Here is a 57,671-nt window from a genome sequence, read left to right as displayed (position 1 = left end):
TGGTGTAACTGTTATTGAACCAAGTAATGATTTATGTCAAAAGGTATATAAACTGGTGCAAGCACACAAGATTCCAGCAAGCTCGGTTTACTACATTGATCCAACCAATCCTGATACCAAGAATATAAATATTCTGCGTGGACCGGTTGATAAAGTAGCAGAAGTTTTCGCGATGGTTATTCAAGGTTTGTCTGAATCTAACAATGCATTCTTTGAACAAGCGCAGCGTAACCACCTTAAGCAACATATCTACTTATTAAAACTGCATAATCCACAAAAAGATGTCACCTTTGATGATTTAATAAGCATGTATGACGATGTAGAGCGTGTCCACCGTATGCACAAACTATTAAAAATACAGGTAGAAAAGTTATATGATTTTGTTCAAACCGGAGCTGCTTCACGTGACCAAAAAAACGAATATCAAATTATAAAAGGTATTGATGAATGGTTTAATAATACCATCTGTGAAAAAACAGATTTCCAAGGAGAACCAGCAGTTTATAAATCTGGAAAATACCGCGGGCAACCGATGCATTATGACAGAGAAGAAGAATATGTAAAAGGTTTACGCAACATCTTAAAAGATTTAGCTTCAAACGTTTTAATACGACGTGTTTTATTTGGAAAATCTGATTTTGATTTTGATGTACATTTGGAGCAAGGTGGTATTTTACTTGTAAATACTGCGAAAGGGGAATTAGCAGACCTTTCAAATGTACTAGGAAAATTTGTATTGCTGAGTATGCAGAATGCAGTATTCCGTAGGGAACCAAATGTCTCGCCTTATCATCACATTATTGTGGATGAGTTCCCGGATTATGTCGTTCGGCCGTTTAAAGAATTCCCTGCACAATCTCGTAAATATAAAGTAATTCTAACAATCGCTAGCCAAACACTATCTCAATTAGCTCTCGACTTTACAGAGCAATATATGTTTACCTTACTAGGTTCATTCCGTAACAAAATGATATTTGGAGATGTAACGCCATATGATGCAAAAATTTTCTCTGACATGTTTGGTGAGAAAGAGGAATTTAAAGAGGCAGAATCCGAACAGGGTATTTCTCCTATGCAAGATAATCCTGTTAGTCGACTAGGATCAACCTACCAAAAAGCGAAAGAAGTTGTTATGTCACCAGGGGATATCATGGCACAAGGTGCATTCATCTGTGCTGCTCGTATAGTACAAGATAATCATGTGCAACCTGTACAACAAATTACAAGTAACTTTGTACCAAAAGAAGAATTCGCCCAAGCAATCATTCAAGTAGATATAGAAACAGGGCAATATTGGGAAAATGAACGTCTTCGTCTTATTAATGAATCTATTGCAAAAGCAAATCCTATGAAGCATGTAGACGCAGAGAACATGAAAAAAATACAACCTTTGCCGCCTTTACAAGAGGATGAGATGAAACAAAGTAGCTCTGTAGAAACAACCGAAGAGCAACAGCACATTGTATCATTGGAAGATTATAAGGTACACAAGTCTCATAATGAAACCTTATCTAATGAACCTGCAACTATGGATCAGCAGGGGGATGTTGATGATGAAGCTGAAAATAAGTTGTATGAAGATATTAAGGAATTCATTGTTGAATCCCAACAAGTCTCGCCATCTATTCTGCAAAGAAAATTCAAGATCGGCTATATGAAAGCTATGCAATGTATTGAGAAGTTAGAACAAAATCTAGTTGTAAGTTCTTACACAGGGGATAGTCCTCGTAAAGTATTAATTTCAAATAGTAGTAGTATTCCAGAAGAACCAAGTGTTAATAATACTCATACTTCTGACAATACTATTTCACAGAAAGTAGCGATTCCAAGCGAAGACAAAGGAACCGTACAAGAGGAAACACATATAGAAAGTATAAGCACTGCAATAACAGAACCAATCATAAACGAAGAAATAGAGGAAGCCATAGATATAGAATCACCTCTAATGGATGAATACCATGAAATAAACATGGAGGTATCAGAACTAAACAAAGAATTATCTATTACTATGCTAGAGCAAGATTGGAATACGGATTCCATCATTCATCCCAAGATTCCTGATGAGACTGAACCACTGTTAGAAGAATGCCCATCATTTGGACTTCCTGTTCCAATAATAGAAACTGCAGAAATAAATATAGAATCTGCTTCAATTCCAGTTATAAAAACAGAGTCAGACGAAACATATGTAGAAATCAACACGATGCCAAGTGCAGAAACGCTTAATCATACGGAAGAAAATAAACTTGATGAAGATGTAGCAAAAGTATATGAATCTATTAGTATTACAGTTCATGAAAACTTAGAAAAAAATAGGGAAGATCATTCGAGAAAAGATGAGAAGCAACCAGAATATAAACGTATGAGCTACAAAGAACGCCAAGAGCACTTAAAATCTCAGCAAAAAAATAAGAATAACACTTCGCAGTCGCTGGTTAATAAAATTGAGAAACCTAAGCAAAAAACATCGAACGTAATGAGTAAGGAATTGAATAATCTCTTTGATTAATAGTTTTTAAACTTCAAATTAAATCTAGTATTGGTATAGTCAGCATTTCAGAAAAAACCACGCTAAGCCAAAAATAAAGGAAAAATCGCATGATAAAACATTTTTACATCTTAAAATCACGTTATTATAAAGATATTTGGTAGTCTTTAATTAGCCTTTAACTTAACCTCAAATTTAAGGGAGATGTATAAATGAACATCGGTAAACAGATACAATACTTTCGTAAACGGGATAACATGTCCCAAGAGAAGTTAGCAGAAAAAATTCATGTTTCCAGACAATCTATTTCTAACTGGGAAAATGATAGGAACTATCCAGATATTCATAATTTACTAATGATGAGTATTCTTTTTAACGTCTCCCTGGATGATTTAGTTAAAGGAGATGTAAAGATCATGAAAGAAGAACTTCAAAAATCAACTTTCTTTAAGTGGAGTTACATCATGTTAGCATCAATGATTATACTTCCTATTTCTATTGCACCTGTATTTCACTTTTTTGGTTATTATGGCCTTATAATACCTTTTGTACTTACGATTTTGCTTATGTTTTCATTATTGAAGCTTGAAAACTTGAAAAAAGAGCATAATTTAAAGACTTATCGCCAAATAGTTGATTTTATAGAGGGAAAACCTATAAGTGAAGTAAAGCCTAATATAAAAGATAAATTATTAAAAATAGGTTTGATGCTTGCAAGTGCTTTAATTAGTTATAGTTTGATTTATTTAGGATTGAGTGTATTTGGAAGATAACTTAGAAAACTATTAAAAGTCCTCCGGATTGTTTAACTGGAGGACTTTTGTGTTTACATAATTATAGTTCTCGAAAGTGGATCTTGTAGCGTTCTTTCTCGTAATTCACTATGTTTTCTAAAGAAAATAGGGAAAGGCAAGACAATGAATAAATTTATAAAATGACAAAACTGTAAGAATACACGAATGTTTGTAAGAAAGTTCGATGTTTTCCTTTTTCTTTTTTTATTATAGTGAAAAAGAAGAACGAAATATTTTTTTATGTAGGAAAGGAAGATAATAATGATTGATCTATTAAATAAATGGATGTTAGAAAGTACAGCCAATTTTAATATCGTTGTAGGATTTACAGCACTTCTATTTTTGGGTTCAGTAATTGCACTTATTATTATTTACAAAAAAATTGGTAAACAAGATGAAAGAACAAATGCTATTTATTTAAAAATTACTTCTCGTATGTTTACTATTCAAATTCTAATGAATGCTATATTTATTTCTCTAGTTGGTAAGGATATTGAGAATTTCCGTCAAATCTTTATATTATTTGAAGCCTTTGTCTTCTTCATTGGGGCTATTTATTCATTTAAATTATATAGACAGGAATATAAATAATTCACTTATAAGTACATCTATAAATATACTTGCAAGTGTACTTATAGGGGTACCGCCACATGCCCATCAAGCTAAAATTTTGAAGTGCCCCCAAGACGAAAATTTTATTGTTTTACCGTTATTTATGAGAATTCAACTCATTTTCTTCGTTTTGGGGAGCTACCAATTTCTTAAGTTAATGGATGTGGGGCGGTATCCCTACTATTTTAATATTTACCTATCCGATTAGAACGAGGTAATTATCGAGCGAACTTATTTTTTTGAAGGGAAATGGAAATTTTATGTTAAAATAAATATACAGATTGTGGAATGTTGTACTTGAACTGATGAAGAAGTTTAGTAGAACAAGATTTTTAATAAATTCAATAGACGGAAAATTTTAAACATATCAAATTCTAGGAGGGACAAATGGAAACAAAATTAGGTGTAAAAAGTGAAAACAAAATTAGTGATATAAAACCAATTACATTGTATCTTTTCGTATTTTACCTCGCTTGGACTTTTAAAGAATTATGGTTAGCAAAATATATTCATTTATTTGGCGATACTACTGCAGCTTTTTTGACTGCGTTAATTAAGATTTCCATTTGGATTGTTCCAACTTGGTTATACATAAAATATTATTTAAAGACTAATCCAATTGGCTACTTAAAAATAAATATCAATGTGAAAAAAGGATTATTTTTTGGGGTAGTTCTTTCATTGCTACTTGGTTTATATTTTGCCTTTGAAACCTATATGCTTAATAATCAAACATTTGACTTCACATTATCTTTCAACAACTATCTTAATGCTATTCTTTTAGTAGGAATTACAGAAGAGATTGTATTTAGAGGATTAATTCTGCAAGAGATTAGTAAAAGATTACCTTTTTGGAACGCCAATCTTATCACAGCTTTCTTATTTTTAGCAATACACTATCCAATCTGGATTTATAACGGGGATTTTTTAAATTTATGGAGTCAAATATATGTTTTTCTTCTTGGATTAATTTTTGGGTTTGTGTTTAAAAAGACAGGTTCGTTATGGTCGGTTGTTATATTGCATTCATTTCATAATTTTTTTGTTAGTATCACTTAAAACAAAAAATACATAATTTACTTTCCACAACTTAAGTGTGCATCTTGTTTAAAAATAAAATTAAACACACCGAAAACGCTTGGAGATTTCTCCAAGCGTTTTGATAGCATAGTTAAACCATTTATGTGGTTCAGCTCATCAAGAAAAAACGAATTTGTATCCATAAAACGAAAAAAACGCTATTCTTTTTGTAGAAATATACAGAAAGGATGGCGTTTTTTGTATGAATCTATCGATTCAAGATGAGTTTCATTTGTTTGCTGAAGAACTAGAGCGATATCTATCTCCACATATTCTTCAACAACTCGCACAAGAGGTAGGTTTTGTAAAACGTAAAAGTAAGTATGGTGCACGAGATTTGGCTGCCTTATGTATCTGGATTAGTCAACAGGTAGCAAGCGATTCTCTTACTCGATTATGTAGTCAGCTTTATGCAAATACAGCTACACTTATAAGTCCAGAAGGACTTAATCAACGTTTTAACCGATGTGCTGTTTTATTTCTACAACGTGTATTTTCCCTTTTAATCAAAAGCAAATTAAACGATTCGTCTCAAATCTCAAATCAATACACCTCTTATTTTCAACGTATACGTATTTTAGATGCTACTATTTTTCAAGTACCCAATCATTTAGCTTCTATTTATCCTGGTTCAGGAGGATGTGCACAGACAGCTGGTATTAAGATTCAACTAGAGTATGATTTACATAGTGGGAAATTCCTCAATTTTCAAATGGAACCAGGTAAAAATAATGATAAAACCTTTGGTACAGAATGTTTGGATACCTTACGACCAGGAGATTTATGTATCCGAGATTTAGGATACTTTTCTCTAAAAGATTTAGATCAGATGGATCAACGAGGGGTATTCTATGTTTCACGGTTGAAATTAAATAATAGAGTATATGTGAAAAATGAATCTCCAGAATTCTTTCGGGATGGGACAGTAAAAAAGCAATCTTTATATGCTTTACTTGACCTTGAACATGTCATGCATCAGATAAAACCAGGAGATACTTATGAAATTCAGAATGCCTATGTTGGACAACAAAAATTACCCTCACGGGTTGTAATATATAGACTCACATCAACTCAAGTTCATAAACGTAGGAAACAGCAAACTTATGTTGAAAAGAAAAAAGGGGTTACATACTCTGAAAAAAGTAAACGTTTAACAGAAATCAATGTTTATATTACCAACATCCCATGGGAAATTGTTCCGATGGAACATGTTCACGAGATTTACTCTCTACGTTGGCAAATAGAGATTGTATTTAAAACATGGAAATCTCTTTTTGGTATCAATCATTGTCACAATATTAAGCGAGAGCGTCTAGAATGTCATCTTTATGGACAGTTAATCGCTATTTTTCTTTGTTCTTCCACTATGTTCAAAATGCGACAGCTGTTACTACAGAAAAAACAAAAAGAATTAAGTGAATATAAAGCAATTTATATGATTCAAGATCATCTGTACTTAGTATATGAAGCTATACAACAAGACACTCAAGAAGTATCAAAAATTTTTCTTCGTCTGTTTGACCTCTTACAGAAAAACGGACGGAAATCCCATCGATATGAGAAAAAGACAGTTTTTGATATTTTAGGCGTTGTTTATCAGTGCACTATATCCAATATAAATAAAAAAATTGCATAACTTTTAAAAATAAACCTTATTAAGGTTTATTTGGAATGCGTATTTTTAAAAACAAATAAACAAAATATCAAGCATGTAGGCAACAAGAACGGAAGTTCATGGAATACCCAACCTTAGCTTGATGGGCATGGGGTACCGCCAGCATTTCGAAAAAAAAACACGCTAAGCAAAAAATACAATGAGCTGTCCATATGGACAGCTCATTTACATAATTCTCGAAGTCGGAAGTTGTTCAATAACTTATAATCACAAATAAATTATGAAATGAATGCAAGATAATGACGGACCATAAAGAGTTAGTCTTTTTATACACGTAACCAAAAATCAATCCAAGTAATAATACATAGCAATGAGACCATAAATCCCAAAATTCCCCGCGATAAAGCCAAACTGGATAATGAACGACTAGAAAAAGAACAGCTGTAATCCCATTAGCTCTCCAAAACAAAAAACGCTTTTGTAACTCATTTAGAATAAAACCACGGAATACAATTTCCTCTGTTAATCCTGCCAGTAAGAAGACATTTAAATAACTATTCAGAGGTAAAATGAAATGAAAGGATTGATGATCGATTAAATAAATCTCTATAGTAAAACGTATACCAACTAACAAAGAAAGAAGAATTCCCCACACAACACCCCGACGAAGATTTACATCTAGCTTCATGTAACTTATAGGGTTCTGATAATGATAGTATTTAATATAAAACCAAACAGGGCAATCCAAACTGATATTTTTACAAAAGCAGTCAAAAAGGCAGCAATGTTATCGTTAAATAATTGAATATACTGTACTAACCAAAGTTCTTTTAATGACCAAGCAATATAAAATAAGACAAGATAAAGCAGGAGAGTATGTACACCTAATGGTTTTTCTTTTTTACGTAAAGATGTTTCAGTAATCATTTGTTCCTATCCCTTCTTCAAAATACTCTAAGTCTTTAACCATATTATACCATTTATAAGGAGCTATGTATTGTGCCTTTTTGGTTGTATACACTATACATGGTTGGTTAACATAACGCATCATTATCGGTAGCAAGGAAAAAGGGGAATCCTTAATCTCAGAAGGAATCCCCTTTTTTATTTTCAATAAAGCTATTCATCTTTTTATACATTCCTATTAGGGCACGGTTTTAGGTTTCTCGTTTGTTACTGGATTACTCGAAAAATTGTATAAAATTTTGCATACTCTTAGCGTGGTTTTTTCCGAAATACTAGCGGTCCCCCTAGTAAGGCTGCATTCTAGATTTTGATTTAACCTATAGCAAACCTATGATTTTAAAATTACTCTTGCATTTGATTAAAAATACCATTATATTTGTATTAACAACTATATAAATAAAACATAATTTACGTGAAGGACACACCTTACGTACCATCCCAACGGTACAGGTGTGTCCTTTTTTACGTTCTAGGAGGAAAATGTAATGGCAGAAGAAAAAACAAACACTCAAACTGTAGAAGAACTTGGAATGGTTTTTGAATCAGAGAACCCACAAGGTGAAACACTGTTAGAAACAAACTTTAATCAATTTGAGCGAGTACGTGAACATGAACTAGAGGAATTAGCCCGTATGAAACGTGAGCGTACTGTAGGAAAAGGCTTAATTACAGTCGTATCCGAAAAGCTATTCCCGACTAAAAACGGAAAGTCTGAGCGTATACAAGTCCTTACAATGCAAATTGGTTCTCATACAACAGCATATTGCCCAATTACAGAGGCAGGTATAAACATTCCTAAAAATCCTCAATGGTTAGTAGGTAGAACAAAGCCTGTTATTATTGAACACTTCCAAAAAACTGAAGAAGGAAACTTTGCAGTTGTATCTATCACAGCAGGAGAAATAGCACTTCAAAAAAGGCTATATGAAGAAGTAGAAACACAAGAAGGAAATAAAGTATACACAGGAACCGTTTCGGGACATATCCCATCTGCACAAACTGTTCTAGTTGAAGTTCATGGTGTAACAGTAGGAGTAAGATATTCACAATGGTCTCATTCATTCGTTCGCTCTGAGGATATTGTAATTGGTGATATTGTAGAACTTGTCATCGATAAAGTAGTAGAAAAGAATGGCCGCTATGAGTTTAGAGGGAATAAAAAGATATTAGAAACAGATCCAATGGAGAAGCTATTAGAACTAAACAAACGCCGTGACCGCTTTATAGGTAAAATTGTTGGTGTAGATGCTATTGCTGGGATTTTCGTTGAGGTTGCACCAGGTATTCAGTTTAAAGGACTAAAGAGCCGTAATCTGGCTAATCCAACTCCAGAAGATGCAATTAATCAAACAATCGTTACATGTGAGCTGCTTAATATTGATGCTAAAAATAGAAGGGGAACTGTACGTATCCTAAATTATCCGCAAGGCCAAAGTAAAAAATCTAATTCGTCAATTTACCAATTTTAATGGATGATTATGCATACAATAGAGGAACAATTGTCTACTTATATTCCTTCAATTCCTCATTTATCAAATGAGGATGTACAGGGACTTCAAATATATCGAATACATAAACTAGATAAAACCTATGTATTCCATTCTTATGACGAATTAGTTAAGTTTAAGCAGCGTTTAACAGAAGAACAATATGCATTACTCACTTTCATTGGTGTGCATACGTCCGTTCGATTTAATCATTTATTATATTTATTCAAAAGTAAGTATTCACGTAAGAAAATAAATGATGCACTTCAAGGATTACTTTACTATCGTCTAATTGAGAAATGGCAAGTAGAGATTTTTGATATGGAGGTCTTTGAAGAAACATATACGTTATCCGATAATGGTTATAAACTCTTAAAGTACTGGCAAGGAAATATGTTTTTCTTTGCTCCAGAGCGAATTGATAATCATGGTAAATATATTCACCTGCGTTATTGGCATGATATAGACTTACTTTGTCATTTACGTTACGCTCCATCATTTTTAGGACATATTATGCACCCGTCTATTAGTAAAGGAATTTTTACCCCTCCTTTAAGTTTTGCAGTGCAAGGCGGAGTAGATCAAGTGTTTAATTTCGTTGTATACTCCACTCTATTAACAGATAATAAGGGGCGCTTAAAACGTATCATTGCCAGCTGGAAGGATTTCGTAGAGTCAGGAAAAGATGTTGTTATAAAAGATTTAGGGAATAACCCTACAATCCTAGTTATTTATGTTTCTACTAAAAAACAAGCAAAACAAATTAATAATGAACTACTACTCGATTTAATTCCTGGTAAAGTATTGCTATGTATAGGAGAAACATTACATTTAGAAGGATTACAGCATGCATTTTACCAGCCCCTTGCAGAAGGGGAGATCAAACAATTAAATACAAAGCTATTCGCAACAAACTAAGCCACCCTTACAAGCTATTAATTTCTTTTAAAGGGTGGCTTGTTATTATTGTAAGTTTAGATGGTAAATTCTAAATTCTTGAACCAAAAAGAGCATTCAGTATAAAGAATGCTCTTTTAATTTACTATTTAATCTATGATGTAATTAATAATTATAATTTGATAAAGAACCCGTAGCATTATACAGTCCAATAACTTCAATATAATAAAGCTCACCTTTTTCTAGCCACACATTATTGGACACTCTATGTAGATCATTAGCATGGTCTGCACCAGAGAGTTCTAATGTTGCAATTTCTTCATCAAACCAGCCACCTTTTACCTTTTTTAATACAAGTTTTTGCCAACCTGGATATATGGTACCACATTGTAAAGTTATACGACCATATTGACCTGCTCCATTAATTTTACTACTTGGATTACCCGCACCGTCTACTAAACGACTAGTTGTTTGTTGTGCAGTAACTGAAGCAGAAGCAGCCTCAACCTTTGGCGTATCAATGATACTTGTCCCCACAATACCAGTAAAAGCTAACGCGCCTGCTAAAAGTACTTTCTGAAATTTTAACATAAATTTCTCCCCTTTTATTTTAATATTTTTAAATAAAAGTAGAACCTCATGATGTTAAATTTGTAATTATATTCCACTTACTTTATATATTATTATATTAGAAAAAATAAAAAGTACAGACTAGCTATTTATCAATTATTATTTGAATATTCTAAAATAAAATGGGAGCAATTTATCCAATACATTTATTAAGTTATAAACAATAGAAAATACAAATTTAATGTTAATAATCCCATATCTACCTCTATACAAAGTACGGATTTTACGAAATAATATTCTTTGACACCTTTATGCAGAAAAAACAATATATATAAATATAATTATTCTGTGTAAAGGAATATATTTGAAAGGGGTAACACATTGCTACGTATACAACGAGGCTACATGTATGATCCAGATGATAATGAGGTCATTGTAAACGAAATTTTCTACAACGCTGCATCTGAACAAAAATTAGGCAGCAAAATGGGTGTGTTTGCTGCAGACAAGCTACCTACTTCTATTTTTGAAAAAGTTCAAGAAAACGAAAGTATGTCTTATATGGAAAGTATGGAAGTAGAAGAACAAACCATTCCAGAAATACTTTGTTATTTAGACCAAAATCAAAAGCCAGAAAAACTTTATTTTGAAATGCAGTACATGGATTAATACCAAGAACTGAAAATAAGAGGGGATTTTCAGCAGGAGAAACAAGGGAGCTATTATTAATACATATAACAACTGCATAGAAGGTCCCTTCTTGTCTTCATTCTATTAAAAACAATTGAATATCATATAAAAATAGATTAATATAAACGTATATTTATTGTTTAATTGATTCCGTTTATTCCCACACCTTATTGTGTTGTGGTTGAGTTGTAGAAGCAAGTTTTGTGTCTTGTTTCAATTGTGAAAGGGCTTCTTTGAGCCGATTAGTGTATATATAGCTTATTTTGCTATGCACGTTTTTAATCGACTTAAAGAAGCCCTTTTTGTGTTGTCTTTAAGTTAGGAATCACTTGTACGTAGACCTTCGGGGCTAATAATATACGAAATAAAAAAGTACACCTATTGTCTTTTTTGTTTCATTTAGAGGAGCGATTATATGGAATTTTACAAAGTATGGCATAAGAAAAAGAATATGAGAGTCATTAGTACTCATAATAACCATGAAACAATGGGCCTTTATTTAACAAAAACATATCCATTCTGCGATTGTTTAAGGTACCTAAATGTTTAAAAGTTAAGCACACAGGTAATACAAATAAAAAATAATGTGAATAACAGTACTAGGTTTACAGCGTTTCTCATTATTGTTAAAGATTTTTGAATTTGACATAAAAGAAAGAGATTAATTTCTAATTCATAGTAAACTAGATAAAGAGTGGAATATAAAAATTAGAAACTAGAGACTAGAGACTTTATATAGAAGTAGGGTACTTGTTGCAATGCTAAAAACACTAGAGATTAGGATTTGTAAACCAGAGAGGAGTCATATAATATGATTACAGTTAACCGAGGGTATATGTACGATCCAGATGATAATGAAGTTCTAATTACTGAGATTTATTATGAAGCTGCTACAGAAACTAAATTAGGGAGTAAGATGAATAGCTTATCTTATTCAGTTCTTCCTAATAACATTAAAGAAAAAATAGAAGCAGTTACTTCATTATCCTATATGGAGAGCATTGAAATGTCACAGCAATTAGCTGCTGTATATCAGAATGAAATTAATAAGTATGGAGAACCGGAAAAATTGTACTTCGAGTACACAAATATGTAAGAAGAGAGAAGGCATTGAACGACCTAGTTCAATGTCTTTTTTTGAATAAATTCACAGAGATAGGAAAAATAGAAATACGGTAAGTAACTGTTACTGTATTCCTCTTAAGTTCATATTTGCAGGTGAGTATTCAATAACAGGGGGTAGCTTAGATTTCTAAAATAAATATACAAGGGGGCGTAAAGGAGGCATATTTTTTGTCTCCTTCTTTTATTATGAGGACATTTAAAACTATCCAATTCGCAATGTTTACAAATATTAAGCATTATATGTTTCTGCTTACAAAGATTCAGCCAATATTAGAGGAACCACATCATGACTATAAGCTATTTAAATTTATGTGCAAGGTAGAGATAAATCAAATATATGAAGCACTTGACAGCCAGAGGAATGATACTTGTATAGATTCAAATGCCCATCCAGTATATATACATACACTTATTAAGCAGGCGAATTTACTTCAATATGTTATTTCCATTGTGCAGGAGGAAGGAGTAATTCATGCTGCATTGGTACTATTGATGCACTCATTTGACTTGTACACCGTACATAGGATTACAAATTTATCAATTTCATATCTAAGAAACTTAGGAAATACACTTTCAAAATAAAACTAGGGGGATATCTACAATGAGCATTATTATCAATATCGCAAAAGGAAAAAAGCTTGTACCATATACTGTTTTAATAAGTAAAAGAGGAAATAGTAGTGCAGACGTAAGCCCTTATAAGACTTCAAGCAGGTATACGAATGTTATCAAGCATTGCAAAACGTTGGAAAACAAGAAAACAATAAAAAAAATATATATAATAGCAGGGAGAAGAGAAACGCATGTATAATATACTTAAACGTCAATTTAATTACATTATCCGAGGGGTGATTCGGATTAACGAAGAGGTACAAAGGGAATTGGACCTATTGGTGCAAAAGATTCGTGAAACTGTATCTTCTGTCCAAAAAATCATCCTTTTTGGCTCTCATGCATATGGCACACCAAATGAAGACAGTGATTTTGATCTCTGTATTGTTGTGGAAGGTGTAGGAGAAAGAAAAAGAGAAGTCATTAATCGTATCAATTGGGGGATTTACGATGTAATGGAAACGCCAGTTGATATTTTAGTGTATGGACCAGAAGAGTTTCAAGAACGTGCTAGCCGTACTGTAACTATGGAACATAAGATTGCTCTAGAAGGGACGATCTTATATGAGAAATATTGAGGATCTAAAAGAGTGGGTATTCATAGCAAAATCCGATTTAGATTCTGCTATTTACTTATCTGATATGAAACCTTTCCCCACTGCAATTATTTGTTATCATAGTCAACAATGTGTGGAGAAACTTCTAAAAGGATTTCTTGCACTAAACGGTAGACCAGTCCCTAAAACTCATAACCTTTTAATGCTGCATAAATTTTGTTGTAGATTAGATGAGGAGTTCTCATTGATTTTAGAACAATGCGTGCAGCTAAATGGTTATGCTACTGACATTCGTTATCCGTATTTTGAAGCCCTTATCGTTCAAGATGGGTTACTTGCTATACAGCATGCTCAAAAAGTAATGCGTTTTTATAAAAAGATCTTAAACAAGCTAAATATAAATGAAATCGAAATCGATTAAAAATAGAGGAAATATATAAAAGGGAGTGCCTATGATAAGGGACTCTCTTTTTCTATTTAAAAAAGAGGAGGAATGCCCCATACATAACAAAATAAAATCTTATTTTGCTAGGGGCTAACAATATAATTATGGACATTTACACACAAATTAAAGAGGAAATGAAAAAATTCTATTTATCTCGCGATTGTTGTTTTGTAGGTTATAGCGGGGGGAAAGATAGTTCTGCTATGTTGACATTGCTATGGGATGCGATTTCCGAGCTGTCGCTAGAAGATCGTACAAAACCTATTCATATATTAACTTCCGAGGTTGGGGTAGAAACACCTGTTATGACTGCGTATATCTCACGTACATTAAAGAAAATCCAAAACAGTGCGGATAAGTATAATCTTCCGTTTATAGTACATAGTGTGAGACCATTAATGAAAGATTCATATTGGTACAAACTACTAGGTAGAGGTGTTCTTCCACCAACAGGAAATAGTAGACTACGATGGTGTACTGATTCCCTTAAAGTAAAACCCATGCAACGTAAGATGAAGGAAATACTAATAGATTCCCAAACTAAAAAAGTAGTAGACTGCTTTGAAGAGTATGATGGCGTCCTTGCGTTGGCCGTTCGTAACGAAGAAAGCGCACGTAGAAGACATAGTATTCAAAAATATGCAGTAAGTAATGAATCTTTATTTTCACGTCACAATGACATGAAAAATATACTCTGCTTTAATCCAGTCAAATTCTTAACCGGTGATGAAGTATGGATGTTGCTTTTAGATAGAGGGATACTGCCTTTTGGTGTAGATGTGGAAGAAATGAGCATACAGTATGGACAGGCTATGTTTGAATGCGGCATCAAAACAGGTGGGAAACAGCAGGGAAATGCTTGTGGAGCTGCAAACTCACGTAGTGGATGTTGGACTTGCCTGATGATGAATGGTGAGGATAAAATGCTAACCCAGCTAATAAGTGAGGGGTATACGGATTATGCTTATCTACAATCATGGAAAAGCTTCTTACGCTCCATTAGAAACGATATTCGTTACCGGAATGTAATGAATAGGCGCAGTCTGCAAACACTCCTTAGAAACGAAAATAAAGAGGGTTCGGACTTGTTTTCAATTCAAAATCATGCTGAATATGATTATATTATGTTTGATCGCACGGAAAAAGGAGAATATGCACCAGGAGGGCTTACGGTAGAAGGTAGAAGAATGCTTTTAGAGTATCTACTTTTTACACAACAAGAAATGAATACAAGTCTTATTTCTGAAGAAGAAATTGAGGCAGTACTACAAGCCTGGTATGAAACAGATGGAATTAGAGTATATCGAGATGAATTGGAACCTGTACACCACGCATATCTAGGTGAATTGGTATTCAAGCCCGATTGTACAATAAATGAGGAAAAAACAACGTCTCCATTTCCCGTATTTTTTGTAGAAATAGATATTCATCTAGGGAAGCAGGAACTATTTCGTTGGATTAAAGAGCGACAAAGAATTACACAACAAAGCTTTTTCTTTTTTCCTTCAAATTATTCCAATGAAGTTGCAAAATTAACATGGAACAAGCTAACCTTTGTTGTATCTAGAGTAGATGTAACAGAAGCAAGAGACGCTGAACGAATTGTTTGTCATTGGTTAGGAATGGATATGTACCATGGAAAGAAGAACGAACAACATAAACAAATGCTAATTCAGCTCTTAATTCAATCCATGAAGAATGAACAATTGTTTAAAGAAGATGAAAAAGATAGTACGAAGCTTTTGTATGCTGCAGAGTTTACAAATAGACTGTCTAGATTAATAGAAACAGAGGAAATACTATCCGAAGAGACAAACCATCTCTTTGCAAAAATACTTAAGGAATTAGGAAACGAGGCTTTTTTAATAGATTAACATATAAATAGAAGCTATATTTAAAGAGAGTACCAGTAAAGTAGGTACTTTCTTTAAATTAAAAGTAAGATAATACACTGTATCAATTAATATATAGAAAATATAGGGGGATTAATAATTATGCGCCTATACATATTAGAAATTACTACAGAACATAAAATCAGTTTTATTAATGCGACATCAATAGAAAAGGCCATAGAAGCATTTAAAAGGATATATAAACATTATGAAGAGCAAGTACCATTTTACGTTAGAGAGATACATCCGAGTGAAAAAATCATAATGGATACAATAAGCGGTGAAATACATTGCATAGGAGACAATAGCGTTCTAAAGAAATGTTTGGAGAATCTTATGCACTTATATACTCCAATTGATTGGGTTCCTACACTTGTACTATATCAAGATATAAAAACTGATCCGATTTCATTTACTATACATAAAGGATGCCTTATAAAAGGAAGCCCTGAATATAATGAGATTGGGATGGATGTTTGGGAAAATATTCTCCAGGTAGCATTAGATGACCATGGAGAGTTTTGGAATGCTCTAAAAGGATTTTTACGGATTGAAATATTTTCTATTTTTGAGTTGGAGGAAGTACTGAAAATATAAGAGAAGAGAAGATCATAATGAAATTTAAAGAACTTATTAAATACATAGAAAAGAATAAGAAGTAACACTTTAATGAAATAATTAAAACTAATAAAAATGTAATTAAAGAAATAAATACAAAGGCAGCTAAGAAAAATTAAATCACAAAAGGCGTATTCATAAATGAAATACGCCTTTTGTGATTTAAAATATATTCTAATCATTTATTTCTGTTTTAATTCGCGATATGATGCTTTATAAACAAAAACCAATTCTCGTTCTATTTAATTAATATAAAATATGAGTTTACACTATACTTAAAAAAAGGTTGTGATGATATTTTCTTTAAAGTGTAGGCGGGACATTTTATTTAACCTCTAGGTCAAGAAAGAAATAATTACTAATAACAAAATTGTTTTATAACCAAATCAGCAACATTTTCAATTACTATCTCCCATTCATCATTACTATCGAAACTTAATATAGCCGGTACTAGTAAATTTAGGTTTGTATCTTTTTTTCCATGTACTCTACTGTTACGATACTCATATAATTTTTTTGCGAATTCTTTCTTATCGCCTTTACTACTTATTAAGCCCTTTGAAAATGCTGCATCTATTATAGGCTCTAAATGGTTTATTTTTTTTAAAAGAACTTCTAATAAGACGTCCTCATTTGTTTTATAAACTTTTGTTATTTCTTTAAGAACTTTGTCCATGTCTTCATTCTGGTTATAGTCGAGAATTAAAGATTTAAATTCATCTTTTCTATTGATTAAAAAGAAATATTCTAGTACTTTATAAAAACTTAAAAAATCACCTTTTAATTTCCCTTCATTGTAAAAAGCTAATGCTTCAGTATACTTACCCAAGCTGAAGTTCTTAACAAATTCACTCTCATCTACATCCTCGATTTGATTCCAACTATCATAGTAATAAGAATATTGATAAATATGTGGATAATCACCGTCGTACTCTGAAGGAGAATACTTGTACAAATAGTACAATGCATTTTGAAGATAATCTTCCAGCAAATCTTTTTTTACATTTTTTAATTTAATAGTGTAGTAATTATCCCACTCAAAGTGCTTATCCATTGATATATGATTAAACATCAATTTAAATGTTTCGCTTGCGATGCCAATCTCAAATTCAACATCATCGATTTTAAAATTTAATACTGGTGTTTCTGAATAGCTCCCTAGTTGAAATTCTAATTCTAATTTAGAATATTGAAAAAAATACTCAGCATAGTTGTTAGCATAAAAACCCTTATCATTAGAATACTTTATTTTTTTATTGTCCAGTTCATAATTATAATTCTTAAAACAAGATTCTAATCCGTACCATTCATATCCTTTAGTTATAGACTTCTCTGGCGTGATAAGGTTTTCTCGTGTTATAACTATTTTATTATGAGATTTTTTTTCTTCTAAAATAAAGATGTCATCATCATATTTTAAAACACTAAAAAGTTCTTCTTCGATCCAATGTTGATAATAATCCCCTAACAGTCTAAATGTATCTATATTTGTTCTACTCATTATTTCAATCTCCTTTTGCTGTATCGTTTTAAACATGTTTGAGTTGAATTTGTTCGAAATATTGATAATATCTTTTTAAAGATATCTTAGTTTTGAACCCCATCCTGCTTACCAATTTATCTTCTGATATTCCTAGATTAATAAGACGAATAATGAATGTATTTCGCATTTGCTGCGCCGAGATACGTCTATTCAATCCTGCACGTTTCACTTCAAGTCGTATCATCTTTTGTATAGCAACTTCAGACAAAGCCTTTGGTGCATCATTTTCGTACACCCATCGATACGTACCTCGATTAAAATCAAATGCCACAAATAGGGGATTATCTGTGTGTTGTCTAGGTCTTACAGGTTCCGGAATAGTGGTGTAATATTTATAAAGCTGCTGCGTATCTTCCATAGTTAAAGAAACAGACCTAGTTGCTCCATTTTCCTCAGGTATCATTAATATATTTCTAGCAAACTGTATATGGCTCATATTAAGCGATACAAGCTCTTGTAAAGACAAACCATAGTTTACTATTAAATTAATTATACAAGCGTTTCTATCCATGATTAAAGGCCGATATTGCGCTTGTCTTTCCGTTAATCCCTTTATTGATAGAACAGTTTGCTTTAAAAGCTTTTCTTCCATTTCGTTAATAAAATCATTATCATTTAGTGATTGATCCGGAATTAAAGAGAGATTAATACCATCCAACGGACTAACTATACCTAAAAACATGTGTAACTTCTTTAAAACAACCCATATTCTGTGTCTTGTTTTCTGAGAATATTTACGTTTGTCTTCTAACTCTGAGAAATACATCTGATAGTCTGCTTCAGAAAGTTCATTCCATGATTTGATATGAAAAAGTATTTCATTTACTTCTAACCACTTAAAAAAATCCTTAATATCGTATGCATAACGTTGAATTGTAGAATGTTTTCGTCCTTTTTCATTTAAATACGCTGAAAAAGCCTCTAATGTTTTCTCTAAACAAATTGTTTCGTTCATAATAATCACCTAATTTCTTAGGATATATTATAACAGAAAATAAGTGAAAGACCTGCTACCGCCCTTTGCTACGCACGGTTGCTGGCATCTCCAAAACGCAAACGGACAAACAACCCTTTGCGTTTTGAAGATGTTGATTATTATCTATAAAGTAAATTAAATAGGGTTATCATAATACTCCAAAAAGGAATTACAAAAACTAATCCCCAAAATATTCCTTTGAAAAATCTAATCTCGTTATAGGTATCTATATCTAAGTAAGTCGTATCTTTAAGTACAGTCATGTTTAATCCTCCAAATATGAATTGTTTATTAAAATGAAAAAAGGACAAACCTCGCCCTGGTAGGGATACGTAGGTTTGTCCTTTTGTATGTGGGTAATGATATGTTTAATTACCATTATTATAACGGTATTTACAAATATTTTCAATTCTATATTATAAATAAATGAATATAAATAATTTACAAACGTTCAAGCCATTTGACAAACAGCTGCCCCTACTGCTGGGGCTACTACTATTAATTGATCTGCTACTTCAGTATATTTTTCGTTATTTATTTTGAAAATTGTTGCTACAAGAATGATCCCAGTACTAACTAATACAGTACAAGGTCCACCTACAGGTACTGCTGCTGGAGCAAATTGTTTGTATTCATTTAACATAAACTGTCCAACAACCCTAGGTGCAGGAATATCAAACATTCCTTGTGTCTGATGCATTTGGTAAGCCCAATAACCAAAACCAGCAGTATAACCTTTTAATGTCCATTCAGTAAAACTTTCAAAACTTATATCATGTTTTTCTAATTCCGTTTGACATTCGTCTAAAATATTTTTTAACACTTTTATTTCAGGATGAGCATTTTCTAAAATATCACCTAAACCTTTTATATCCTTTATATCCAACTTTTTTAATTGTTTTTTGGCTTCTTCTCCCAAATCTCCTAATGTTCCACCAATTTTAATATCATCAAAGGATGGCATTTTAATATCAAACTTTGACATTTTAAAACAACTCCTTTTATCAAGTTAATAAAGATATTATTCCCTTTAATATTTGTTATATTCTAAAGAAGAAAATTTATAGCACATTAGGAACTAATATTATTAAAATCTATTATAAATATATATCTTATATATTAAAAAGAATTAAAGATAAAACTATTATAGGTTATCAAAAATAGAGGGAAGATCTACTTCCACAAGGGAAAATCTGATGTTAGAACGTAAAAAATCATAAATAGTAGAAAATGTATCCGGAAATTCAATGATTATTAGACTATCAATTCTACAAAAAAACATAAAGAGAATCATATGTTTCTACATGAAATCGGAAAGAAATTGATACAAATCACTTTATATTTATCCAACTAAGAAAATAGGCTTTATTTTCTTAATTTTGTTAATACAGTAGTATCTAGTGTTCAATTATCCACATTTTATCCAGATTAGTGTGCTATTTGTTAACATTAATCAGTGTTTACACATAACTCACATTATTATTGATGATTTTTATTAGATAAATACAACAACATTAGTAATTACAATGATTTTAGAAAGATTATATACACATTGAACCATATTTGTCCGCATATCCACTATTTTTATAATTTTCCTTTTGATTTTTTGTAGGTATTATAAGATAGGTTTTAATAGATTAGAAGAATACTCCCTGGTGTTATGTGGAGAGTTATATATTGCTAGAATCGAATTTGTATAGAATTGCATAAAAAATGACTCCATTTTATATGAAGTCCTGTCGATTTGGTATTTATAAGTAGAGTAGTAGAAATGGATTACTAATCAAACAAACACGAATAGCCCTCTATTTTCGATTTTTTCAAAAATAGAGAGCTCATTACTATTATTATATTTCCATTGCGTTTAGCACCTGATCTGGAGATGTTATTGTTACTCCAGATCGTACTAAACGTTCGAAGGTACGCATAAACTCTAGTAAATTAAACTGCTTTGGTAGTTCAATAACACGAAGTTTTTCTTGTGGCAGCTTATCAATTGCCTCGATAAACCATTCACGAACATCACTTGGAATCGTGCGTTCTTTATGGCCACGAACTTTTAGTTTTTCACGCATTTCAATTTCTAAAGCGAAATATGCATGGAGATTCACTCCCTGATCATATGCATATTTTCTAAATAACGTTTCTTCCTGGTATTTTAGATAATTACGGTGATAAGACTCTTCCGTCACAGGTACCGCAAACTTCTGCTTCAGTAGTGCATGCACATTCTTAAACATCTTCTTAATGTTATGAAGAGAGTACATAGAATAATGTAGACCAAAATTAAAGACAGCTTGCTCACGGTCACTATTTCTCTCTTTTGGTATGTGCTGCGCAATAAGAGGATAGATACCTTCTTTCGCTGCTGTATCAAGAATTTGATATTGAGATGTCTGATGCAATAGTTTTTTCAATGTATATACAATTTTCGTTGGATATCCTTCTTTTCGATCAACCATATCACGAAGCCCACGAATGACACTGCGAATTTGACGATGACAAGTATGTTTTAAGACATGAATGAACTTATTCATGTCTGCAGACAGTTCACCGATATTCATCTCTTGTAGGACTGCTTCGATAAATTTCGCTTTTCGAGCATAGGTAGCTTTTGGTGTAAATGGATCCCTATGTTGTTCTTCTCCAGCTTCTTTCGAACATAAGAAGTCTGAATGGATAGACAGATATAATGTCGTATATCGTTTTGTATGCTTTACACCTTTTTGCATTTTGCAAATTTTGAATAGGGGATTCCCCGTACATGGTAATGCAGTTGTTAATTCCTCGATAACCGCACGAATCTGATGCGGATATTTTTTATGTAAGAAACGATACATCCCACCGAAGTGAGTTTTGTTTCCTCTTTCGTCCTGCTTGTCCAAAGAACGCTTTAATGTTGTTTCCGTATGTTGTTGCATCGCAATGTCTAAGAATAATTTCTTAGCTGCTACAGATAGTTTAAAGAAAGCCTTTGTAAATACAACAGGACTAATATATACGTACGGATTTGCTTTTTCTGTTTCCTCATTCAGAAAATGAGTCAGTTTGATTGTATATCGGCCATCTAAGCCATTTTCAATAGAGATAATGTTATGTAAGCTTAACTTTTTCAAAGCGATATAGAATTGAGAATGCTGAATGTATGCAAGCTCTTCTTTATATTGCTTGTAATCTTCCCACATCATATGTATTGTTACATTTGGAATGACACCATTTGTATAGCATTTTTTATGTAAGTACAAGAATACTTCAAGATCTGCATTCGTAATACCGTATAATTTATGTTTTCTTCCGGTTTTTTCTGCAATTGCAGACATTGCGCGACGTGAAAAAGATGGCTTGACTTTTTCGACAAAGCCTTCTACGTCAGCAATACGTTCTTCGTATGTCATGTGCTGCAGAATATCTTCTAAATATGTATCTTTATAGCTGTAGTATTTCTCCTCAAAAGTTTCCACAAACTTTTGCCAAGATTTTAGTGTTACTAACACAGCATTGGTTGTTTTCCCATTTAAGCTACGTTGATTTCGTATTACAAATGATTTCCCCATCTTTTTCACCTCCGTTCTACAAATTCAGAAATATATGCCAAAATACTATAAAATATACCAATTTTGATTATAGCAAAATGAATTTTGTAAAAACGTGCCCTTTAAGAGAGCTTTTGAAAAGAGGAAACACAAGCTAAACCCTTGAGCTACAAGGCTTCAAAAAAAAGTTATAAAAAATTTTATGTGCAACTTTTGTGAAAATATGTTTCCTGTTTTAATACTAGAGGAAACAGGGAAATGATAATAAACATTGATATAATCGCATTTTGTATTCATTGTTCTTTAGTTACGCGCGCGACTTGAGAAAAATGTTTCCTGTTTTCCTGTTTTTTACGCGCGTGACTTGGGAAAAAAATAGAGTTTATTTATGTTTTGAAAAAATGATTATATGATTGAACCCTTGAAATAAAGGGGTTTTTGCGATGTTTCTAAAAAAAATACGCGCACGACTTGGGAAAAGTGTTTCCTGTTTTGTATTTTAAGAAGAAATTTGTTTCCAAAAAGTAGTTTGTTTGGTTGATGTTGTTTCCTCTTTTTTTCATTAGACGCGCAGCTTGGGAAAAATGTTTCCTCCGAAAAAAGAAGAAACAATACAAATTGAATCTGAAAAGTTAGCAAGGTATGATTAAATATAAGAAGAAAAATATAATAGTTGATTTTATATATAACATTTATCTGGAGGGTAATAATGGCTCGGAGAACAGAAGAAATTAATCGAGATTTAATAGATAAAGGATTATTTTTCAGTTTAAATAAAGCTCAACTTGCACGTCACTATATAAGTAATGATCTTGAGACTGATGTATTTAATTTAGATATAGAGAAAGTTTTGGGGATAATTGGTGAACAATATGAATTGGAAGATTTAGCAGATGAAGAAGAGGGAATTTATCATTTAGTAGCCCACGAAATAATGGGGATTAAAAAAGATATTGAGCCATATCAAGCCTTTAACCAAGAGGTTTTTCAAGTCATGAAGGATTTGAAAACAATAGATCTCATGATAAAGGAGTTTAGAATACAGAAAGAACTTGAGAGTAATAACAAGTATACAAAGAGAAAATATGAATATTTAGTAGAAAAGCTTAATTTTGCTAAAGAAGAAATTTGTAATTATATCACAGAAGGCATGAATAATTACGTATATAAAAAGGTTAAAGCCTATAAACAAACCCCTATCAATTTCGGAAAAGAAATTGATTTTAAGAAAAATCTAAAAGTTCCATATCCTTTCAGGGGTAATGAAGATGATTATAAGATGTCCGTTTTTGATGGATTGAAATATAAATTGAAATTTATGTCTTCATGTGAAAAAGCTGAAATTAAAATTCTATACAGTGAAGATAAACTGGAATTTAATAAACGCATAGATAGTTATATAAGTTCTAATAAAATTGAAGAAGAAATTTTATTAATTATAAAGGGAAATCACATTTTAAGTAAAAGGAGCATGCTCGAAAAGGCGATAGATATCTATAAGGATGGACAAATGGAATTATTTTGCCAAATTATACCTCTTCAAATTGAAGGGATAATATATGATTATTGTATTGAGTTAGGGATAACAAGATCAGATATAGATAGTGGTTCGATAACTAAGAAAGTAGAGAAAATTGTAAGCAAAGATAAAAGTTTTAAATGTCATGAATACTTTAAGTATGAATTTAATGAATTAAGAAATAAAGCTGCACATGGTAGGTTACATGAAGGCGTAAATTATAATGATACAGCTAATATGTTAATTTTAGACTTAATGTATTTATGTGAATTTGTAAATAGCTCTAATGCAACAGTTATTAATACAATGAGAAATCTGGTGAAAGAAATAGAAAAAAGTAAAGTAGAGAATGATCATATCTATGCAGACTTTCTAGCACTTGAATTTATGAATTTATACATTAATAATCCACTACCTTCTTTTTATAATTCAAACACAGAAATAGCAAAAATACTCGAATATGTCCATAGTGATAGTTTATTAGGTACTATACGTCTTCGTACGATGCTGCCAGCGTTATTTTCAAAAGAAGAAATAAATAATATGAAAAACATTTTAATATATTTAAAAAAAAATCAAGATGATTTAAAAGAAGAGTGCATTTGTTTATTGAAAGAACTTTCGGAAACAAATAAATAAAGAATTTATCAACTACATATTTATGTATATTGGAGGAAATATGGATCAATTAAAACAATTGTTTCAAAGTACATTATTAGTGGCATATCCACTATTTCAAAATGTAAAAAATAACGAGCGCATCTTCCACAAATGGAAAGGGCTTTGTACATTAATTAATAGTGACGTAGCTTATATAGATGATCCTATGTATACATCTGCTTCCTTTAAAAAACTAGCAAATTGGATATCGTATAAGGAATCCAAAGGTGTTGGTATTATGGAAATTGTTGCCCAGATAGAGGGGTACCGACCTGAAGTATATGAATTACTTGCTAACGAAATTGAAAATGAATTTGAAATTCTTTTAGTAAAACAAAAACAAGTAAATAAACATACAGAGAATCAGCAGAATTACATTGAACATAGTAGTGCCGGTTTTATGTATCATTTAACTGATACAATCGCAAAAAATAACTTTACAGAAGACAAGGAATTAAATGCACATATTGCTGAGCTACCAGATAAGAATAATAGTCTTGTAGTAGTATCATCACGCTTTAATGATGGAGATATGAAATTAAGGGGCGCAGAGGAGTTAAATAGATGGAATACATTAGTTGATTCTACATTTGTTGACCGAGTAATGGATGATTTAACTGCAGATTGTCTAGATATTGTAACTGAAATCTGGGTGAAGTCCACAAATACTGAAAATAGCTCAGTACATATAGGCTATGAAGAGATATTAGAAATGTGTAACATGAAGCAGGTGAAAAATGGTAAGTCTTATTATCGAAAAGAGGACCGTTTAAAAATTATGGAGCGTTTAGCTGCACTTGCAACGATTTTTATATATGTAAACGAAGACAATGAAATCGTTATATTAAATGATGATGAGAACCCTAGTGAATCACTTGCTTATAAAAAACAACGTGTACGAAGGCTATTTGTAATGGATGAGGTTGTATTTGCTAAAGATATTGAGACTGACGAAATGCTTGGTATTGAAAGTATGAATGTAGCACCAGGGACGTTTTTATCTAAGTACTTATTTGGATCGGAAAAATTGACTGGTTTATTATCGAAAAAGGCACTTGAATACAATAGTAAACAGCAACGATATCATAAAAGGTTGACCAGGTATTTAAGTTGGAGATGGCGAATTCAGCAGGCTTATCAGCATTTAGTACACCCTTATTCAATTGGTGGTCCAAAAGGTCTTCTAAGTGTTATGGGGGTAAGTATGAATCAAAATCCTGCTAGAATAAGGAGTGTATTCGAAAAGACATTAGATGACTTAATGCGAGATGAAGTAATAAAGGATTGGCAGTACCAAACACCGATTGATGAGGGGAAATGTTCAGGGCGTAACTGGCTTGAAAATTATTGGTTAAACCTTAAAGTAACGGTTACACCTACTGATGAGTTAGTATCGTTACAGCAAGAGCTTTTACAAAAGAAAAAAATAACTCCTAAGAATAAATTGATGGAAACACTGGTAAAAGACCCAGTAATAGAAGTACAGGATATGGAGACAGAAGAAATTCAAACACCTCAATTAGAACTGCAACAGGTAAATAGGGATATTAATTGGTATCAGCAGAAGATTCTCCAATATAAAGAAGAAAATAAGTGTAGTTTAAGAGATATTGCAAAAGAAATAGAGATATCACCATCTAATCTTTCAAAGCTGTTAACAGGCAAAAGAAAAAGATTAAGTGAAGAAACACATAATAAGTTAGATAAATGGATTGAGCGTCAAGAGGTAGTTAATCTGTTATAAATTTTGGTTTAATATAATTAATAAAGAGTTATTGGAAACAAACGAACAAAGTATGTTTCCAATAGCTCTTTTTTTGATTATCTAGTTACATCGATTAAAAATAGTATTTTTATAAAAATCATAATGTATTTATTAATTCGTCAAATGTAATTTTTATTTCTCCCTTAACAGATTCACACACCTGTTAAAAATTTCGCAAGAGGATGAGAAAATAGCATTATTTAAATCAGTACTATCCCCTAGAAGATATTTCTCTTTAACATTAACCCAAGTTTTAAGGGAACATACTGCTCTATAAGTTCTATGGTGAGCGATATCATTTATGTCACCAGCAAATATATTACCATTTTTTCTCGGTCATTTGGTGTTGCTTGTTTAGATCGATAAGTAAGCAACAAGGGGAAATGGTTGCTTATTCTAGATACAAGGAATATAAGTTGATAGTAATTTGTAAATAAATAGTAAAACTATAAATAGACTAGTATAAATGCTTAGTAGCAATTGATATAATTGCATTAGAAGCAATTAGGAGGAAAATTATTGGAAAAGTAAGCAGCGGGCACCATTAGTGAATGTGAATGAGATGGAAGAAAGGTCACTAATCATTGAAGAGAATCCATTAAATATACTAAATCAAGAAATTCCTAATAGTATCGAGTTCTATAATGAAAAAATGAACATGTAAAAAGATAAGAATAATAAGAGTATTCGTGAGTTAGCAAAAGAAATTGACATTTCGTATTCAACGTTTTTAAGAATGTTATCTGGTGAAAAAAGGTTAAATAATAATACGAAAGTTAAACTTGATAAGAGGATTGAGAGACAAGAGGTTATGAATTTATTTTAGGAAAAGGTTGTTTTATGGAGGCGATTTATAATTGAAAAAAGATGTTGAAAAATTCTTTCAAGATAATTTAACGATGTATCCCCATTTAAAAGCTATTCGAGACAGACTCTGGATGAAAGATGGTAAAAGTAGGGTGTCAGTGATGATTGGGGCAGGATTTAGCTTAAATGCAAAAAAAGTAGAATCTTCATTTGAAGGTATGGCTCTTTGGTCCGATTTAAAAACGCGTCTAATACAAGATTTACCCCATCATTCAAATATTGAGAAAAAAGATGTATTAGCAATTAGCCAAATATTTGTTGAAGAATATGGAAGGACGAGTCTGGATGAAATTTTAAAAGAAGCTATCCCTGATGATAATTATGAACCAGATAGTATTCATCATGACTTATTGAAGCTTCCATGGGCGGATGTTTATACTACGAATTATGATACTTTATTAGAACGTGCTAAAAAAAGAGTCTATGAGCGAAACTATCAGGTTATTTATGATGTTAATGATATCCCAAGCTCTGTACAACCACGTATAGTGAAGTTACATGGAAGTTTTCCAGCGCATAGACCTTTTATATTTACAAAAACGGATTATGAAGATTATCAACAATATTTTAGACCATTTGTAAACATGGTCCAGCAATCTATTATGGAAACTACGTTTGTATTGATTGGTTTTTCCGGAGATGATCCCAATTTTGAGAGATGGACAACTTGGGTAAAAGATAATTTAGGTGATCATATGCCAAAAATTTATATGATAGATTGTGATGGACAGGATCAAGTCAGATTACAAAAACTTGCAAAAAAAGGAATTACTTTAATTGATTTTAAAGAAATATATGGAGAATTAGAAAACCCATATCCTACTATGTTTACAGATATATTTGAATATCTTACTTACAAAAATAAACAAGAGAAAACAAAGTGGCCATATGAAAGTTATAATAATATCGAAAACTTTAAAGTAAACCGAGAAACATATCCTAATTGGATTGTTATGCCAACTGATATAAGAAAGAAATATGTATCAGTCATTCAGGAGCAGATAACAATTCTTTTGAATTCATCAATAAATATAGTTGATTATTTAGAAGAGATATTATGGTGTTGTGAAAAATTCTATATTCCTATAAATTTTAATGATTTTTCAATTAAACTAGGGGTCTTAATAGATGAATTAGACGAGAGTAATGAACAATACATTCCATTGCTACTTCGACTATTAAAAGAAGAAAGACTTAAATTTAATAATCTTGGTTTCTTAAAGTATCAAGAAATATTAGAAAAGCTCAACTTAAACAAGAAACAAAGCCATAATTTAAAATATGAAAAAATACTATACGCTTTAAATAGTGATGTTCAAGTCATAGAAAAAATGATGAATGAATGGGATGTGGAAAAAACTGAGATAGAATGGGGTATAAAAAAGGCAATTATTTATGTCAGGATTCACAAAAATGCTAAAGCTAATCAATTGTTGATTGAGTATTTACAAACGATTAGAAATTTACTTGCTATAAAACCCGATGATTATCGATTAATGTCATTAGAAAGTATAGTGTTGCATCACTTAAAGAATAAAGGGAAAGAAGATAGGTTTAGATTTCTAAATAGTAAAAATTGTGATACAGGAAAAGAGTATGAACAATCAGCTATTTCGGTAATGGAATGCGGAAAAGCAAATGAAAAAGTAAGGTATGATGGATTTGATCCTGGAATAGAAAGAATTAAAACTACATATTCTATATTGATAGATAAAGCATTATTAAATTCATTTGCTGTCATGCAGATGCAAGAAACTTTAATGCTACCTACAATTAATAATTCTGATCTAGAGTTAGCTATAAGAAACTTAGAAAAGCATTATCCGACATATTGTCAAATTAAAAAGATACAAACTATAGATTCTGAAGGCATAATTAACGTGTTTTCAAGAGAATTTGTGTATTCAATGGAAAAATCTAATCTTGATATCATAATTAGTTATTTGATGAATTCAGTTTTCAATAAATCTCATAGTAGGTTAGATGTAAGTATTGAATTGGAGGTTATTTCTAGGATTTACTTCATTTTACCAAGTAAAGAAAAAGAAAATATAGATGTGAGCTTAATAGAATTGATTAAGAAAAAAGGAACATTAAAATCAAAAGAACTTAATTTAATGAACAGGTTTTTAATAAGGTTAATCGTATCAAAAAACATTGTTCAATCTGAATCTTTTTGTAAAATGTTGATTCAGAGTAATATTATTAGTCTAGAAAATGATGATAAGGTAGTAATGGGGAATGTGTTCCTTAAATATATTATAGAAGGTCTTGAAGAACAGAGTAAATTATGTCAATTTAAGTTGTCACAAACCCAGATTGAAAAGCTATTTAATAAATTAAAAGATGATGAAGATCATGATGTAGCATTTCTTAAAATAATTGCCATTGCTCGAACTAAAAAATTACCTCAAGAATTTTATAATAAGCTGTTAACCTATATAAAAGAGTATCCAAGAAAACAAAGTACTAGATTAAAGTGTGCTATGATGGAAACCGTTAGCTTATTTCAAAAACCTCAATTAATAGATGTACCTCAATTTATGATAAAAGAAATACCTGAGTTTTATAAATCAGGCATGCTTATTGGAAGTAAAGATTTAGAAACATATTTTAAGGAATTATATCGAGTTTTTCCTAGTAACTTTATAGATAAAAATGAAAATGAGCCAAATGGAGGGACATATACAAAGTGGTTAGAAAAATTTTATTATTGGTGGGAAAACCAAAAGCAAGGATTTAAAGCAATAGAACACGATAAGGAGTATAGGTATTATCATAGTGTAAACAATTTAGAACTGTTAGTTTATATTTTGGGAGATAATATTTTGGGAACTGTTCCTAAAAAATTTTTAGTTGAAAGTGATTTAATTAAAATAAGGGAAATATTTTTAGATATTATGGAAATAAGAAAAGATTTGTCATTTTATTTAATCCCTTGTTTAGAAAGGTTAGATATTAATGGTGAGTATGATATTGATTATTTAATCGATAGGCTGAATGATAAAAAAATTAATTGTGCAAATGCTGCAATGCAAGCATTATATCATTGTTTATTATCAAATGAGAATAAGAAAATTAATGTAGATCCAATTCGGATTAAAACTGAAATATTTCAGTTAATAAAATATGGTTCAGTGGATATTGTAAGTATGGCAATTGACATAGTAATAGAAATCGCAAAATCAATTCCTACATTTTTTGAAAATAGTGATTATGAGATACTGATTAAATACAGTAATTGTTATTTAACATCATTAATTGAAGATGTAGAATTCTTAACACGCAGTGATCTCGATTTATTAGCTAGATATGCAAACTTAGTAACTTACATTTGTAACAATAAGCCTAAGGTTGTTGGTGAGCAATTTAATGAGTGGAAAAAGTATATAAGGAATAATCATTTACCTGAAGTAAGGGTTTGTGCAGACTTCCTTGAGGATACAATAAAAATAAATCTATTATAAGATAAATTGTTAGCAATAAAATAGATAAAAAAGAGCCATATTAATATGGCTCTTTTTTATGTCATGTCCATGCTTCCTGGGAAAAGATATCTTTTAAATGATAACTATAAAAAAATAGTTAACTCGTTAAAAATGGTATATATTAACATTTGTTAGGGGAAACTATTCAGGAAGCGTTTTGATGTGCCAGCTTATGTTAAAAACAGTATATTACAAGACATCCACTCGCTCTCTTATATTAATGAAAGTGAGGAAAAAATATTATGCCTTGGAATAGTAGAATTATTGATTCTGAAATACTTGCTGTACATGCTGCTTTAGTGCCTTCAGGTGAGGAAGGTCAAGTAATTTTGTTTGGCGGTGATGAACATTGGCCTGATCAACAAGAATCGATAGAAGGAGAAAAGTTTAAAAAAACTCGAATTTATGATGTTAAGTCACAAAGTATTCTTCAAATAAATGTACCTTCACCTGATTCTGATGTGTTTTGTAGCCACCATGCTTTTACATCCGACGGTCGTCTCCTCATAGCCGGTGGAACAGCTAAATGGCCAGAAAGTGACATCCATGGACATAATCTTGACTTCCTAGGTCACCGGCGATGCTGGTTATATAACGCACATGAACGGAAATGGGTTGAAGCTGCTCAGTTGAATAAAAACCCAGACCAACCTGATGAAGAATCGAGCGGCGGACGTTGGTATCCAGGTCTTGTAACATTAGGGAATGGTGAAGTCATAGCCTTTTTTGGGCATCCAATGCAAAAAGATTTTCGCCACCGTAACACATTGCCTGAGAGATACAATATAACAAGCAATAGTTGGACTAACCTACCAAATGATAAATTGATGGCGTATCCAATAGTACCTGGAGTTAATGGTGTACGCTTTCTATACTATCCTCGAGCATTCCTTTTACCTAATGGAAGGATCTTTTTTGCTACTCCTATGCCAGTTAATTTTTCTACAATTGAAGAAGAAAGGAACTCTGGTCCTTATTTTAGTACCCAATACAACCCTGACACGGGAAATTATGAGGGTCATAAAATTACTGAACCCAGTCTCGGCGGATACTTAGATTGGAGCAGGCCAGCTGTGTTGCTTCCCTTACTTCCAGAGGAGGATTACCGGCCACGTGTACTCTTCTGCGGTGACACTACACCAATAAAAATCGATCTTGGAGTTTCAACACCACAATGGCAAGATACAGCTCCGCGTGCAGATAGTGTCAGAAATCTAACACGCGTGTATAGTAACGCAGTGATACTACCTAATGGGGAAGTTTGCCTTGTAGGTGGAGTAAATGTAGTTTCACCAGAAGAACCCGTTCTTCAAACTGAGATATACAATCCAGGTATTAATTGGGAGACGGGTTCTTACTCGGATTCCGAATCTTGGTCGGTGAAAGAAGCTGCAGTACACACACGAAATTATCACTCAACTGCTTTGCTACTTCCGAACGGAAAAGTATGGGTAGCTGGTGGTAACGTAGACGCTAATTCCGGAAATCCCGATATTGTCGGTGTCAAAAGAATTGAACTGTACGAACCAGATTACATAAATGTACCTTCTCGAGTCAAAATCAATCAAGCTCCTACATTCTTAATATATAACGAATCCTTTGAAATTTTACTTGATCAGTCTGCAACTAATATTCAACGTGTTGCTCTTATCCGTAACGGTTCAGTTACACATTCAACGAACAACGATCAAAGATACGTAGGTTTAGAAATAAGTGGGAGGAACGGAAATACGTTGCAAGTAAAAGTACCACCACATGGGAATGTAGCTCCTCCTGGTTACTATATGCTTTGGGTGATTGATGTCAATGGAAATCCATGTCAGAAAGCGAAATTCATCCGATTAACTCAACTCAGTTGCACAGTTATCACAGATCGTAGCACTTTCTCTGAAGAAGAAGTAAAATCGTTAGGTGGGAATGGACAAGCTATATTTACAAATGCACTGTATTTCTATATAGACGGTCTCATTCACACTGAAATTAAGGAAAACCCATCGTTTATACTCAGCTGGGATGATTCCAATGATCCGATACCAGCTGAGAATCTTACGTTAGTTCCTGGAGGTAGGTTGCTTGAAACTGATCCTGGTCATCCGGATATTCCACAGCGGGTCACGTATCCATTCCATGTAAGATTTAATAATATGAATTTGTTTAGCACTTTTACCGATAGGAGAAAGGTTAGAGTTAGCTTTACAATTGGAAATCAAACTTGCACTCAAACACTAGATCTTACGAAGGCACCAAATCCGTATATGATTGATGTTGATCCAGCAAGGAATAATCCGCATTGGCTCAGTACAGATGTACGTGTGTTCAAAGCTACTGAAGGAGATATTAAATTCGGAGATATCATACTCGGCGATCTCTTACTAGGAAATGATCCCGATGCACCCTACCAATTTATAAAAAAGGTGCTCGACAAGTTCAATAGTACACCAAACAATGGGTCTCACCCATTTAATTCTATTGACCCTGTTGGAGCTTCAAGGTTAGAACTTGCAACTAAGGGTGAGGGATTGTTTGGACCGTTTTTTCCAAAAGCAGTATACAACTTTGCAGTTGCCAGAGTACGTTACCGAGCCAATACTACTGTAGCACAGAAGGTTAAGGTATTTTTCCGTATGTTCAATACTGTAGGTACATCACTGGAATACGACAAGAATACAATTTACAGGCAGCATAATAACACTGTACCATTACTAGGTAGTTTGGGTGATGAGATTGTTAGCATACCTTTCTTTCTAAGCGAACGAGTGGAGACGGTTCAGGGGGCCCCAGGAGCAACCTCTATGATTTATCAGACTCTTGATCCCATTTATGAGGTTAAAGATATTACGCCTACCCCAGGAACTGAAGTAACGATGTATTTTGGTTGTTGGCTCGATATCAACCAAACTCGAAAGCGATTTCCAATTAATCGGGGCAATACTGATGGGCCATGGCCTGAAGCTTCTTGCAGAAGTATTATGGAATTGATGCGTGGTAGACATATGTGTCTCATAGCAGAAGTTGCTTTTGATCCTGATCCGACTAATCCGGGTGAAACGCCTGGTAGTAGTGATAATCTCTCTCAACGAAATCTAGCTATTATAGACTCGGATAACCCTGGTGGACCGGATTCTCACACTGCTGTACACACTTTTGAAGTGAAACCATCCGATGAAAAGATGATTAAACGTGGTTATCCAGATGAATTGTTATTCCGTTGGTACAATCTACCAAAAGAGAGTGAAGTTACTCTTTACTTTTCGAATATTGATACCACTGATATTATACAACTTTCAAGCAAAAGAAAAAGCCAAGCTTCATTTACTGTAGTGAATAAGCATACTATCCGGTTTAAAGTTGCTGATGCCTCTTGGCTGTCACTTCCTAGCGGTAGTTTGCAAAATATTCCGGTATTGTTAAGTATTAAGTTACCGGATAATATTACCTATGGTCAGAATTTCCGGATTAGTGTTCATCAGGTGAGTGGATTAATTAATCGGAAAATAATAGGTGCATTTGAGTTCACTATACCAGTTAGTAAAGCAGAACTTATCCTAGATGAAGAGAGACGTACTCTTTCGGTAATGAAGTATATTGCCGGTACCATTCCATCTGACAACAGATGGTATCCTATTTTCAAGCGCTACCTTCATTTCCTTTCTGAGAAGGTAAATGCGTTAGGTGGCGATGCCGATGCTATATACCCTAATCCTGACGGATCAGGAGAACCATATAAGCCCGAAGTGGAACGGGAAAAGGGCTGTGAAGAACATTTTTGTCAATTGATTGAGTGTCTACTAAAAAGTGAAGTACTGGATAAGTTTTTGGCTAATCACAACATTGACCCAGATGCATTTAAAAAGTGTATTTTGAGTTATTGTGATAAACGACTTTCATAGAGTCCAGAGATACTTTAATAAGAAATGTAATAATGTTCAACTTCACATCAGCAACAAGTTAAGAATAAATTCATCTAAAACACAATACGCTAGCTGTGTTCTAAAGACATAGTAGAGGATGTAATGAAAATGATTGAACGTATCGAAGCCACTGATAATCAGTAAGCTAAACTAGAGGAGAATCCATTTTGATCATTCTTTTTTCAAAATGGATTCTTTTTATTTAACGTAAAACTTTGGATTGCAAGGTGTTTTGTACAAACCTTATTGCAAAGCTACAATAGATGATGGACAATTATTATAAATAAGGGGAAAGATAAACTAAATATATGTAATGAAGCAGAAGAATTAGATACTAAAGATTGGAGAAAAGATCTAGATGAACGATAAGGTTACATTGAAACAAAAAATATTAAAATATCGTCTTACAAATCTGGAATTGCAGAAATATACCGAAAGAATTCTCAGTATATTATTTATAGCCGCTTTTTTATTTGCTATAGAAGGGTTTTTAGATGAAAAAGTAATATCTATACCAATGGATTTAAACACGATTTATGGCTATATGAAAAGTTATGTATTTATTCTCCCTACATTTTTTGTAATAGCATTATTTTTTATTTATGTGCTAATTAAGAAGAAATATATAAGCAGAATAATAAATTATCCCATTTTTACTTTTAATTTTGATACATTTATGATTGGTATTCTTTTAAGTTGTATACTCTACATGCTGTCAGTAAAGTTTGGTTTTTTAAAAGGTGACCTAACTGATCGTTTGGGAACAGCGGGATGGATAGTATATTATTTTTATTTCATAGTTTTGTTAGTTAGAAATAGAAATTTATACATAAAAAATAGTAAAGTTGATTCGAAAAATCTATCCTTCCTTGCAGATAATGCAATAAAAATGGAAGGGGAGGACGAATTAGAGCGTACTGGTTTTGTAAACGGATTAGTAACGAGAATTAGTTCTTGGAAAGAAACAGAGAGTATTGTAATCGGATTATACGGTGAATGGGGAACAGGAAAAACTTCAGTATTAAATTTAATGAAAACCAAATTTGAAGAAGATAAGAATAATGTCATTATTTCATTTAATCCATGGTATTTTAAAGATGAAGAGCAACTTATATTGCAATTTTTCAATAAATTTATAGCTGGAATAGAAGAAAATTTTTCGGGGCAAAAAAGTAAATTAATATCAAATATCAAAAATTATTCACAAATGATAACATCTGTTACATTAAGAATGGGAGTATTCAATTTTTCATTTAAAGACTTTATTGCGGCTAATAAGAATGATAATGATATACAAAAATTGAAAGATATTATTGAGAATCAACTTGAAAAAGAAAACAAAAAAATAATTGTATATATTGATGATTTGGATCGTTTGGATGACGAAGAGATTCATTCAGTTTTTAAGCTGGTAAAATTAATAGCTGACTTTAGACATACAACATATATTTTGGCTTTTGACGAGGAGATAGTCGAGAATGTATTGTCAACAAAATATAGTGGCAAAAAGGCGAGTGAGATTGGAACATCATTTTTAGAAAAAATTATTCAAGTACCGTTATATTTGCCACCAGCGGATTCTGAGGATATAAGAAGGATAATTTTCCGAGGATTTAAGAATGTCCTTAATGAAAATCAGATATTTCTATCTGATGAAGAATTAAGAAGGTTTAATGAGGTTTGGAGTAAATCCCTTGGTATTTTACCATTGACAATAAGAGCAGCAAAAAGACATCAAAATTCAATCGTTTTTTCCTTGCCTTTACTTAAAGATGAAGTTAATGTTGTAGACTTGTTTTATATAGAGGGCATTCGTGTGTTTTATCCGGATGTCTATAAGTTTATATATAGAAATGCAAAAGCATTTTTATATGCGGGTAAAAACCTCGGTTTTAGCGGAAAAAATACAATACATGATGAATATAAAGAGGCATTGAAAGAGTTATTTGAAAAACTTCCTTCTACAGAAAAGAATATAGTCATTTCTATTTTAAAAGCACTATTTCCGAGAAGTGAATATTTAATTACAGGTCAGAATGTTTATGGTGGTGAATGGGATAAAACTTGGTCCGTGGAGAGAAGAATTTGTTCTGAGTTTTATTTTGAAAAATATTTTGTTTACTCAGTACGAAATGGACTCATATCTGATGTGAAATTTAATTCCTTATTAGATGAGTTGAAAAATGAGAATGTTGATGAAGCTGTTAGCAAGCTTAAAGATATGATTATCATTAATGATATGGTTAATACAGATGCCCTTGGTAAATTTCTCGTAATAATTGATGCAAACTTAACACTAGGGAAATTGGAAGCAAAACAATCAGAAAACCTGATATATTGTCTTGCAAGAATTGAGAAGATAATTCCGAATCATTTTTATCAAATGTTTAGTATTCGTTCAAGGATTGCAATAACAATGTGGCATCTTTTACAATTACAACCCAAAGATGAAGCTGAAATTGTAATTACAAGAGCAATGAATATTGCGGAATCACTAATGTTTTGTGTTGATATATTAAGATGGATTGTACCATCTGAAGAGGTGCAAAGAGATTTCTTTACCCGTGATGAATTTCAAAGAATAGCTACAGTTGTTATAGAGAAAATAAAAACAGAAATGCAAAATGAAAGTTTTTTAGATACTTATGAAACGGGTTCATCAACACTTCTAAATAGTATTTTGAGATGGGGAAATAGCAATGATAAAACTGAATTACGTTTAAAAATAAAAGAGTGGATAAAAGAACCAAATGGGGCAGAAAAATTAATATTAGGATTTTCTAAATTAATTTCCACTTCAAACATAAAAAAACCTATAATTATAGAGTTTGATATGGACTCGTATAACGCAATAAAAAATAATGTGAATCCTCAGGAAATAGCTGATATTTTAATAGATAAATATCAGGAGAATCCTTCTGAAATAAATATTCATGATGGTAAAACAGATTATGAGCAGGTTGCATTAGAATTTTTAAAATTACATCAAAATATCAAGGATACGCAATCATAAATCTTTTTACAGTGTAATTATAAATCATTAAGGTTTTTTAGTTTGTTGATACCTTTTTTGGACGGATGTTTTTTCGTGTATGAAAAGATACTTTAAGATAAGCAAGATAGTCAGAAGAGTTGGATTCTATTTGCTATTACTTTGGCCCCAGTTATATAAAATGGTGCTATCCTTTTCATGTTTTTAGGGTCTGTTGAAAAGTTAAATTTCAAATTAAGGTCGAACATATTCTGTAAAAGAATGAATTGATTTAGAAAGTCCTTTAATTTTTTAGGTGCGAATGTATAGCAAACATAAAATTCCTAGAACTTTCGCACCTAGAATTTTCATAATGTATGATGGGAATTTATGATTTTTATAAAAATTACTTTATTAAATAAAAATATTTGTATACTTTTGAATAGAATTAAAGTATTTGTGCTTGATTTTGAACACAAATCGGTGTCGCACCTCATATAGGTGCGTGGATTGAAATATCGAGTTTTCGCTCGATGAAGCTACCGCCTTTAGTCGCACCTCATATAGGTGCGTGGATTGAAATTCAATATGTTTCCCTATCTTTTTCGGAATTAGTGTCGCACCTCATATAGGTGTGTGGATTGAAATTACCTCGGGTTTATATTTATCTGGAACGTTCATAGTCGCACCTTATATGGGTGCGTGGATTGAAATACAACCCTTCCACTTCTTGGCTTGGCTGCCAAACGTCGCACCTTAAATAGGTGCGTGGATTGAAATATCGTGTTCGGGGCTGTTAGTTGCTCGAATGGTAGTCGCACCTTAAGTAGGTGCATGGATTGAAATTACTCCATATGCTGATGAATACGATCTATCTAAGTCGCACCTCATATAGGTGCGTGGATTGAAATTCTGCTAGGATTAGTACTGACATGTTTTTACTTCGTCGCGCCTTATATAGGTGCGTGGATTGAAATTGAACAGAGCAAGAAACGTGCTGAAACGAACACATGTCGCACCTTATATAGGTGCATGGATTGAAATAAGTACTGGAAGAAGAACAAAAAGGATGATAAGGTGTCGCACCCTATATAGGTGCGTGGATTGAAATATGGTTGATATGAAACCAAAAGTTACACCATTCCAGTCGCACCTATATAAGGTGCGCAGATTGAAAGTAGTAATGCTCTGGCTTTAAAACGCACTGTAGATGTAGATACTCAACTGGAAGTATCTACATCTACAGTATCTAACAAACATGTAAAAAATATAAAATGGAGGGAGATTGAATGACCTACATTGCTCATATACGCGAGAGTGACAGGCAAGTACAAACAGTCGAAGAGCATTTATTAGGAGTAAAAGAACTAGCTGAAACCTATGGAGAAAAAATCGGTATAAAACATTTAGCTGGTTTAGCAGGTATGCTCCATGATATGGGTAAATACACCAATGAGTTTAAAGAATATATATTGGAAGCAGTAAATAATCCTAATTCTCCACCTAAAAGGGGGAGTGTTGACCATTCAACTGCAGGGGGGAAATTGTTATATCAATTATTCCATACAGAAAATATGATTCCTTACAAAGGGATAATATCTGAGATAGTGGGAAATGCCATTATATCTCACCACGGATACCTTCAAGATTTTTTAAATCCAGATTTAGAATCGCCCTATTTAAATAGAGTACGAGATAAGCAATTAAAAGGATTTGATGTTACACAACAATTCTTTTTTAAACATGTCATGAAAGAGAAAGATTTTCATGAGTATGTTAACAAAGCTACTGTAGAACTAGAAAGTTTTCTACTTAAAGAATCCCCAGAAAATGCTGAAAAACAATTAATGTTTTTAACTAAATTCATCTTTAGTACATTAATTGATGCCGATAGAACAAACACCCGATTATTTGAAGAAGAAAAAATTGTAGAATCCGTAATAAATGCTGATGAGCTATTTGAGAAATACTACGAGAGACTCATGACAAAAATCAATTCATTCAAAAAACAGCAGAATGCAAATACCCCTATTAACATGTTGAGAGCAGACATGTCAGATCAGTGTGATCAGTTCGCTGAGAGGCCATCAGGAATATATACGTTATCTATTCCAACTGGTGGTGGTAAAACATTAGCAAGCTTAAGATATGCACTAAAACATGCAAAAACCCATAATAAAAAAAGAATTATTTATGTTGTACCTTTTACAACAATTATTGAGCAAAATGCGGAAGAGGTGCGAAGAATATTAGAGGATGAAGAAAATATTTTAGAACATCATTCAAATATAGTTGAAGAAGTGAATGATCATGATGAAAATGAAGACGGTATGGCTAGCATACAACAAAAATTAAAGTTAGCTAAAGATAATTGGGATTCTCCTATTATTTTTACAACCATGGTTCAGTTTCTAAATGTGTTTTACGCAAAGGGAAACAGAAATACTAGAAGACTCCATAATTTAAGTGAGGCAATTATTATTTTTGATGAAGTGCAAAAAGTTCCTGTTTCATGTGTTTCATTATTTAATCAAGCATTGAATTTTTTAAAAATATATACTCGTTCCAGTATAGTCCTCTGCACTGCTACTCAACCTGCTTTGGACTTTGTAGAACAAAAATTAGACATAAATACGGATGCTGAAATGATTAATAACCTCGATCATGTAATTGAAGCATTTAAAAGAGTAGAAATCATTGATCAAGCAACTAATGAAATCTTTAATAAAGATAAACTCAAAACATTTATACATACAAAAATAGAGGAAGTACAAAGTATCCTCATTGTTCTAAATACAAAATCAGTTGTGAGAGATTTATATACACAATTACAGAGTCAAGGATTAAATGTTCCTATTTATCATTTAAGCACAACAATGTGTGCAGCACATAGACATAAAATTTTAGAAGAAGTTAGAGAATGCCATAAGGAAGGAAGAAAGATCATTTGCATCAGCACACAGTTAATCGAAGCAGGTGTAGATGTAAGTTTTGAGTGTGTTGTTCGTTCTTTATCAGGGTTAGATTCTATAGCACAAGCTGCAGGAAGATGTAATCGCCACGGTGAAAAGGGCATACAGAATGTCTATGTGATTGATTATGAAGAGGAAAGCTTAAGTCATTTAAAGGAAATTAAAATTGGAAAGAAAATAACTAAGAAAATCCTTATGGACTTAAAACATAACGATAAAATACATGGAGGACATATTTTATCAAGAGAGGCAATGAAGAGGTATTTTAAAGAATATTATAGAGAATTTGAATCCGATCTAGATTATTTTATTCCAAAACTAAAAAAGAACATGACTGAGTTATTATCCGTACCAAGAATAGAAAATAGCTATCGTCGAGCATATATTCATAAACATGATAAAAAAGATATTCCATTATTTATTATAAATAGCTACCAGACAGCGGCCAAACATTTTAACGTCATTGATGATCTAACCACTTCAGTTATTGTCCCATATGAAGAAGGAAAGGATATTATCGCAGAATTAAATAGCAATAACTCCATTGAGGATTTGAGTCGATTATTACGAAAGGCACAGCAGTATACAGTTAACGTATTCAACTATGAAAAAGAAAAATTGATAATAAATGATGGACTCGTATACTATCTTGATGGGAAAATTCTAGCCTTGAAGGAAAGTGCTTATAATGATGAATATGGTCTGAATGTGCTTAATGAGAGTGATTTTAAGACCGCTATATTTTAAACCCTATCTTTGTTTGAGATAGGGTTTTTAATCCATGTTTTTATACCATATCAAAAGAATTCTTAAATTTCATATAATATATAATCGTTAAATATTGATATAGTTACATAGGAGGAGTATCATTAATTTACTAGAAAAATATAGAAAATGAAAAAGGAGGAAGAATCTTTGCGGAATGCTATTGAATTTGAGGTTTTTGGTGATTACGCACTTTTCACAGATCCTTTGATGAAAATGGGAGGAGAAAAGTTAACTTACCAAGTACCAACTTATCAAGCTATCAAAGGGATTGTCGAATCAATTTACTGGAAGCCAACTCTTCTTATGATCGTAGATAAAATAAGAATTATGAATGCAATCAAAATGGAATCAAAAGGTATTCGTCCAATTGAATATGGTGGTGGAAATACACTCGCAAATTACACATATTTAAAGAATGTAAGATACCAAGTTCAAGCACATTTTATCTTTAATCCTCATCGACCTGATTTAGCTTTTGATCGTAATGAATATAAGCATCATAACATCCTAAAACGTTCACTTAAAGTTGGAGGACGGCGAGACATTTTTTTAGGAACGAGAGAATGCCAAGGATATGTGGAGCCTTGTGTTTTTGGTGAAGGAGAAGGCTTTTACGATAATTATGGTGGAGATATTCATTTAGGCACAATGATTCATGGGCTTAATTATCCTGATGAAACAGGTAGGAATGAATTAGAGGTTCGATTATGGAATCCGGTAATGAGAGATGGAATTATTCAATTCATCCGACCAGAAGAATGTACAAAAATCCGTAAAATATCCAAGATGGAGCCAAAGATTTTTGACAGTTCAAACGTTGAATCAGTTGATGAGCTTATAAAACAATTAGAAGAAGGAGGTGAATAAATGAGTTGGCTATTGAATTTGTATGAGACCTATCAATCAAATTTAGATCGAGTCGGTAAAATTGAAAAAAAATATAATGGTCAAGAATATACATTGCTACCTATTTCACACACTACTCAGTCAGCAAATATTGAAGTTTTAATTACAGAAGAAGGGGAGTTCCATTCAGCAACAGTCATAGATAAGAGCGACGCGAATACATTGATCCCTTGTACAGAAGACTCTGCAAGTAGGTCTGGTACCGGAGCGTATAAAGTTCCCCATCCATTACATGATAAATTAACTTACGTTGCAGGTGATCTTGGTGAATACGGCGGCAGTAAAAAAGAAGAGGAGTCATTTGGCTATTATATCGAACAGCTAAGGAATTGGGTAGAATCCCCATATACTACAGATAAATTAAAAAGCATTTACAAATACTTAAGAAAAAAACAATTAGTGAAAGACTTGGTAGAAACCAAAATATTATGGCTTGATGAAAACCAAAAGCTGATTGGAAAATGGGATAAAAAAGTTGAAGTTTTTCTGGGGAACAAGCCCGAAATCTTTACAGTGCTTCCAGCTGGCCAAGAAGCCGCGTTTGTTAGATTTACCGTGTATTCTCCAAATAAGATGCTATCAAAGGTATGGCAAGACAAAGAAATACATAACTCCTTTATTAATTTCTGTGATGGCCTCCTAGATAATGAAGATTACTGCTATGTTACAGGGGAAATAAAACCGAGTACAGATAAACATGCGAAAAAGATTAGAAATGCTAGTGATCAAGCAAAGTTAATCTCTTCAAATGATTTAAGAGGTTTCACATTTAGAGGAAGATTTACTACGTCAAATGAAGTAGCGAATATTAGCTATGATGTGTCCCAAAAAGCACATAATGCATTGAAATGGCTTATTAACAAGCAAGGAAAAATTATCGATCAACGTGTATTTCTTGTATGGGGCAATGATGCAGAAGATGTTCCAGATATTGTAGAGGATAGTTACAATATATTTTCAATGGATATAAGAGGAACTAAAAAGCGAGAAATAAAATCCTATACACATGAACAATTTGCCAATGAAGTTGCTAAGGCAATTGATGGTTATAAAAATAATTTATCTTCCAGTGAAAATGTAAATATTCTCTTGCTTGATTCAGCGACAACAGGCAGATTAGCAGTTCTTTACTATCGTAATATGGATAAAAACCTTTATTTAAATAAGTTAAAGAATTGGCATTCTACATGTGTCTGGGAGCATGGTTACCGTAAAAATGCAGATAATGAATTTGTTAAATTTTATGGGGCACCGTCAACCAGAGATATTGCATTTGCTGCTTATGGGCCAAAAGCAAACGAAAAAGTAGTCAAGAGTTTGATGGAGCGCATGCTTCCTTGCATCATAGACGAGAGAAAAATCCCTTTCGACATTGTTAGAAGTGCCTTTCAGCGTGCATCAAACCCTCTATCAATGGAAAAATGGGAATGGGAAAAAACATTAAGTATTACATGTGCATTAATTAATACAATGGAGGGATATCAATTGGTATTAGATAAGGAAAATAATAATAGAGATTATCTCTTCGGACGCCTTCTAGCGGTTGCGGATGTTTTGGAAAGAAAGGCATTAAATAATGGTGACCAACGTGCTACAAATGCTAGGAGATATATGAATTCCTTTTCTCAACATCCGGAAAGAACATGGAGGACCATTCAAGGGGCCCTACAACCGTATCAAGCACGTTTAGGGGAGAAAGTTTGGTATTATAACAAATTAATTGATGAGATTGGCTCAATGATAAAAATTGAAGATTTTAATAATAAACCACTGTCTGGAAAATACTTATTAGGCTTTTATAGTCAACGGCATGAATGGTATCAAAAAAAAGAAAAAAATGTTTCACTAAATGATGCAGTAAATATTGGAGAGGAGAATTAAAAATGAAAACTTTAGATCACAAAATCGATTTTGCAGTTGTTCTATCAGTTACGAAAGCTAATCCAAATGGAGATCCTTTGAATGGAAATCGCCCAAGACAAAATTATGATGGACATGGTGAAATCTCTGATGTAGCCATTAAACGAAAGATTAGAAATCGTCTGCAAGACATGGAAGAATCTATTTTTGTTCAATCAAATGACAGGAAGGTAGATCAATTTAATAGTTTAAGGGAACGAGCAGAAACCAATGTAGATTTAGTCAAAGCGTTAAAATCGAAGGATAATCCACATGAACAATTTGCTGCAATTGCATGTAAAGAGTGGATTGATGTAAGAAGCTTTGGACAAGTTTTTGCCTTTAAAGGGGGAGCTGGAAAAGGTGTCTCTGTTGGAGTAAGAGGACCTGTTTCAATTCATACGGCAACGAGTGTTGATCCGATTGATATTACTAGTATGCAGATTACGAAAAGTGTAAATTCTGAGCCTGGGAAAGATAAAGGTTCAGATACGATGGGGATGAAGCATCGTGTTGATTTTGGAGTCTATGTTTTTTATGGAAGTATTAATACGCAATTAGCAGAAAAGACAGGTTTTACTAACGAAGATGCGGAGAAGATTAAAAATGCACTGGTTACACTGTTTGAAAATGATGCATCAGCAGCACGTCCTGAAGGAAGTATAGAAGTACATAAAGTTTGTTGGTGGGATCATAATTCAAAACTTGGTCAATACTCCTCTGCAAAAGTACATCGTTTATTAGAGGTTAAACGGAATATTGACGAACCAAAAACAATCGATGATTATACTGTATTGGTACATGAATTAGATGATTTAAAAGTTGAGATTATTAATGGAATGTAATAAAAAGCGTCAGAATAGTTGAAAGAAAGTATCCTTATAAAGATATACTCTATCAATTTATTAAAGGAAAGTCGCATCTCTTGCAGGTGCGTGGATTGAAATCCTGGGCTTTGGCTACCTCGTACCAATCCGTGTAAGTCGCACCTAATATAGGTGCGTGAATTGAAATAATAACAAACACATCATTTTCTATTGGGTTATTTGTCGCACCTCTTGTAGGTGCGTGGATTGAAATCAATCACGTACTTTTTCTAAAGGCTTTGTTAAGTCGCACCATATATAGGTGCGCGGATTGAAATTCCGATAATGTTTTAGATCATCGTCCAAACCTAGAGTCGCACCTTATATAGGTGCGTGGATTGAAATAACAAGATACATTTGATCAGGAACACACACCAGGTCGCACCTCTCGTAGGTGCGTGGATTAAAACTGGTAAGACCCTTGATAGCAATTTATTATGAGTTTACGCATTACCCAAAATTCAAATATCACTTACCTTTGGACTTTCGTCCTACACAAGCCTAAGGAATAAGAATTCTTTTGGTTAATGCGTTAATTTTAATTAATACTTATTGAAACCTATAATGTTATTATGTAATATAAAGGTATATTGTTAGTTTGTTTGATTCCGTTTATTCCTACACCTTTTTTGTGTTGTGGTTGAGTTGTAGAAGCAAGTTTCGTCTTGTTTCAATTGTGAAAGGGCTTCTTTGAGCCGATTAGTGTATATAGCTTATTTTGCTATGCACATTTTCAATCGACTTGAAGAAGCTCTTTTTGTGTTGTTTTCAGGTTTGCAGGCGGGGTTATTTTTGATTTATAAAATGACAAATTAAAAAGTAGAGGAGATAAAAAAATGAAAAAAGATTGTAGACACTTAAGACTAATACCAACAGTAGAGGAACATAAAAAACGAATGGGAAAAAACCGAAAGTCATATGCTGCATCAGCAATGTTAATCGAATCCAGATCGAGAATTAATCAATTGCGAGGTTGTTTAGAGGTAGAAATCATATTAGCTAATGGTAAAATGCAATATTTTAAACCAAACGCCATTCATGAAAAGGAAGCCATTCAAGAAATTGCGTTATTTATTGAAGGCATACAGGAAGCAAAAGGAGGCTATGTTATCTTATGGCGCTTTGTCGGGCAACAAAGTTTTTATCATGGTACAAAGATCGTAGCTGAAACGAAGTTTCGTAAAATTATGCGTAAGCTGAAAGATTATTTTTTTGACTACGAGGAAGTTGTTTATGAAACTGAAAAATAAGGAAGATAGAGGGATAGATATGAAAATAGAAAACATTTGGGTAGTGTTAGATGATCCAAAAGAGCAGGAAACAAGAGAGCAATCTCAAGAGCCGGATGATATATTAGCTGGTTTGGATGAGCTATCGGAGATTACAATGATTTACTACCGTTTTAATAAAGTCGAGGTAGTGTATAGAAGGTAAAAGGAAGAACTAAGTGATGTATATACTTGGATCTTCCTTTTTTATTGTAAAAAAGAACTTGGAGGGGAATATTATGTTTACAAAAATTTTTATTGGTCTATTTTGTTATGTGTTTTTGGTAGTTCGTAATTCAAAGAAAAAATTTCTAATAGAAGAAGCCAAGAAAAAAGAAATGGAAAATAAACCGGTGGAACGCCCCGTTTATTGGTGCCCACGAGAAAATAAACCTATCGGAAGGGAACAAGAGCGTGTTACTGTTCCAACAAAAGAGATCACCTTAGAAAAGGATGTAGCAAGTATATATGATTTAGTTGCTACATCTGTTCATAAGAATCTGGGTGAGGAAGAGAGTTACAGGTTAAAACATGAGGATATAGAAGAAGTGGAGTATGCTGAAGATTTTCATCATACTCCCACTCCTGAGGCTGTTTATGATATTCCTTTTCCAAGTGATGAGGATATACCAGTGGAATTATTAGAATATGAGGACATGTATCCACAACAAGAATATGATTCAGTTCCATCGGAAAAGGAACACGTTTTTCCTGTTCAACAAGGAGTAGCTGATGTTGAAGATATGGATTTTGTGAGGTGGACTGCAAAAGTGATAGGACGAGAACAAGGATTGACACGTGTCATAAATATGTCTAATAAGAAACGTTATTGGATTCAAACAGAGGGAGAGATATTACCGGAAAATCAATTACTGTATATAGAATTAGAGGTCAATTCACCTTATTCTTATACACTAGTTGAATGGAGTAATAGACAACTAGGGAATATATAAATCTATTTCCTAGTTGGATTTTCTTAGTTAAATAGCATGAAATACAGCATTTTCTCACTCATTTGTACAAGAATAAAACATTTTTTTATTTTTGTACAAATGAGTGGGACAGAATGATTCACCATATAAGGATATTCGACTATAATGAGACATTGTACGTCATTGTAATATTGAAATGTTTTGAGATTCAAGTGATTAACAGTCTTAAAACAGGAGAATTGAGAACTCTTCGTAATATTACAATGCTTAAAATAGATTAAATCCAAACATGAGGATTATATGAAGTAAAAAATATTTTTGAGTTAAAAAAATAACAATTTTGAAAGGTGAATGTAAATGAATATTAATTCCATAAGTAACAATGTAGTAGAAAAATTAGAACAAACGGTGCGCTATGAAAAGAAACAAGTCCAGGTATTACGTGTAAGTAAAAGTAGTTCTAATATACACGCTTACATGATTTTTCCGGAATTCTCAGAGGTTAAAATTTCAAATACCGAACTGGATGAATATATAGAAAACCTGTCAACAAGCGTGAAGTATGTCATTGATCGCAAGTTGAGTCAACAAGAAATTGAAAAACAAAATCATTCTTTCATTATGACGTGTGAAGTCGAGGAAGATGGTGTGATAGATGATGAAACGATTCATTTTAATACGACGTATGTAAAACCACCAACAATTGCAAATAAAGTATTTAAGTTGGTATGTGGATTAGGGAATCGCTTAGATAGCTTAAAAGAATTACATATTACAGTATTAAATAATAATATTAACCGAATTGAAATTGAGTTTTACAATGAAAATGAAACATATGTGGCAGTAGAAAAAGAAGAAATTGCAAATGCAATTATGGGGGCATATACAAAAGCAAATATCTATTATGCAGCAGATCTTTATTATGCAGCAGAAGGAAATGAAATCAAATTAAAGAGCATCAAACCAAAATTAGCGGGTGATGTATGATGAAACGAGAAAAAGGAATGATAGGAGTCTTATGCACGCTTGTTTTGATGATTTTATTACTTGTACCCTTACAAGCAGCTCAAGCTTCTGTAAAAGTAGATTTTAATGAGTTAAAAGGAAATGATGTTTCGTCATCATTTAAAGATGGACTAAACAATCGAACGAAAACAACAGAGAAAGATGATTCATTTGGATCATCAATCATACAAAAGATTGAAGGATTGTATGCGCCGGCTTTTAAAGTAGGAGTCAATATCTTTTCTATTTCATTCGTATTAGGCGTTATTGTCATGGTTATGGCATTAATTACAAAGAATGGTCAATGGATGAAGTGGGCAACCGGAAGTATGATTTTCTCATTTATCAGCATGATGTCGATGAGACTAAGTGTATACTTCTTATTTAGTTCCGATGTATTTTCGTTTATGAACATCTTTACGGATTTTTTAGACCTGTTTAAAGCAACAGCACTTATTTTCACACCCTTTATGTTAATCGCAGGTATTCGTTTAAGAAGAATTCATGAGAGTACGAAACAGCCGGAATATTACCGTTGGGCAAATCGTGTCATAACGGGATCTTGTTTGCTGTGTATGTTAGCCGTACTAGCTCCATGGCTATTTGCTAATATGTAAAGAACTATATATAAAGATAGAAAAGGTACTGAATCTACATTCAGTACCTTTTATCTACCCATTAGGTTCTTTCTTTCATATTCTTCAAATACTTCTTCTGAAATTGGCGCTAGTATGCCGCTCAAATACACAGCGGTATATAAAAAGTATTGCTCATCCCTTGTTTTAATTGTATGAGTACCGTGTTCCTCATTGTTTGGAATAATTCGTTCAATTTTGAGTTGTTTTTTATCACAAATAATCTCTTGTACTCTATATAAATTATGTATCGGTAAACGATCAATATACAAACAAAGGTACTCTAGTAGAAGTAGAATAACAGTCATTTGTAGAATGAAAGCAATTTTTAATAGAGTTGGTATGGATGCAAATAATACTAGAAATATAGAGACCAAGAAGATATTTAACTTTGAAAACCATTTTTCGTGTTGATTTAAAGAAATAATACTTTTCTTATTCTGAAACACCTGGAATCTCGTTATAAGAAAAATAATTACAAAGATTCCTTCATAACTAAACCAGGTTTTCCACTCCGTTTTAGTAAGTTCTAGCAATATATATATGATACCGGTAGATAAGATCAGTGGTACCAGCTGTACCAAACTAAATAGTATGGTATGTTCTAACATTCTTTTCTTGTAGATACGATTAGTAATTGAATCCAAGTTTCTTAACTCCTTCTGCAATTTTCATGATGACACCACCAATAAGAAGATGGTATTCGCCAATTCCTTTTTCATTTACGTACCAACACATATAGTGCCGGATACCTTCTTTTGCACCATGGTCATGTAAAGGAAAAGGAGATGCGTATTTTTTAGATGACATATTATTATCACCGAAAGGAACCTGTTCTGCAAGTGCAAAACGTTTCTTCGAATCATTTATAATCCAACAACCATAGTTTACTGATCCATACCATATAGCGTCTTTATGAATTGGATCAATAGAAGGTTGTGCTGGATAGCTTTCAGTTATTATTTGCGCTTTCTCTTCACGAAGTTGCTGATGTATGTGTGAATTCAATGGATCTTCCGTTCCGATTTCATAGGTTTCCTCAAAGTTACCACACTCATAAGGGACAAGGGGATTATTTGAATCAGCCGCTAATTGTAGACTGCAAGAATCTGATTTTGAAAGATAATATACACAGTCTTTGCAGGTGAAATAGTTTGAAAAAGCTGAATCACTTTCTGGTTCTGTTCCGGTATTATTTACTACAAGTTTTAACATGTCTATCACAATCCTTTTTAGGCTAATTCGTAAATTAATATAGACGTATCATATCATGCTTATAAACAAATGTAAATATTTTCCAAATAAATATAACCTTATTAATTTTGAAAGGACTGTTTGTATTGAATAGAAATCGAGAATATATTGCTTTGCGAAATTCTATATTAATAGGCTGGTTACTGACATGCTTCGTAATAGGCCTATCTATCTATTTTTCTTCTGTTGTTTATTTATTAATCGGATGTTTCATTCTATCGTTAAAATACGGATTAATGGGTACCGTGAAAAATGTGGAAAAACGTTTGCCTACCTGGGCCAACTTTGGCGTCATTGAAAAACCAGTAAATCGAAGAGTGACAAGACCATTTCAGTTTAGGGGAGGACTCCTTGTTTCATTAGCATTAGGATTCGTAGAGATGGTGATAAAAGGCTTATGTATCTCATATTTTATTTTAGGATTAGAAACGCATGTATATCGTTTAATGCGCAGAAACGCAAGGGTTTAAAAAGGAGGACTCTATTATGAAAGTATTGATATTCGAATTGATTCTTATTGCGGTTCTAATACCGTTGAATAGTGTTGTGAAAAAACATGTACCAAAATGGAAAGGAAAAGCGGGAGAGAAACTGGTAAAACGTATACTAAGTAAATTAGATCCAAAAAGTTACTTTGTATTACATAATGTAACGGTTTATACGGAGTACGGTGATACAACGCAAATTGACCATATTGTTATCGCTGAAACAGGTGTATTTGTTGTAGAGACGAAGAACTATGAGGGATGGATCTATGGAAGTGAGAAAGCAGCAAGATGGACACAGGGTATTTTTAGAAATAAATCTTCTTTTCAAAATCCATTTCGACAAAACTATAAACATATAAAAGCCATTGAATGGGTAATGGAACAACAGCTGCCGTGTATTTCGATTGCTGCGTTTCATCCAAAATGTAGCCTGAAAAGGGTACATGTTCATTCTAAAGATAAACATGTCCTGTATTATAACGATCTACAAAAATGTATTGAATCATATACTGATGTGCAACTAACAAATGACGAGATCCAGCATATTTATCAAACAATATCGCGAGCGAACATTACGGATAAAGATATTGAAAAGAAACATGTGAAGTATTTACAGAATAAGTTTGCTAAATAATAAGAAATGGAGAAAGGCCAATGTTATATGTAGTAGGGTTTATCGTAATCTCTGTAATAGCTATTCGCCTTAACATGAAGTATTACAAGTTAAAAGGAGATTCAAAAAATCTTGTGAAAAGAATAAATAAGTAGTTGAAAATAGTAAAATTAGTAAGCTGTATGAATATAAAATCCACCCGGAAAATTTCAGAGAACAGAATTATATAAGTAAAGCGCAATTGGAAATAGAATAGGAGTTTATCTTTAAAAACAGAAACTACTTATTTCTAATAAGTAGTTTCTGTTTTTTATGGAATTAATACTTGATATACTAATTCATTATCAGTCATAGTTGGGCATGATTGCCAGGAAGGAACAAATCTATGCCAATATTGCTGTGTCCAACCATTTTTATAAATACATAATTTCCAACGATAATGTGGGTGATGTGAATAATCATCACGTTCATAATCATAACCTGAAAATTCAGGTTGAATGTATAAATTTGTCACCATAATCCCCCTATAAAATTTAAGTATTTAAAGCATTTTATTAGGTATAGATGTCCAAAGTTATAATAGAAATGCCTAAAGTTAAAAAACACTTTATAAACAATTCAATAATTAACTTAAATTGAATGGAATTTTATAAATCACATAAGTATGACTTTGACAAGTAATGCTAGGCATAAAGGTATAAATAGTACCGTGGGAAGTTTGATCGCCATGTCATTCATAACTGGAGTACCGCCAGCATTTTGGCCCCCCACGCTAAGATCATGCAAGATTTTATACAGTTTTTCGGCTAATCCAGTTACAAACAATAACCCTAAAACCGCTCTAGAATAGGAATGTATAAAAAAATGTATAGATCCATAGAACAAAAAAAGAAGGTTCCCTTGTGAGAGTAGGGTTCCCCTTTTTCTTTGCTACCGATATGAGACGTTATGTTAACTTTATATGTATATAATATTCATTGCTCCTTGTTCAACTAAAGGGGTGGGGTAGGTTAGCACCATAAACAAGCAAAAGACGACTCTTCTTTAGGTAAGAGAATCGCCTATTCGCTTTCAGAATATACCTTAGCTTAATTTTTGGTAATATCCCTAACTTTCGTACCGAGAACCTGCTGAATTCTAGGTCCCAATCGTTCGATATAATCACCAGCTGGACCATGATGAACATCTGTGATTGTGGTTATGTTTTCGTCTTCCGCAATCTCTTTGTCATTGACCCCCAGACCAGTTAATCCCAATGCAGTTGTACAGGAACCTAATGGATAAAGCAGCATTAGGACAATATCAGCGAGAGAATACCAAACTGTCGTTCCATTCCAAATACGTTCATTGTTATCCCCTTTTCCTGCGATTAATGGTGCCTTAGCGAAATCACCGGTATTAGAAAAGGCATCTGATGGTAAAGCAGCCGACATACACCACCATGACCCAAATGCTCGATGGTAACTTGATTCAGATGCATATTTATTTATTTTTTGAGCCGCATCCGCTAATACATAACAACCTAAAGAGTGAGTTATAGCTCTCCCTTTGTTATTAGCTAATTTATCTAAAAAAGGAATTATATGATTAGCTGTTTCCTGTGCTCGACGCACCATTTCTCTCCAATAGACAGCAGCAGTCAGTAAGTAAAAGTTACCGCCACCCAATACATGCGATTGTAGTAATACTTTGATCTTTTCTTCATCTTCATCTCTCATTTCTGAATCGTAGCTTACTAAGTAAATTTCAATCTTTGAATTGTCCTGATTAGGACGGGAATTAGGATCAGGGTTAAAAATCTTAGCTTCTCTTTCAAAATTATAAAAATAATCAAATACATCTACCTTTGTTTCACTTCGTTTAAAGTTTGATCCATCTTTTTTTAAAGCACTGTAAAGCATTCCATGGATAAAAACCCATGCCTCTTTGTCTTGGTTGAATACAAAACTTTTGGGGTCTATTACGGTGTAAAGTGGTTCTGCCCCCTCCCATACATATAGTTTAGGATTTGTTAAATGGAGTATCCTGTGTTCTGGATCACGTTCAAGTTTTCCAGATAATTTTTCGTATATTATCTTAATAATGTCACTAGGGATTAAACCGTTGGAACACAGTACACCCGTAACTAATGAAATATATTGTATACCTCTATGTGTTATCCGAAGTCTGACATTATCAATGCCTCTTCCACAACCTCTTACACAGTCTTCAATATTACCCAAAATATAATCTACATCAGCAATTGTGTTATCTATTATTGTTCTACCTGTTTGAACTATATCACTTAATGTATTTGCTACTTGTTTCACACTGATTTTAGGCTTCCATTTCCATCTTCTCTCATCTCTCATCTGTAACATCATCCTCGAACATTACTTCCACTCCTTATAATAATCAATATATAGCTATTATGACTTTAATCCACTTATTTAATTCGTTTTATAGAACAAAAAGTTATGATCATTAATTCACAAGATTTTTGTCCTTTAAGTGTTTTAATAAAAAGGTTACCTGACTTAAAATACAAACGTTTCTTATTAGTAAGATGTACTAATAATTAAAATCATTTAGATATTTTACTGAGCTAACGGGTGCTTAGTTGAGTAAGGAACTAAAAATTTTTAACTTCCGCTTTTCGATAATTATGTAAATAAGCTGTCCATATGGATAGCTTATTGTATTTTATGCTTAGCGTGGTTATCTTCCAAAATGCTGGCGGTATCCCATGTATATTAAATGTGATATGTGCTATAATTATAGTAATCCAATACTAAAAAATCATATTGCAAAAGGACACACCTACGCATAACCATAGCGTAGGTGTGTCCTTTTTTGTTTAAGGAGGAAAAAGTTATGGGGAAAACGTTATTTATTGCAGAAAAACCAAAAGTGGCCAATGAAATTATGAAATCGCCACGATTCCGTCACTCACAAAAGTACATTGGGAGCAAACCTTATTACGGTTATTATGAAAATGATCATTATATTGTCAGTTGGTGCCGTGGACATTTACTGGAACTGAAAAATCCGGAAGAGATGGATCCAAAGTATAAAGTATTTCAGTTAGAACATTTACCTTTAATTTTTCAACCATCGTATAAGGTGATACAAGAAAATGCAGAGCAACTACAAATACTTGTTAAACTGTTACAGCGACCTGATGTTGACCATGCCGTGAATATTTGTGACGCGGACCGCGAGGGAGAGTTAATCTATAGAGAAGTGTATGAATACGCAGGTGTGAATAAAAAGCAATCTCGTGTATATAAATCCTCTTTTGAAGCTGCAGAACTTGAAGCAGCTCTCAATCGATTAGAAAGCGCGTCTAAGTATGATGGACTAGCTTATTCTGCTAAAGCAAGGCAGTATCTGGATTATCTATTAGGAATGAATATAACCAGGGGATGCACCACAAAATTAGCACAAAATAAATTCTTATTGTCATCTGGCCGTGTACAAATGTGTTTGCTACATGAGATCCGTCAACGTGAGTTAGCAATTGAAAACTATAAGGAACAGTCTTATTATCATCTGCAGCTAGTAACAAATTTAGGACTCACTCCAGTTATGAAAACAGAAGATCAGGTGTTAAACCCATCGCCATTAAGGAGTTTAGGGGAGAAGCTAAAAGGTCAATATCTCACGGTTGAGGAATTTAAAGAGGGCACTAGGAAGCAAAATCCTAAATTGCTATACAACTTAACAGACTTGTACAAAGATGCCCATGCACAATTACAAATTAATGCTGAAACTGCAAAAAAATACATTCAGAACTTGTATGAAGAAGGTTTTATAACCTATCCACGCTCTTCGTCTAGGCATTTACCTACAGAACAAGTGGAACGAGTAAAAGGTGTTATGCAGGCGCTAGCTAAGAGTCGTTATTCTTTACTGGTACAATCCGTCGATATTGCTGCCATTGATATAAATCATAAAACATTTGATGATGATCTTGTATCAAGCCATTTTGCTATTATACCGACGACAAAACAATACCAAGAGGAAGGTCGTCCCGAGATTGAAAAACAACTATATAGTCTCGTGGTAAAACGTTTTGTGGGTAATTTTATGCGTCCTGCAGTGTACCTGGTAAGAGATGTATCCTTTATTGATACGATGGGAAATATCTATCAAACAAAAGAAAGTGTACTTCGAGAAAAAGGATTTCTAGAAGTGTTTAAAGAGGAAGTAGAAGAAGAAAGTATGGAAGCATTCAAAATGCCTATTCTGCAAAAAGGGCATAAACTTCAAGTCTGTGATTTTGAGTTGCTTGAATCTAAAACAAAGAAACCTGCTCTACACACAGAAAGCTCAATTCTTACTTTCATGGAAACGGCTGGTCGTAAAATTGATGATGAACATTTAAAAGAGCTAATGAAAGGAAAACGAATTGGAACCGTTGCAACAGAAGCAGCTTTTATTCCGGCTTTACACGAGAAGAATTTTATAGACATTGAAAAGGGAAAAATTATAACAACTCCAATTGGTCGTGCTTTTATTGAACAATTTCCTGTTCAGCAAATTAAAGATCCACTGTACACAGCAGAAATGGAAGGAATGATACACCGTATTGAAAAGAATGAAATGAGTTATAAAGACTTCATTGTACAAACAAATGCGTTTGTACAAAAAATAACACAAGAGATTATAAGAATTCCTGATACAGTTTCGTATAATCTAATAGAAACCTGGAAGCAACAAATAGAAGTATGCCAATGCCCTTGTGGAAATGGAATAATTTTAGATAGAGGAAAGTTTTTCGGGTGCAGCAATCATCCAAACTGTAATATTGGTTTACCTAAGAAAATTAAAGACAAAACAATCCCTACAGTACAAGTAAAAAAACTATTTGAAGAGAACAAAACGGACATTATAAAAGGATTTAAATCTAATGGCAAAGAGTTTTCTGCTTATCTAGCATTTATAAATGGTGAAGTAAGCTTTAATTTGCCCACAGTTGAAGAATTATCGCTAGGTCAATGTCCAAAATGTCAAAATGGACACATTTTAAACCGTGATAAGTTTTTTGGGTGTTCAGAATATCAAAACGGATGTAATTTTGCGATATCAGCTAAAATTAAAGAAAAGAAATTATCTGATAGCCAGATTAAGAAATTATTGAAGAATCGCGTTACTGACTTCATTCATGGTTTTAAAGGAGAGTACGGAGAATTCACTGCAGCTATCCGATTAAAAGAAGATCTTAGCATTTGTTTTGAACGTCCAACAACGGATGATCGTACTATAGGGAAATGCCCTTTGTGCCAAGGAAGGGTAATTGTAGGGAAAACCACTTATTTATGTGAGCATTATAAAAAGCCTTGCGAATTCATTGTGTCTGGAACCATTTTGAAAAAGAAAATAACTAGCGCGAAAGTAAAAAAGTTATTAGAGAAGAATATGACTGATACAATCACAGGATTTGAAAGTAAGAAAACCGGAGAAAAATTCGATGCAAAATTAACCTATGATGTACAAAAACAACGTATTACATTTATAACGAATAAGAAGAAATAATATCGCAAAATCTTAAATTTCATATATAAAATTAATAAGAACTATGATATGATGAAAGTAACAAAATACTTCTAAAACTATCTTGCATAAGGACACACCTACGCATACATATGCCATAGGTGTGTCCTTTTTTATGTATTTTAAGTAGGAGGAAGAAATTTCGATATGAAAATATGGATTAAAGCCATTTGTATAACATCATTCGTAATTCAAATGTCAGCATGCAGCAGTTCCGTGCAAACAAAAAATGATTCGAGACCTGCCCAAGCAGTACAAAACGGAATACAACAGCACACAGAAGGGAAAGGTGTTGTTGTGATATTCCAGAGGATTATAATGAGAAATTAAAAGGCTTAGAGACTGTTAAAGGGAAGGTAATACATATAAAGGATGGAGATACGATAGACGTGAACGTAAACGGGCAGAAACAGACGGTAAGATTACTGTTATTGGATACCCCTGAGTCTGTATCTCAAAAAATCCCACCGCAAAAGATGGGAAAAGAAGCATCTTCATTTCTAAAGAAACAGTTAAAAGGAAAAAATGTAACAATAGTCTATGATCGTGGACCCAAAGAGGACAAGTATGGCAGGAAATTAGCATATGTATTTTGTGAAGGGATACATATAAACGAGTTAATGATCAAATCAGGATATGGTATTGTAGCTTACATTTCAAAACCTAACACTACTTTGCTACCACAAATGCTAGAAAGCGAAAAAGAAGCAAAAGCATCAAAGACTGGCGTTTGGAACATAAAAGGGTATGTGGATGAAAAGAAACATCATTATAACCGTAATGATGCGGCTTAGCACCCTAATCCATTGCAATACAAATATTTGTGCAAAATGGAGGTCTTTTAAATGG

General features: G+C 32.7%; 43 protein-coding genes, 2 pseudogenes and 1 CRISPR repeat array (1 of these 46 running past the window's edge). Of the genes and pseudogenes, 34 read left to right on the top strand and 11 right to left on the bottom strand.

All coding sequences use genetic code 11. The features are described 5' to 3' along the window. From NZ044_RS29615 to NZ044_RS29595, 5 genes are all read left to right on the top strand, one after another. Nucleotides 1–2,509 carry the 3' portion of a DNA translocase FtsK gene (locus NZ044_RS29615; protein ID WP_098349403.1) on the top strand. 821 nt of this gene lie to the left of the window's left edge, so only the last 2,509 of its 3,330 coding nucleotides appear in the window; its start codon lies off the left edge, out of view; it ends in the stop codon at nucleotides 2,507–2,509. A gap of 191 nt (nucleotides 2,510–2,700) precedes the next feature. Continuing rightward, nucleotides 2,701–3,261, top strand: coding sequence for a helix-turn-helix domain-containing protein (locus NZ044_RS29610; RefSeq protein ID WP_098349404.1), 561 nt, complete (start codon nucleotides 2,701–2,703; stop codon nucleotides 3,259–3,261). 282 nt (nucleotides 3,262–3,543) lie between these two features. After that, entirely contained in the window at nucleotides 3,544–3,873 is a 330-nt protein-coding gene (locus NZ044_RS29605; protein WP_273634921.1) for a 6-aminohexanoate hydrolase, read from the top strand. A 408-nt stretch (nucleotides 3,874–4,281) separates the two neighbouring features. Further along, nucleotides 4,282–4,953 carry a CPBP family intramembrane glutamic endopeptidase gene (locus NZ044_RS29600; RefSeq protein ID WP_000448501.1) on the top strand — a complete coding sequence of 224 codons (672 nt, stop codon included), beginning with the start codon at nucleotides 4,282–4,284 and terminating at the stop codon, nucleotides 4,951–4,953. A gap of 223 nt (nucleotides 4,954–5,176) precedes the next feature. Continuing rightward, complete coding sequence (locus tag NZ044_RS29595) at nucleotides 5,177–6,610, top strand: IS4 family transposase (RefSeq protein WP_097946452.1); 1,434 nt, start codon at nucleotides 5,177–5,179, stop codon at nucleotides 6,608–6,610. Between the two features lie 232 nt (nucleotides 6,611–6,842). On the opposite strand, the gene NZ044_RS29590 is transcribed toward NZ044_RS29595, so the two are convergent. Both NZ044_RS29590 and NZ044_RS29585 read right to left on the bottom strand, forming a co-directional pair. Continuing rightward, nucleotides 6,843–7,223 (bottom strand): CPBP family intramembrane glutamic endopeptidase, encoded by a 381-nt coding sequence (locus NZ044_RS29590; RefSeq protein ID WP_240525156.1) that lies wholly within the window; start codon nucleotides 7,221–7,223, stop codon nucleotides 6,843–6,845. Nucleotides 7,224–7,282: 59 nt separating this feature from the next. Next, complete coding sequence (locus tag NZ044_RS29585) at nucleotides 7,283–7,516, bottom strand: hypothetical protein (RefSeq protein ID WP_240525160.1); 234 nt, start codon at nucleotides 7,514–7,516, stop codon at nucleotides 7,283–7,285. Between the two features lie 524 nt (nucleotides 7,517–8,040). On the opposite strand from NZ044_RS29585, the gene NZ044_RS29580 reads away from it, so the two are divergent. Beyond that, complete coding sequence (locus NZ044_RS29580) at nucleotides 8,041–9,024, top strand: RNA-binding protein (protein WP_098349533.1); 984 nt, start codon at nucleotides 8,041–8,043, stop codon at nucleotides 9,022–9,024. 9 nt (nucleotides 9,025–9,033) lie between these two features. Next, entirely contained in the window at nucleotides 9,034–9,960 is a 927-nt protein-coding gene (locus NZ044_RS29575; RefSeq protein WP_098349534.1) for a hypothetical protein, read from the top strand. A gap of 144 nt (nucleotides 9,961–10,104) precedes the next feature. Here NZ044_RS29575 and NZ044_RS29570 read toward each other — a convergent pair whose 3' ends face one another. Further along, entirely contained in the window at nucleotides 10,105–10,530 is a 426-nt protein-coding gene (locus NZ044_RS29570; protein WP_098349535.1) for a hypothetical protein, read from the bottom strand. 384 nt (nucleotides 10,531–10,914) lie between these two features. Here NZ044_RS29570 and NZ044_RS29565 point away from each other — a divergent pair, with 384 nt between their 5' ends. The 8 genes from NZ044_RS29565 to NZ044_RS29530 all read left to right on the top strand — a co-directional run bounded on the left by NZ044_RS29565 (nucleotide 10,915) and on the right by NZ044_RS29530 (nucleotide 16,427). Further along, complete coding sequence (locus tag NZ044_RS29565; RefSeq protein ID WP_000272218.1) at nucleotides 10,915–11,178, top strand: hypothetical protein; 264 nt, start codon at nucleotides 10,915–10,917, stop codon at nucleotides 11,176–11,178. Between the two features lie 832 nt (nucleotides 11,179–12,010). Next, nucleotides 12,011–12,295: a hypothetical protein gene (locus NZ044_RS29560; RefSeq protein WP_000633821.1), complete on the top strand. Its 285-nt coding sequence runs from the start codon at nucleotides 12,011–12,013 to the stop codon at nucleotides 12,293–12,295. 215 nt (nucleotides 12,296–12,510) lie between these two features. Beyond that, nucleotides 12,511–12,906: a hypothetical protein gene (locus NZ044_RS29555; protein WP_098349542.1), complete on the top strand. Its 396-nt coding sequence runs from the start codon at nucleotides 12,511–12,513 to the stop codon at nucleotides 12,904–12,906. Between the two features lie 19 nt (nucleotides 12,907–12,925). Beyond that, nucleotides 12,926–13,135 carry a hypothetical protein gene (locus NZ044_RS29550; RefSeq protein WP_098349536.1) on the top strand — a complete coding sequence of 70 codons (210 nt, stop codon included), beginning with the start codon at nucleotides 12,926–12,928 and terminating at the stop codon, nucleotides 13,133–13,135. Then, nucleotides 13,128–13,514, top strand: coding sequence for a nucleotidyltransferase domain-containing protein (locus NZ044_RS29545; RefSeq protein WP_000282360.1), 387 nt, complete (start codon nucleotides 13,128–13,130; stop codon nucleotides 13,512–13,514). The genes NZ044_RS29550 and NZ044_RS29545 overlap by 8 nt, the downstream gene beginning before the upstream one ends. Beyond that, a complete protein-coding gene (locus tag NZ044_RS29540) occupies nucleotides 13,501–13,914 on the top strand; it encodes a HEPN domain-containing protein (protein WP_098349537.1) in 414 nt (137 codons plus the stop codon). Before NZ044_RS29545 ends, NZ044_RS29540 begins: the two co-directional genes overlap by 14 nt. A gap of 125 nt (nucleotides 13,915–14,039) precedes the next feature. Continuing rightward, nucleotides 14,040–15,812 (top strand): phosphoadenosine phosphosulfate reductase family protein, encoded by a 1,773-nt coding sequence (locus NZ044_RS29535; protein WP_098349543.1) that lies wholly within the window; start codon nucleotides 14,040–14,042, stop codon nucleotides 15,810–15,812. Between the two features lie 120 nt (nucleotides 15,813–15,932). Beyond that, complete coding sequence (locus NZ044_RS29530) at nucleotides 15,933–16,427, top strand: hypothetical protein (RefSeq protein ID WP_098349538.1); 495 nt, start codon at nucleotides 15,933–15,935, stop codon at nucleotides 16,425–16,427. 379 nt (nucleotides 16,428–16,806) lie between these two features. On the opposite strand, the gene NZ044_RS29525 is transcribed toward NZ044_RS29530, so the two are convergent. The 4 genes from NZ044_RS29525 to NZ044_RS29510 form a co-directional block, all read right to left on the bottom strand. After that, entirely contained in the window at nucleotides 16,807–17,949 is a 1,143-nt protein-coding gene (locus NZ044_RS29525) for a hypothetical protein (RefSeq protein WP_098349539.1), read from the bottom strand. A 28-nt stretch (nucleotides 17,950–17,977) separates the two neighbouring features. Continuing rightward, nucleotides 17,978–18,946 (bottom strand): tyrosine-type recombinase/integrase, encoded by a 969-nt coding sequence (locus NZ044_RS29520; RefSeq protein ID WP_098349540.1) that lies wholly within the window; start codon nucleotides 18,944–18,946, stop codon nucleotides 17,978–17,980. A 472-nt stretch (nucleotides 18,947–19,418) separates the two neighbouring features. Continuing rightward, nucleotides 19,419–19,952 carry a hypothetical protein gene (locus NZ044_RS29515; RefSeq protein ID WP_098349541.1) on the bottom strand — a complete coding sequence of 178 codons (534 nt, stop codon included), beginning with the start codon at nucleotides 19,950–19,952 and terminating at the stop codon, nucleotides 19,419–19,421. Nucleotides 19,953–20,814: 862 nt separating this feature from the next. Further along, entirely contained in the window at nucleotides 20,815–22,521 is a 1,707-nt protein-coding gene (locus NZ044_RS29510) for a hypothetical protein (RefSeq protein ID WP_340950235.1), read from the bottom strand. Between the two features lie 688 nt (nucleotides 22,522–23,209). Between NZ044_RS29510 and NZ044_RS29505 the strand changes: the two genes are divergently transcribed. The 15 genes and pseudogenes from NZ044_RS29505 (at nucleotide 23,210) to NZ044_RS29435 (ending at nucleotide 48,914) form a co-directional block, all read left to right on the top strand. Next, on the top strand, nucleotides 23,210–24,658 hold the full coding sequence (locus NZ044_RS29505) for a hypothetical protein (RefSeq protein WP_340950233.1): 1,449 nt from the start codon (nucleotides 23,210–23,212) through the stop codon (nucleotides 24,656–24,658). Nucleotides 24,659–24,698: 40 nt separating this feature from the next. Then, complete coding sequence (locus tag NZ044_RS29500) at nucleotides 24,699–26,423, top strand: helix-turn-helix domain-containing protein (RefSeq protein WP_098349524.1); 1,725 nt, start codon at nucleotides 24,699–24,701, stop codon at nucleotides 26,421–26,423. 544 nt (nucleotides 26,424–26,967) lie between these two features. Then, nucleotides 26,968–27,270, top strand: a pseudogene (locus NZ044_RS29495) (helix-turn-helix domain-containing protein); the annotation flags it as partial. A gap of 31 nt (nucleotides 27,271–27,301) precedes the next feature. Next, nucleotides 27,302–30,778: an SIR2 family NAD-dependent protein deacylase gene (locus NZ044_RS29490; RefSeq protein WP_240525149.1), complete on the top strand. Its 3,477-nt coding sequence runs from the start codon at nucleotides 27,302–27,304 to the stop codon at nucleotides 30,776–30,778. Between the two features lie 263 nt (nucleotides 30,779–31,041). Continuing rightward, nucleotides 31,042–34,689, top strand: a complete 3,648-nt coding sequence (locus NZ044_RS29485) for a galactose oxidase early set domain-containing protein (RefSeq protein WP_098349523.1) — start codon at nucleotides 31,042–31,044, stop codon at nucleotides 34,687–34,689. A gap of 379 nt (nucleotides 34,690–35,068) precedes the next feature. Further along, entirely contained in the window at nucleotides 35,069–37,723 is a 2,655-nt protein-coding gene (locus tag NZ044_RS29480) for a KAP family P-loop NTPase fold protein (RefSeq protein WP_098349522.1), read from the top strand. Nucleotides 37,724–38,166: 443 nt separating this feature from the next. Then, a CRISPR array of direct repeats spans nucleotides 38,167–38,792; the repeat unit is 32 nt; unit sequence GTCGCACCTCATATAGGTGCGTGGATTGAAAT. A 178-nt stretch (nucleotides 38,793–38,970) separates the two neighbouring features. After that, the gene (gene cas3 / locus NZ044_RS29475) at nucleotides 38,971–41,400 is read left to right on the top strand and encodes a CRISPR-associated helicase Cas3' (RefSeq protein ID WP_340950229.1); all 2,430 of its coding nucleotides are present in this window, start codon (nucleotides 38,971–38,973) and stop codon (nucleotides 41,398–41,400) included. A 168-nt stretch (nucleotides 41,401–41,568) separates the two neighbouring features. Continuing rightward, a complete protein-coding gene (gene cas5c / locus NZ044_RS29470) occupies nucleotides 41,569–42,288 on the top strand; it encodes a type I-C CRISPR-associated protein Cas5c (protein WP_098349527.1) in 720 nt (239 codons plus the stop codon). Continuing rightward, nucleotides 42,289–44,208, top strand: coding sequence for a type I-C CRISPR-associated protein Cas8c/Csd1 (gene cas8c, locus NZ044_RS29465; RefSeq protein WP_340950226.1), 1,920 nt, complete (start codon nucleotides 42,289–42,291; stop codon nucleotides 44,206–44,208). Between the two features lie 2 nt (nucleotides 44,209–44,210). Continuing rightward, nucleotides 44,211–45,071: a type I-C CRISPR-associated protein Cas7/Csd2 gene (gene cas7c, locus NZ044_RS29460; protein WP_000853368.1), complete on the top strand. Its 861-nt coding sequence runs from the start codon at nucleotides 44,211–44,213 to the stop codon at nucleotides 45,069–45,071. Between the two features lie 857 nt (nucleotides 45,072–45,928). Next, nucleotides 45,929–46,342: a DUF6018 family natural product bioysynthesis protein gene (locus tag NZ044_RS29455; protein WP_098349519.1), complete on the top strand. Its 414-nt coding sequence runs from the start codon at nucleotides 45,929–45,931 to the stop codon at nucleotides 46,340–46,342. Continuing rightward, nucleotides 46,326–46,526 (top strand): hypothetical protein, encoded by a 201-nt coding sequence (locus tag NZ044_RS29450; RefSeq protein WP_098349518.1) that lies wholly within the window; start codon nucleotides 46,326–46,328, stop codon nucleotides 46,524–46,526. Before NZ044_RS29455 ends, NZ044_RS29450 begins: the two co-directional genes overlap by 17 nt. A gap of 73 nt (nucleotides 46,527–46,599) precedes the next feature. Beyond that, nucleotides 46,600–47,313: a transposase gene (locus NZ044_RS29445; RefSeq protein WP_098349526.1), complete on the top strand. Its 714-nt coding sequence runs from the start codon at nucleotides 46,600–46,602 to the stop codon at nucleotides 47,311–47,313. Nucleotides 47,314–47,649: 336 nt separating this feature from the next. Further along, on the top strand, nucleotides 47,650–48,279 hold the full coding sequence (locus NZ044_RS29440) for a hypothetical protein (protein WP_001024816.1): 630 nt from the start codon (nucleotides 47,650–47,652) through the stop codon (nucleotides 48,277–48,279). Further along, nucleotides 48,279–48,914, top strand: a complete 636-nt coding sequence (locus tag NZ044_RS29435; RefSeq protein WP_000817909.1) for a hypothetical protein — start codon at nucleotides 48,279–48,281, stop codon at nucleotides 48,912–48,914. The genes NZ044_RS29440 and NZ044_RS29435 overlap by 1 nt, the downstream gene beginning before the upstream one ends. A 50-nt stretch (nucleotides 48,915–48,964) precedes the next feature. Here the strand turns inward: NZ044_RS29435 and NZ044_RS29430 are convergent, their stop codons facing one another. Together NZ044_RS29430 and NZ044_RS29425 are read right to left on the bottom strand one after the other, a co-directional pair. After that, nucleotides 48,965–49,543, bottom strand: coding sequence for a hypothetical protein (locus NZ044_RS29430; protein ID WP_098349525.1), 579 nt, complete (start codon nucleotides 49,541–49,543; stop codon nucleotides 48,965–48,967). A 19-nt stretch (nucleotides 49,544–49,562) separates the two neighbouring features. After that, nucleotides 49,563–50,147 (bottom strand): hypothetical protein, encoded by a 585-nt coding sequence (locus tag NZ044_RS29425; RefSeq protein ID WP_098349517.1) that lies wholly within the window; start codon nucleotides 50,145–50,147, stop codon nucleotides 49,563–49,565. 125 nt (nucleotides 50,148–50,272) lie between these two features. On the opposite strand from NZ044_RS29425, the gene NZ044_RS29420 reads away from it, so the two are divergent. Together NZ044_RS29420 and NZ044_RS29415 are read left to right on the top strand one after the other, a co-directional pair. Then, the gene (locus NZ044_RS29420) at nucleotides 50,273–50,656 is read left to right on the top strand and encodes a hypothetical protein (protein WP_080000448.1); all 384 of its coding nucleotides are present in this window, start codon (nucleotides 50,273–50,275) and stop codon (nucleotides 50,654–50,656) included. 16 nt (nucleotides 50,657–50,672) lie between these two features. Beyond that, nucleotides 50,673–51,308, top strand: a complete 636-nt coding sequence (locus tag NZ044_RS29415; protein WP_098349516.1) for a nuclease-related domain-containing protein — start codon at nucleotides 50,673–50,675, stop codon at nucleotides 51,306–51,308. A 289-nt stretch (nucleotides 51,309–51,597) separates the two neighbouring features. On the opposite strand, the gene NZ044_RS29410 is transcribed toward NZ044_RS29415, so the two are convergent. Continuing rightward, entirely contained in the window at nucleotides 51,598–51,804 is a 207-nt protein-coding gene (locus NZ044_RS29410) for a hypothetical protein (RefSeq protein WP_001996139.1), read from the bottom strand. A 571-nt stretch (nucleotides 51,805–52,375) separates the two neighbouring features. Next, complete coding sequence (locus NZ044_RS29405; RefSeq protein WP_340950221.1) at nucleotides 52,376–53,596, bottom strand: hypothetical protein; 1,221 nt, start codon at nucleotides 53,594–53,596, stop codon at nucleotides 52,376–52,378. Nucleotides 53,597–54,140: 544 nt separating this feature from the next. Between NZ044_RS29405 and NZ044_RS29400 the strand changes: the two genes are divergently transcribed. Both NZ044_RS29400 and NZ044_RS29395 read left to right on the top strand, forming a co-directional pair. Beyond that, nucleotides 54,141–56,804 carry a type IA DNA topoisomerase gene (locus NZ044_RS29400; RefSeq protein WP_098349513.1) on the top strand — a complete coding sequence of 888 codons (2,664 nt, stop codon included), beginning with the start codon at nucleotides 54,141–54,143 and terminating at the stop codon, nucleotides 56,802–56,804. Between the two features lie 165 nt (nucleotides 56,805–56,969). After that, nucleotides 56,970–57,616, top strand: a pseudogene (locus NZ044_RS29395) (thermonuclease family protein). Nucleotides 57,617–57,671 lie beyond the last annotated feature (55 nt).

This window comes from Bacillus sp. FSL K6-1338 (assembly GCF_038006965.1).
Lineage (GTDB): Bacteria > Bacillota > Bacilli > Bacillales > Bacillaceae_G > Bacillus_A > Bacillus_A thuringiensis_S.
Note: the sequence above shows the minus strand (reverse complement) of the source record. Positions and strands in the feature narration are given on the sequence as shown.

Excerpts from the sequence above, each read along its gene's own strand:
- NZ044_RS29610 (WP_098349404.1), top strand. The coding sequence starts at position 2,701 with ATGAACATCGGTAAACAGATACAATACTTTCGTAAACGGGATAACATG.
- NZ044_RS29605 (WP_273634921.1), top strand. The coding sequence starts at position 3,544 with ATGATTGATCTATTAAATAAATGGATGTTAGAAAGTACAGCCAATTTT.
- NZ044_RS29600 (WP_000448501.1), top strand. The coding sequence starts at position 4,282 with ATGGAAACAAAATTAGGTGTAAAAAGTGAAAACAAAATTAGTGATATA.
- NZ044_RS29595 (WP_097946452.1), top strand. The coding sequence starts at position 5,177 with ATGAATCTATCGATTCAAGATGAGTTTCATTTGTTTGCTGAAGAACTA.
- NZ044_RS29585 (WP_240525160.1), bottom strand. The coding sequence starts at position 7,516 with ATGATTACTGAAACATCTTTACGTAAAAAAGAAAAACCATTAGGTGTA.
- NZ044_RS29580 (WP_098349533.1), top strand. The coding sequence starts at position 8,041 with ATGGCAGAAGAAAAAACAAACACTCAAACTGTAGAAGAACTTGGAATG.
- NZ044_RS29575 (WP_098349534.1), top strand. The coding sequence starts at position 9,034 with ATGCATACAATAGAGGAACAATTGTCTACTTATATTCCTTCAATTCCT.
- NZ044_RS29570 (WP_098349535.1), bottom strand. The coding sequence starts at position 10,530 with ATGTTAAAATTTCAGAAAGTACTTTTAGCAGGCGCGTTAGCTTTTACT.
- NZ044_RS29565 (WP_000272218.1), top strand. The coding sequence starts at position 10,915 with ATGTATGATCCAGATGATAATGAGGTCATTGTAAACGAAATTTTCTAC.
- NZ044_RS29560 (WP_000633821.1), top strand. The coding sequence starts at position 12,011 with ATGATTACAGTTAACCGAGGGTATATGTACGATCCAGATGATAATGAA.
- NZ044_RS29555 (WP_098349542.1), top strand. The coding sequence starts at position 12,511 with ATGAGGACATTTAAAACTATCCAATTCGCAATGTTTACAAATATTAAG.
- NZ044_RS29550 (WP_098349536.1), top strand. The coding sequence starts at position 12,926 with ATGAGCATTATTATCAATATCGCAAAAGGAAAAAAGCTTGTACCATAT.
- NZ044_RS29545 (WP_000282360.1), top strand. The coding sequence starts at position 13,128 with ATGTATAATATACTTAAACGTCAATTTAATTACATTATCCGAGGGGTG.
- NZ044_RS29540 (WP_098349537.1), top strand. The coding sequence starts at position 13,501 with ATGAGAAATATTGAGGATCTAAAAGAGTGGGTATTCATAGCAAAATCC.
- NZ044_RS29530 (WP_098349538.1), top strand. The coding sequence starts at position 15,933 with ATGCGCCTATACATATTAGAAATTACTACAGAACATAAAATCAGTTTT.
- NZ044_RS29525 (WP_098349539.1), bottom strand. The coding sequence starts at position 17,949 with ATGAGTAGAACAAATATAGATACATTTAGACTGTTAGGGGATTATTAT.
- NZ044_RS29520 (WP_098349540.1), bottom strand. The coding sequence starts at position 18,946 with ATGAACGAAACAATTTGTTTAGAGAAAACATTAGAGGCTTTTTCAGCG.
- NZ044_RS29515 (WP_098349541.1), bottom strand. The coding sequence starts at position 19,952 with ATGTCAAAGTTTGATATTAAAATGCCATCCTTTGATGATATTAAAATT.
- NZ044_RS29510 (WP_340950235.1), bottom strand. The coding sequence starts at position 22,521 with ATGGGGAAATCATTTGTAATACGAAATCAACGTAGCTTAAATGGGAAA.
- NZ044_RS29505 (WP_340950233.1), top strand. The coding sequence starts at position 23,210 with ATGGCTCGGAGAACAGAAGAAATTAATCGAGATTTAATAGATAAAGGA.
- NZ044_RS29500 (WP_098349524.1), top strand. The coding sequence starts at position 24,699 with ATGGATCAATTAAAACAATTGTTTCAAAGTACATTATTAGTGGCATAT.
- NZ044_RS29485 (WP_098349523.1), top strand. The coding sequence starts at position 31,042 with ATGCCTTGGAATAGTAGAATTATTGATTCTGAAATACTTGCTGTACAT.
- NZ044_RS29480 (WP_098349522.1), top strand. The coding sequence starts at position 35,069 with ATGAACGATAAGGTTACATTGAAACAAAAAATATTAAAATATCGTCTT.
- cas3 (WP_340950229.1), top strand. The coding sequence starts at position 38,971 with ATGACCTACATTGCTCATATACGCGAGAGTGACAGGCAAGTACAAACA.
- cas8c (WP_340950226.1), top strand. The coding sequence starts at position 42,289 with ATGAGTTGGCTATTGAATTTGTATGAGACCTATCAATCAAATTTAGAT.
- cas7c (WP_000853368.1), top strand. The coding sequence starts at position 44,211 with ATGAAAACTTTAGATCACAAAATCGATTTTGCAGTTGTTCTATCAGTT.
- NZ044_RS29455 (WP_098349519.1), top strand. The coding sequence starts at position 45,929 with ATGAAAAAAGATTGTAGACACTTAAGACTAATACCAACAGTAGAGGAA.
- NZ044_RS29450 (WP_098349518.1), top strand. The coding sequence starts at position 46,326 with ATGAAACTGAAAAATAAGGAAGATAGAGGGATAGATATGAAAATAGAA.
- NZ044_RS29445 (WP_098349526.1), top strand. The coding sequence starts at position 46,600 with ATGTTTACAAAAATTTTTATTGGTCTATTTTGTTATGTGTTTTTGGTA.
- NZ044_RS29440 (WP_001024816.1), top strand. The coding sequence starts at position 47,650 with ATGAATATTAATTCCATAAGTAACAATGTAGTAGAAAAATTAGAACAA.
- NZ044_RS29435 (WP_000817909.1), top strand. The coding sequence starts at position 48,279 with ATGAAACGAGAAAAAGGAATGATAGGAGTCTTATGCACGCTTGTTTTG.
- NZ044_RS29430 (WP_098349525.1), bottom strand. The coding sequence starts at position 49,543 with ATGTTAGAACATACCATACTATTTAGTTTGGTACAGCTGGTACCACTG.
- NZ044_RS29425 (WP_098349517.1), bottom strand. The coding sequence starts at position 50,147 with ATGTTAAAACTTGTAGTAAATAATACCGGAACAGAACCAGAAAGTGAT.
- NZ044_RS29415 (WP_098349516.1), top strand. The coding sequence starts at position 50,673 with ATGAAAGTATTGATATTCGAATTGATTCTTATTGCGGTTCTAATACCG.
- NZ044_RS29410 (WP_001996139.1), bottom strand. The coding sequence starts at position 51,804 with ATGGTGACAAATTTATACATTCAACCTGAATTTTCAGGTTATGATTAT.
- NZ044_RS29400 (WP_098349513.1), top strand. The coding sequence starts at position 54,141 with ATGGGGAAAACGTTATTTATTGCAGAAAAACCAAAAGTGGCCAATGAA.